52 protein-coding genes and 2 pseudogenes (1 of these 54 running past the window's edge) are annotated in these 57671 nt (G+C 70.0%); 30 read left to right on the top strand and 24 right to left on the bottom strand.

The genetic code is table 11. The features are described 5' to 3' along the window. The 5 genes from ACFRCG_RS29400 to ACFRCG_RS29380 form a co-directional block, all read left to right on the top strand. Positions 1-513, top strand: the 3' portion of a protein-coding gene (locus tag ACFRCG_RS29400; protein WP_380036945.1) for an SDR family NAD(P)-dependent oxidoreductase. It extends 219 nt beyond the left edge of the window; the window shows 513 of its 732 coding nt (coding positions 220-732); its start codon lies off the left edge, out of view; its stop codon occupies positions 511-513. Positions 514-683: 170 nt separating this feature from the next. Beyond that, positions 684-1019, top strand: coding sequence for an antibiotic biosynthesis monooxygenase family protein (locus ACFRCG_RS29395; protein ID WP_380036943.1), 336 nt, complete (start codon positions 684-686; stop codon positions 1017-1019). Positions 1020-1134: 115 nt separating this feature from the next. Then, entirely contained in the window at positions 1135-2385 is a 1251-nt protein-coding gene (locus ACFRCG_RS29390) for a beta-ketoacyl-[acyl-carrier-protein] synthase family protein (protein WP_380037013.1), read from the top strand. Then, complete coding sequence (locus tag ACFRCG_RS29385; protein ID WP_380036941.1) at positions 2382-3605, top strand: ketosynthase chain-length factor; 1224 nt, start codon at positions 2382-2384, stop codon at positions 3603-3605. Before ACFRCG_RS29390 ends, ACFRCG_RS29385 begins: the two co-directional genes overlap by 4 nt. A gap of 20 nt (positions 3606-3625) precedes the next feature. Continuing rightward, complete coding sequence (locus ACFRCG_RS29380) at positions 3626-3883, top strand: acyl carrier protein (RefSeq protein ID WP_078975341.1); 258 nt, start codon at positions 3626-3628, stop codon at positions 3881-3883. Positions 3884-4091: 208 nt separating this feature from the next. On the opposite strand, the gene ACFRCG_RS29375 is transcribed toward ACFRCG_RS29380, so the two are convergent. Continuing rightward, positions 4092-5270, bottom strand: coding sequence for a hypothetical protein (locus ACFRCG_RS29375; RefSeq protein WP_380036939.1), 1179 nt, complete (start codon positions 5268-5270; stop codon positions 4092-4094). Between the two features lie 164 nt (positions 5271-5434). Here ACFRCG_RS29375 and ACFRCG_RS29370 point away from each other — a divergent pair, with 164 nt between their 5' ends. The 5 genes from ACFRCG_RS29370 (at position 5435) to ACFRCG_RS29350 (ending at position 10767) form a co-directional block, all read left to right on the top strand. Beyond that, complete coding sequence (locus ACFRCG_RS29370) at positions 5435-6586, top strand: P450-derived glycosyltransferase activator (RefSeq protein WP_380036937.1); 1152 nt, start codon at positions 5435-5437, stop codon at positions 6584-6586. Between the two features lie 48 nt (positions 6587-6634). After that, positions 6635-7897 carry an activator-dependent family glycosyltransferase gene (locus ACFRCG_RS29365; protein WP_380036935.1) on the top strand — a complete coding sequence of 421 codons (1263 nt, stop codon included), beginning with the start codon at positions 6635-6637 and terminating at the stop codon, positions 7895-7897. 151 nt (positions 7898-8048) lie between these two features. Further along, a complete protein-coding gene (locus ACFRCG_RS29360) occupies positions 8049-8387 on the top strand; it encodes a muconolactone Delta-isomerase family protein (protein WP_380036933.1) in 339 nt (112 codons plus the stop codon). After that, positions 8384-9559 (top strand): hypothetical protein, encoded by a 1176-nt coding sequence (locus ACFRCG_RS29355; RefSeq protein ID WP_380036931.1) that lies wholly within the window; start codon positions 8384-8386, stop codon positions 9557-9559. The genes ACFRCG_RS29360 and ACFRCG_RS29355 overlap by 4 nt, the downstream gene beginning before the upstream one ends. Before the next feature lie 29 nt (positions 9560-9588). Beyond that, positions 9589-10767 (top strand): aromatic ring-hydroxylating dioxygenase subunit alpha, encoded by a 1179-nt coding sequence (locus tag ACFRCG_RS29350; protein ID WP_380036929.1) that lies wholly within the window; start codon positions 9589-9591, stop codon positions 10765-10767. A 202-nt stretch (positions 10768-10969) separates the two neighbouring features. Here the strand turns inward: ACFRCG_RS29350 and ACFRCG_RS29345 are convergent, their stop codons facing one another. From ACFRCG_RS29345 to ACFRCG_RS29335, 3 genes are all read right to left on the bottom strand, one after another. Next, entirely contained in the window at positions 10970-12592 is a 1623-nt protein-coding gene (locus ACFRCG_RS29345; protein ID WP_380036927.1) for an FAD-binding oxidoreductase, read from the bottom strand. Between the two features lie 18 nt (positions 12593-12610). Beyond that, positions 12611-13798: a cytochrome P450 gene (locus tag ACFRCG_RS29340; RefSeq protein ID WP_380036925.1), complete on the bottom strand. Its 1188-nt coding sequence runs from the start codon at positions 13796-13798 to the stop codon at positions 12611-12613. Between the two features lie 94 nt (positions 13799-13892). Beyond that, entirely contained in the window at positions 13893-14396 is a 504-nt protein-coding gene (locus tag ACFRCG_RS29335; RefSeq protein ID WP_380036923.1) for a MarR family winged helix-turn-helix transcriptional regulator, read from the bottom strand. A 103-nt stretch (positions 14397-14499) separates the two neighbouring features. Between ACFRCG_RS29335 and ACFRCG_RS29330 the strand changes: the two genes are divergently transcribed. From ACFRCG_RS29330 to ACFRCG_RS29320, 3 genes are read left to right on the top strand one after another with little or no spacing between them, the layout of a single operon-like run. Further along, a complete protein-coding gene (locus ACFRCG_RS29330) occupies positions 14500-15978 on the top strand; it encodes an MFS transporter (RefSeq protein WP_380036921.1) in 1479 nt (492 codons plus the stop codon). After that, on the top strand, positions 15971-17827 hold the full coding sequence (locus tag ACFRCG_RS29325) for a DEAD/DEAH box helicase (protein ID WP_380036919.1): 1857 nt from the start codon (positions 15971-15973) through the stop codon (positions 17825-17827). Before ACFRCG_RS29330 ends, ACFRCG_RS29325 begins: the two co-directional genes overlap by 8 nt. A 41-nt stretch (positions 17828-17868) precedes the next feature. Continuing rightward, positions 17869-18387, top strand: coding sequence for a hypothetical protein (locus ACFRCG_RS29320; protein ID WP_380036917.1), 519 nt, complete (start codon positions 17869-17871; stop codon positions 18385-18387). A gap of 30 nt (positions 18388-18417) precedes the next feature. Here ACFRCG_RS29320 and ACFRCG_RS29315 read toward each other — a convergent pair whose 3' ends face one another. The 3 genes and pseudogenes from ACFRCG_RS29315 to ACFRCG_RS29305 all read right to left on the bottom strand — a co-directional run. After that, on the bottom strand, positions 18418-19095 hold the full coding sequence (locus tag ACFRCG_RS29315; RefSeq protein ID WP_380036915.1) for a class I SAM-dependent methyltransferase: 678 nt from the start codon (positions 19093-19095) through the stop codon (positions 18418-18420). Further along, positions 19088-20020 (bottom strand): SRPBCC family protein, encoded by a 933-nt coding sequence (locus ACFRCG_RS29310; protein ID WP_380036913.1) that lies wholly within the window; start codon positions 20018-20020, stop codon positions 19088-19090. The genes ACFRCG_RS29315 and ACFRCG_RS29310 overlap by 8 nt, the downstream gene beginning before the upstream one ends. A 167-nt stretch (positions 20021-20187) precedes the next feature. Then, positions 20188-20868 (bottom strand): annotated as a pseudogene (locus ACFRCG_RS29305) (IS256 family transposase); the annotation flags it as partial. A gap of 681 nt (positions 20869-21549) precedes the next feature. Between ACFRCG_RS29305 and ACFRCG_RS29300 the strand changes: the two are divergent. Then, on the top strand, positions 21550-22125 hold the full coding sequence (locus ACFRCG_RS29300; RefSeq protein WP_380036911.1) for a tetratricopeptide repeat protein: 576 nt from the start codon (positions 21550-21552) through the stop codon (positions 22123-22125). A gap of 519 nt (positions 22126-22644) precedes the next feature. Next, positions 22645-24426: a protein kinase gene (locus ACFRCG_RS29295; RefSeq protein WP_380036909.1), complete on the top strand. Its 1782-nt coding sequence runs from the start codon at positions 22645-22647 to the stop codon at positions 24424-24426. Between the two features lie 563 nt (positions 24427-24989). Here the strand turns inward: ACFRCG_RS29295 and ACFRCG_RS29290 are convergent. Together ACFRCG_RS29290 and ACFRCG_RS29285 are read right to left on the bottom strand one after the other, a co-directional pair. Further along, entirely contained in the window at positions 24990-25310 is a 321-nt protein-coding gene (locus ACFRCG_RS29290; protein WP_380036907.1) for a hypothetical protein, read from the bottom strand. A 481-nt stretch (positions 25311-25791) separates the two neighbouring features. Then, complete coding sequence (locus tag ACFRCG_RS29285) at positions 25792-27360, bottom strand: tetratricopeptide repeat protein (protein WP_380036905.1); 1569 nt, start codon at positions 27358-27360, stop codon at positions 25792-25794. A gap of 227 nt (positions 27361-27587) precedes the next feature. On the opposite strand from ACFRCG_RS29285, the gene ACFRCG_RS29280 reads away from it, so the two are divergent. The 4 genes from ACFRCG_RS29280 (at position 27588) to ACFRCG_RS29265 (ending at position 30000) form a co-directional block, all read left to right on the top strand. Further along, entirely contained in the window at positions 27588-27737 is a 150-nt protein-coding gene (locus tag ACFRCG_RS29280; RefSeq protein WP_380036903.1) for a hypothetical protein, read from the top strand. Next, complete coding sequence (locus tag ACFRCG_RS29275; RefSeq protein ID WP_380036901.1) at positions 27707-28297, top strand: hypothetical protein; 591 nt, start codon at positions 27707-27709, stop codon at positions 28295-28297. Before ACFRCG_RS29280 ends, ACFRCG_RS29275 begins: the two co-directional genes overlap by 31 nt. Positions 28298-28661: 364 nt before the next feature. Then, on the top strand, positions 28662-29792 hold the full coding sequence (locus tag ACFRCG_RS29270; protein ID WP_380036899.1) for an integrase: 1131 nt from the start codon (positions 28662-28664) through the stop codon (positions 29790-29792). Beyond that, positions 29710-30000: a tyrosine-type recombinase/integrase gene (locus ACFRCG_RS29265; protein ID WP_380037011.1), complete on the top strand. Its 291-nt coding sequence runs from the start codon at positions 29710-29712 to the stop codon at positions 29998-30000. The genes ACFRCG_RS29270 and ACFRCG_RS29265 overlap by 83 nt, the downstream gene beginning before the upstream one ends. 187 nt (positions 30001-30187) lie before the next feature. On the opposite strand, the gene ACFRCG_RS29260 is transcribed toward ACFRCG_RS29265, so the two are convergent. Continuing rightward, a complete protein-coding gene (locus ACFRCG_RS29260; protein WP_380036897.1) occupies positions 30188-31291 on the bottom strand; it encodes a phage tail sheath family protein in 1104 nt (367 codons plus the stop codon). A 1578-nt stretch (positions 31292-32869) separates the two neighbouring features. Between ACFRCG_RS29260 and ACFRCG_RS29255 the strand changes: the two genes are divergently transcribed. Continuing rightward, positions 32870-33196 (top strand): thioredoxin family protein, encoded by a 327-nt coding sequence (locus tag ACFRCG_RS29255; protein WP_380036895.1) that lies wholly within the window; start codon positions 32870-32872, stop codon positions 33194-33196. A gap of 212 nt (positions 33197-33408) precedes the next feature. On the opposite strand, the gene ACFRCG_RS29250 is transcribed toward ACFRCG_RS29255, so the two are convergent. From ACFRCG_RS29250 to ACFRCG_RS29230, 5 genes are all read right to left on the bottom strand, one after another. Beyond that, on the bottom strand, positions 33409-33771 hold the full coding sequence (locus ACFRCG_RS29250) for a UBP-type zinc finger domain-containing protein (RefSeq protein WP_380036893.1): 363 nt from the start codon (positions 33769-33771) through the stop codon (positions 33409-33411). A gap of 105 nt (positions 33772-33876) precedes the next feature. Further along, on the bottom strand, positions 33877-34743 hold the full coding sequence (locus tag ACFRCG_RS29245; protein WP_380036891.1) for a helix-turn-helix domain-containing protein: 867 nt from the start codon (positions 34741-34743) through the stop codon (positions 33877-33879). Positions 34744-34854: 111 nt separating this feature from the next. Next, positions 34855-35046, bottom strand: a complete 192-nt coding sequence (locus tag ACFRCG_RS29240) for a DUF397 domain-containing protein (protein ID WP_380037009.1) — start codon at positions 35044-35046, stop codon at positions 34855-34857. Between the two features lie 419 nt (positions 35047-35465). Continuing rightward, positions 35466-35666: a hypothetical protein gene (locus tag ACFRCG_RS29235; RefSeq protein WP_380036889.1), complete on the bottom strand. Its 201-nt coding sequence runs from the start codon at positions 35664-35666 to the stop codon at positions 35466-35468. 310 nt (positions 35667-35976) lie between these two features. After that, positions 35977-36105 (bottom strand): hypothetical protein, encoded by a 129-nt coding sequence (locus tag ACFRCG_RS29230; protein WP_380036887.1) that lies wholly within the window; start codon positions 36103-36105, stop codon positions 35977-35979. Positions 36106-37215: 1110 nt separating this feature from the next. Here ACFRCG_RS29230 and ACFRCG_RS29225 point away from each other — a divergent pair. Genes ACFRCG_RS29225 through ACFRCG_RS29215 form a run of 3 tightly spaced genes read left to right on the top strand, consistent with a single transcriptional unit; the run spans position 37216 to position 39262 of the window. Further along, on the top strand, positions 37216-38124 hold the full coding sequence (locus tag ACFRCG_RS29225) for an RNA polymerase sigma factor (RefSeq protein WP_380036885.1): 909 nt from the start codon (positions 37216-37218) through the stop codon (positions 38122-38124). Beyond that, positions 38121-38828: a hypothetical protein gene (locus ACFRCG_RS29220; RefSeq protein ID WP_380036883.1), complete on the top strand. Its 708-nt coding sequence runs from the start codon at positions 38121-38123 to the stop codon at positions 38826-38828. The genes ACFRCG_RS29225 and ACFRCG_RS29220 overlap by 4 nt, the downstream gene beginning before the upstream one ends. Further along, positions 38813-39262 (top strand): STAS domain-containing protein, encoded by a 450-nt coding sequence (locus ACFRCG_RS29215; protein ID WP_380036881.1) that lies wholly within the window; start codon positions 38813-38815, stop codon positions 39260-39262. Before ACFRCG_RS29220 ends, ACFRCG_RS29215 begins: the two co-directional genes overlap by 16 nt. A 699-nt stretch (positions 39263-39961) precedes the next feature. On the opposite strand, the gene ACFRCG_RS29210 is transcribed toward ACFRCG_RS29215, so the two are convergent. The 5 genes and pseudogenes from ACFRCG_RS29210 to ACFRCG_RS29190 form a co-directional block, all read right to left on the bottom strand. Then, complete coding sequence (locus ACFRCG_RS29210) at positions 39962-41347, bottom strand: glycosyltransferase family 4 protein (protein WP_380036879.1); 1386 nt, start codon at positions 41345-41347, stop codon at positions 39962-39964. Then, entirely contained in the window at positions 41347-41820 is a 474-nt protein-coding gene (locus ACFRCG_RS29205) for a hypothetical protein (protein ID WP_380036877.1), read from the bottom strand. The genes ACFRCG_RS29210 and ACFRCG_RS29205 overlap by 1 nt, the downstream gene beginning before the upstream one ends. Before the next feature lie 472 nt (positions 41821-42292). Continuing rightward, positions 42293-43189: pseudogene (locus ACFRCG_RS29200) on the bottom strand (IS5 family transposase). A 21-nt stretch (positions 43190-43210) separates the two neighbouring features. After that, complete coding sequence (locus ACFRCG_RS29195) at positions 43211-43978, bottom strand: hypothetical protein (protein ID WP_380036875.1); 768 nt, start codon at positions 43976-43978, stop codon at positions 43211-43213. A 10-nt stretch (positions 43979-43988) separates the two neighbouring features. Beyond that, on the bottom strand, positions 43989-44537 hold the full coding sequence (locus ACFRCG_RS29190; protein WP_380036873.1) for a SigE family RNA polymerase sigma factor: 549 nt from the start codon (positions 44535-44537) through the stop codon (positions 43989-43991). A gap of 456 nt (positions 44538-44993) precedes the next feature. On the opposite strand from ACFRCG_RS29190, the gene ACFRCG_RS29185 reads away from it, so the two are divergent. Continuing rightward, positions 44994-45947: a helix-turn-helix domain-containing protein gene (locus tag ACFRCG_RS29185; RefSeq protein WP_380036871.1), complete on the top strand. Its 954-nt coding sequence runs from the start codon at positions 44994-44996 to the stop codon at positions 45945-45947. Between the two features lie 372 nt (positions 45948-46319). After that, complete coding sequence (locus ACFRCG_RS29180) at positions 46320-46553, top strand: hypothetical protein (protein WP_380036869.1); 234 nt, start codon at positions 46320-46322, stop codon at positions 46551-46553. A 326-nt stretch (positions 46554-46879) separates the two neighbouring features. Here ACFRCG_RS29180 and ACFRCG_RS29175 read toward each other — a convergent pair whose 3' ends face one another. Genes ACFRCG_RS29175 through ACFRCG_RS29165 form a run of 3 tightly spaced genes read right to left on the bottom strand, consistent with a single transcriptional unit; the run spans position 46880 to position 50213 of the window. Continuing rightward, positions 46880-48688: an ABC transporter ATP-binding protein gene (locus ACFRCG_RS29175; RefSeq protein ID WP_380036867.1), complete on the bottom strand. Its 1809-nt coding sequence runs from the start codon at positions 48686-48688 to the stop codon at positions 46880-46882. Further along, entirely contained in the window at positions 48664-49758 is a 1095-nt protein-coding gene (locus ACFRCG_RS29170; protein WP_380036865.1) for an LLM class flavin-dependent oxidoreductase, read from the bottom strand. The genes ACFRCG_RS29175 and ACFRCG_RS29170 overlap by 25 nt, the downstream gene beginning before the upstream one ends. Further along, positions 49755-50213: a lasso peptide biosynthesis B2 protein gene (locus ACFRCG_RS29165; RefSeq protein ID WP_380036863.1), complete on the bottom strand. Its 459-nt coding sequence runs from the start codon at positions 50211-50213 to the stop codon at positions 49755-49757. The genes ACFRCG_RS29170 and ACFRCG_RS29165 overlap by 4 nt, the downstream gene beginning before the upstream one ends. A gap of 47 nt (positions 50214-50260) precedes the next feature. Here ACFRCG_RS29165 and ACFRCG_RS29160 point away from each other — a divergent pair, with 47 nt between their 5' ends. From ACFRCG_RS29160 to ACFRCG_RS29140, 5 genes are all read left to right on the top strand, one after another. Then, on the top strand, positions 50261-50566 hold the full coding sequence (locus ACFRCG_RS29160; RefSeq protein WP_380036861.1) for a hypothetical protein: 306 nt from the start codon (positions 50261-50263) through the stop codon (positions 50564-50566). 983 nt (positions 50567-51549) lie between these two features. Then, positions 51550-51798, top strand: coding sequence for a hypothetical protein (locus ACFRCG_RS29155; RefSeq protein ID WP_380036859.1), 249 nt, complete (start codon positions 51550-51552; stop codon positions 51796-51798). Positions 51799-52234: 436 nt separating this feature from the next. After that, a complete protein-coding gene (locus ACFRCG_RS29150) occupies positions 52235-53800 on the top strand; it encodes a hypothetical protein (protein ID WP_380036857.1) in 1566 nt (521 codons plus the stop codon). 1748 nt (positions 53801-55548) lie between these two features. Then, positions 55549-55671 (top strand): hypothetical protein, encoded by a 123-nt coding sequence (locus ACFRCG_RS29145; RefSeq protein ID WP_380036855.1) that lies wholly within the window; start codon positions 55549-55551, stop codon positions 55669-55671. A 215-nt stretch (positions 55672-55886) separates the two neighbouring features. Beyond that, on the top strand, positions 55887-56816 hold the full coding sequence (locus ACFRCG_RS29140) for a hypothetical protein (RefSeq protein WP_380036853.1): 930 nt from the start codon (positions 55887-55889) through the stop codon (positions 56814-56816). A gap of 105 nt (positions 56817-56921) precedes the next feature. Here ACFRCG_RS29140 and ACFRCG_RS29135 read toward each other — a convergent pair whose 3' ends face one another. Next, complete coding sequence (locus ACFRCG_RS29135; protein ID WP_380036851.1) at positions 56922-57146, bottom strand: hypothetical protein; 225 nt, start codon at positions 57144-57146, stop codon at positions 56922-56924. Between the last annotated feature and the right edge of the window lie 525 nt (positions 57147-57671).

Raw genomic sequence — 57671 nt, 5'->3', positions numbered from 1 at the left:
GTGTTGGTGAACAACGCCTCGATCGCCGTTCCGGCGCCGTTGGAGAAGATCGATGCGGCGACGGCCCGGGAACAGTTCGAAGTGAACCTGTGTGCGCCGATCCTCCTCACCCAGCGGACACTCGACGCGCTTGCGGAGACCCGCGGCACGGTGGTGAACCTGAGCAGCGCCGGCTCGCTCGGGCGCCGCGCGTGGCCGTATTTCTCGCTCTACGGTGCGGGCAAGGTCGCCATCGACTTCCTCACCAGAACCTGGGCCGTCGAACTCGCGCCGCGCGGTATTCGCGTCGTGGCCGTCGCCCCCGGGGTGATCGACACGGGCATGGGGCTGCGCATGGGTTCCACGCCGGCGGAGTACGCGGAATTTCTGGAAGGGATGAAACCGCGCACCCCGCTCGGCCGAGTCGGGCGACCCGAGGAGATCGCCTGGTGGGTACGTCAACTCGCCGAGCCGGAAGCCGGCTTCGCGACCGGCACGATATTCGCCGTCGACGGCGGCGCGAGCATCGTCTGAAAAAGTCGCGAGCACCGTCCGAAAAGCATCGGGCCACGTGTGGATCGACTCGTCCGCACGCCGGCTTCGAGCAGTCGAGTCAACGTCGACCCGCTTGCGAGAGATGCGGGGCAACGTTGGTGCCACCGGTACGAATGTAGATTCCATCCGAATGTCGAGGAGTGCTGCGCATGTCGAGCGACAACTACGATGCCACCGGCAGCGGTGTGATCACTTTCGTCAACACTTTCACGGTGCACTGCCCGCCGGAGGAGTTCGAGAAGGTGTTCGTCGAGATATCCGAGTTCATGGCCGCCCAGCCGGGCTTCATCTCGTACTCCCTCTCTCGGCACGTCGACGAGGATAAACGGGATCGGTACGTCAACATCGCCCTGTGGACGGACGTCGAGTCCTGGCGGAACGCCGTCGCACATCCGGGTTTCCAGTCGCATGCCAAGGAGATCCGGGCCCGATCGACGAACGAGGGCAACCTGTACGCCCCGCGGCAAGCCTTCTCGGTGAAGTGAATTCCCCGCCGCGGGTCCGCCGGGCCGCCGGATCCGCGGCGGGGACGTTCCCGAAAGCCGAGGCCATACGCCGAGCGTGTTGTGAGGGCGATCAGAAATGAAGCGTTGTGTCGTGATGACCGGAATCGGAGTCGTCGCACCGGGCGGCACCGGTACCAAAAGATTCCTGGATGTGATTTCCTCGGGGCGCACCATGACCCGGCGGATCACGTTCTTCGATCCCGCCCCTTTCCGGTCGCAGGTCGCCGCCGAGTGCGCCTTCGATCCGGCGGCCGAGGGGCTTTCTCCGCAACAGATCCGGCGGATGGACCGGGCCGCGCAACTGGCGGTCGTCAGCGCCCGGGAGTCGTTGGCCGACAGCGGCTTGGATCTGGGACTGCTCGATCCCGCGCGGATCGGCGTGACCGTCGGCAGCGCGGTGGGCTGCACGATGGGTCTGGAGGAGGAGTACGTGGTCGTCAGCGACGGCGGTCGCATGTGGGAGGTCGACCAGAAGTACGCCGTGCCGCACCTGTTCAACTACTTCGTGCCGAGCTCCATCGCGGCCGAGGTCGCCTGGGAGGTCGCGGCGGAGGGTCCGGTGGCGACGATCTCCACCGGATGCACGTCGGGTCTGGACTCGGTGGGACAGGCCGTGGAATTGATCGCGGACGGAGCCGCGGACGTGATGATCGCGGGCGCGACCGACGCGCCGATCTCCCCGATCACCATGGCGTGCTTCGACGCGATCAAGGCGACCACGCCGAGAAACGACGATCCGGCCACCGCGTCGCGACCGTTCGACCGGACCAGGAACGGGTTCGTGCTCGGCGAAGGGACGGCGATGTTCGTACTGGAGGACATCGACCACGCACGCCGGCGAGGCGCCCACCTGTATGCCGAGATCGCCGGGTTCGCCTCGCGCAGCAATGCCTTCCACATGACCGGTCTGCGGCCGGACGGCAAGGAAATGGCCGAGGCCATTCGGATCGCCATGGCCCAGGCCGAGACGAGGCCGGAGGACATCGACTACATCAACGCCCACGGCTCGGGCACCATCCAGAACGACCGCCACGAGACGGCCGCCTTCAAGCGCAGTCTCGGCGAACACGCGTACTCGACGCCGATCAGCTCCATCAAGTCGATGATCGGCCATTCGCTGGGCGCCATCGGCTCGCTCGAAATCGCCGCGTGCGCACTCGCGATGGAGCACTCGATGGTGCCACCCACCGCCAACCTGCACGAGCCGGATCCGCAATGCGACCTGGACTACGTGCCCCTCGAAGCACGGGACCAGCGGGTGGACACCGTGCTCACCGTGGGCAGTGGATTCGGGGGGTTCCAGAGCGCGATGGTGCTGCGCAAGCCGGAACGGAACCCGTCATGACGGTGGCCGTGGTGACCGGGATGGGCGTGGTGGCGCCGACGGGTCTGGGGACCCGACAACACTGGGCCCGCACGATGCGCGGGGAGGCCGCGATCGGCCGGATCACCGCCTTCGACCCGCAACGCTATTCCAGCACGCTGGCGGGTGAAATCAGCGGGTTCGTGCCCACCGAGCACCTGACCAAGCGACTGCTTCCGCAGACCGATCGCATGACCCAACTTTCCCTGGTGGCCGCCGATTGGGCCCTGCGGGACGCGGCGGTGGAGGTCGCGTCCCTCCCGGAGTTCGGCATGGGTGTCGTGACGGCCGGTTCGGCCGGCGGTTTCGAGTTCGGCCACCGCGAACTGGACAAGCTGTGGCGCAAGGGACCGGAGCACGTCAGCGCCTACCAGTCGTTCGCGTGGTTCTACGCGGTGAACACCGGCCAGATCTCGATCCGCGAGGGACTGCGCGGCCCGAGTGGTGTCCTGGTGACCGAACAGGCCGGTGGTCTCGACGCGATCGCGCACGCCCGGCGACGGGTCCGCGACGGTACGGCTGCGATGGTCTGTGGCGCGGTCGACGGCTCGCCCTGTCCGTGGGGCTGGGTGGCGCATCTTGCCGGCGGCCGGATCAGCACCTCCGAGGATCCGCTGCGCGCGTACCTGCCCTTCGATGTCGACGCCGCGGGGTACGTGCCGGGCGACGGCGGCGCACTGTTCGTGCTGGAGGCCGAGGAAGCCGCACGGGAACGGGGCGTGACCTCGTGGCACGGCGAAATCGCCGGGTATGCCGCCACGTTCGACCCGCCGCCGGAGTCCGACCGGCCGTCGACGCTGCGCCGGGCGATCGAACTCGCCCTCGCCGACGCGAACATCGAGGCGGACGAGATCGACGTGGTGTTCGCGGACGGCTCGGGCCTGCCCGAACTCGACCGTGTGGAGGCGGATGCGCTGCGCGCGGTGTTCGGGCCGTACGGCGTGCCGGTCACCGTGCCCAAGACGATGACCGGGAGGCTCGGTGCCGGTGGAGCCGCCCTCGACCTGGCCACCGCCCTGCTGACGATGCGCCACGGGGAGATCCCGCCCACGGTGAACGTGTCCCGTCCGGTCCCGGAGTACGAACTCGACCTGGTGACCGAGCCGCGGCCCACGGTCGCCTCGGCCGTGCTCGTGGTGGCGCGTGGTTACGGCGGATTCAACGCCGCCATGGTGGTGACGAGGCGAAAGAGTGCCGGCTGAAGACGATGGGAGACGGACAAATGAGTGAGTTGAGGCTGACCGACCTGGTCACGATCCTTCGGGAATGCGCGGGTGAGGACGAGACCTCGAACCTGGACGGGGACATCCTGGACGCGGAGTTCGGCGAGCTGGGATACGACTCGATCGCGATGCTGGAGACCGCGTCCAGGATCCAGATCCGGTACGGCGTGGTGTTGTCCGACGAGGAAGTGGCCGAGGCCACCAGCCCGCGTGTGCTGCTGCACCTGGTGAACCGATCGCTCGCGGAGACCGCGTAGCGAGGACGCGGGTCGTCGTGCGGCGGCTCGCACGACTCCCCGGTGTGAACAGCCCGACAGTGAGCGGCCCGAGGCCGAACAGCGCGGGCCGAACAGCCCCGAGACCGAACCGCCCGAGGCCGATTCACCAAGGCGCCGCCACCCTCGACGAGGGTGGCGGCGCCTTGTGCGCATGCGGGCCGGCCGGTCGCGCCGGGTGTCGACCGGATCAGGACTCGCCCGCGTACCACAGCCGAGGGTCCTCGGTGCGCGGAATCCACGACGGCGGGCCCTGCTCGGTGTTGACGCCCTTGTCGAGCACGACGACGTTGTGGTGCACGTGGACGCCGGTCACCGTCAGCTCGGTCGCCGAGGGCGCACGATCCGCCGGGCGGATCTGCTCCTGATGGTTGAGCCCGTCGAGCAGCTTCTTGACGAATCCCATCGAGGTGGTGGTGGAGTCCAAGTCGGTGCTTCCGCCCCAACCCGGCCAGTAGGACGACTGGGTGTCCTCGATGATGTACCGCCCGCCCGGCCGCACATGCGGGAAGAGCTGTGCGAACGAGGTGAGCACGTGCTCACTGAAGTGGCTGCCGTCGTCGATCACCACGTCGAACGGACCGTGTTCGCGGGCGAACCCGGCCAGGAACTCGGCGTCGCCCTGGTCGCCCTGCACGGTCTGCAGCCGGGGCTCGGTGATGCCGGTCTTGGGGTGGATGTCGAGTCCGTAGATCCGGCCCCGCCAGAAGTAGTGCTTCCACATGCGCAGCGACGCGCCGCCGAGATTCGGATCGTTGTACCCCCCGACCCCGATTTCCAGCACCTTCACCCGCCGGTCCCGCAACGGTTCGAGGTAGTGCTGGTAGTGCGGGGTGTACCAGTGCCCGCCCCACTTGTCCGCGTCGAAACGCACCGCGAGTTCGGTGAGGTCGGTGAACCGCCGAGAGATCGCCTCCACGAGCTGATGGGCGGCCAGTACGGCGGACCGCCGTTGCCGCAGCCACGGGTCGTCGGCGGCAAGGCCGTGCGGCTCGGTCGAATCCGCGATCACCAACTCGCGGGTGGCGTCGTGACGGCCCGGAGAGAACACCGCACGCAGCAGCTCCGACAGATCCTGCCGGTAGATCGCCGGCGGTCGTGGTGCCCGGCCCGGCTCGACCTCGCACGTGCCCGCGCCGAGGGTGAACAGGTAGTGCAACCGCTCGTTGTCGAACCCGAGATCCAATTGCACCGTCGTCTTCGCGATGGGCTCGGGAAGCAGCCGGGTCCGAGCCCATATCTCGCTCAAGAGAGCCTCGGCGACCGACGCGGCGCCCAGTTCCGCGATCGCGGCGTCCGTGTCGGCCGGTGGTAGGTCGGCCGCGGTGATCAGCTCGCTCAGTTGGTGGTCGTCCATGATCGGCTTCATGGCTCACTCCCCTGGAGATAGTCGTCCGGGCATAACGGCGCGCTTAGGGTCACTCGGGACGCTAGGCCCGATTCCTCGGACGCCGCTCAAGGGGTGCTTGATCACCTCGGACTGTTCGAGGGCGTCCCGAGGACGATTCGAGGGCCGCGGTCCACGGTGGGGGAGTGGCGATACGGACGGACAGTGAACTCGGCCGGTCCCTTCTGACGGAGCGGGGTATGCAATGGCTGTACGCACACGGCGGGGACCCCTACGCCGTGCTGATCCGCGCGGAGGACGACGACCGCGCGACGACGACCGCGCGGATCCGCGAGCTCGGGCCGCTCTACCGCAGTCACTCCGGCGCGTGGGTGAGCGGGAACTACGCGCTCGGCAGGAAGATCCTCGGTGATCCGCGGCTGGTTTCCCGCGTCTTGCACGGCCCCTGGGCGGGCGGGTCGGGGCCGGGCGAGGTGTTTTCCGCTCTTCCCGCGGTCGGGTTCGTTCCGGCGTGGGAGGCGACCGATCCCGACCGGTGGGCGAGTATCGCCGAGCGGCGGTGCGCGGCGGTGCTCGGCCGGCTCGGCGATTCCTTCGACCTGGTGGCCGATCTGGTGCGCCCGGTCCTGGTCGGCGTGGTCGGCGAGGTCCTCGCCGTGCCCTCGGCGGAGCGCGCGGCGTTCGGCCGGTGGTGTGGTTCGGCGGCGACGGCGTTGGACGCCGTGTTGTGCCCGCCGACACTCCCGCGGGCCCGGGCGCTGATCGACGCGGTCGAGGGCCTTCGCTCCCTGCCGGCCCGGTCGACCGGTCCGGACGAGGAACTGCTCGCCTTCGCGATGACGGCCTCCGTGGTGGGCTTGGAGACGACGGCGAACCTGCTCGCGAACACGATGCTCGCCCTGCTCGACCGACCGGACCGGTGGCGGCTTGTGTGCGCCGACCCGACGTGGGCGCAAAGCGCGGTGGAGGAGTCGTTGCGGCTCGATCCGCCGGTGCGGCTGGACAGTCGGATCGCGAACGAGGATCTGGAACTCGCCGGGCGGGCGATCACCGCGGGCAGCGAGGTCGTGGTGTGCCTCGAAGCGGCGCACACCGACCCCGAACTGCACCGTGACCCCGGGCAGTTCGATCTGCGACGGGAAACCGTCGCCGACCATCTCTCCCTGTCCGGCGGGCCGCCCTTCGCGGTTGTCGCACCCCTGGCGCGGGCCTCGGCGGTGGCGGTGTTGCGGGTGCTGGCCGCTCGGCTGCCGGCCGTGCGCCGGGCCGGACCCGTGGTGCGACGCCTCCGGGCCCCGGTCACCCAGGGCATCGTGCGGTTTCCGGTCGCCTGCTGAGATGCGCACCCCCGCAGCGAGCCACCCCCCTCTGGAAGGTCCCGCACCATGCGTGTTCTGATCACATCGCTCGCCGTCGAAGCACACTTCAACGGCGCGGTCCCGTTGGCGTGGGCACTGCGCGCGGCCGGGCACGAGGTCCGGGTGGCGAGCCATCCGGCGCTGACCGAGAGCATCACCCGGGCCGGGCTGACCGCCGTGCCGGTGGGTACCGACCACGTCCACCACGAACTCGTCCGCGACCTCGGTGCCGAACTCGACACCTTCTACCGCGACATCGACTTCACCGGGGAACGCGGCGACGACTACGTCGCACTCAAGGGCGCCAACACGCTGCTCACCGCGACGTTCTACGCGCAGGCCAACAACGACTCGATGGTGGACGAACTGGTCGACTTCGCTCGGTACTGGCAGCCGGATCTGGTGATCTGGGAGCCGTTCACCTTCGCGGGCGCGGTGGCCGCGCGAGCCTGCGGGGCCGCACACGCGCGGCTGCTTTGGGGACCGGACCTGTTCCTGCGGATGCGGACGGCGTTTCGGCAGCGGATGGAACTCCTGCCGGCGGAGTCGCACGACGACTCGCTGGAGGAGTGGTTGACCTGGACTCTCGACCGCTTCGGCTGCGCCTTCGACGAGGAGGTGGTGGTCGGCCAGTGGAACATCGACCAGATGCCGCCCGGCGTCCGGCTGCCGTCGGGCCGGCCGACCGTTCCGATGCGCTATGTCCCGTACAACGGCCGGTCGGTGGTGCCCGCGTGGCTGCGCGAGCCGCCGCGACGACCGCGGGTCTGTCTGACCGTGGGGATCACCTCGCGAGACACCGACCATCCGAATCCGGTGTCGCTCGACGAGGTGTTCGAAGCGGTTTTTGACCTCGACATCGAGGTCGTCGCGACGCTCGACGCGGCGCAGCGCGCCGAGGTGACGCGGGTGCCGGACAACACTCGCGTCGTGGATTTCGTGCCGCTGCACGCGCTGCTGCCCGGTTGCTCGGCGGCGATCCACCACGGCGGTGCCGGCACCTGGTCGACCGCCGCGGTGTCCGGGGTGCCGCAACTGGTGATCGCCGGGATGTGGGACAACGTGTATCGGGCCCGGCGGCTGGCGGATCTGGGCGCGGGTCTGTTCCTGCCGCCGGACGAACTCACGGCGGCCGGGCTGCGCGACGGCTTGGAACAACTGCTGACCAAGCCGTCCTTCCGGGAGGACGCCCGACGCCTGCAGGCCGTGATCGCGGCCGAGCCGAGCCCCGCCGACGTGGTGCCCACCCTCGAGGAACTGGCCGGCCGGCACCGCAGAGCGCGCGGGTGACCGGCGTACGTCCGGGATTCTTCGAGTCCTGTTCGATCCGTCCTGTATTTCGCTCCCATAGCTTTTGCTGGCCGGAGCGGCGAACGCCTCGCACAGCACGGGGACGTGTCCTGCCGCCCGTGACATCGGTACCCATGAACGAGGAGGAGCGATGGCGTTGTTCGCCGTACTGGCGACGCAAGCACCTGCCGCGGGCGAAGGCGAGGAGTTTCGACGGCGGTTGCCGGAAGGGTTCGCCTACACGAAGAACCTGGTGGACAAGGGAGTGATCCGGTACAGCTGGGTCCGGGTCGGTGCGGGCGGCGGCCTGAACATCTACGACGTCGACTCGCACGAGGAGTTGCTGGCCGCGCTGTACGGCAACCCGGTCAGCCCGCACCTGAGCTTCGAAGTGATCCCGCTTGCCGAGCCCGGGAGCTTCGACCCGGCGGCCTACCTCCTCAAGTGGGCCGAGCCGTTCGGGGACGACTCCACGGGAGGCCGCGCGTGACCGCCGACACCGCCCTGCTCGATCGCGTCGTCCAGGCGGGGACCGCGCCCGACGCGGAGATCTTCGCCGTGGTCAAGGACGCCGGCCTCGGGGCCGTCGTCGGCGTCCTCGTCGAGGAAATCCTGTTCCGCTGCGACGCGCCGATCAACGTGATGCCCGTCGACATCGCCCTGGACGTCACGCACGAGAGCGAGCGGCATCGGACCGTCTTCCGGATCGTCCGGGACCGGCCGATCGCGATCCTGGACGGCGAGGAACCGGTGATCCGGCGAGAACTGCGGATGAACGTGGTGGACCTGGTGCGCCGGCTGTACGGGCGGGCGGACCATCCGCGCACCGGCGACTTCCACGACGCGTTCCTGCCGACCCGCCCCGCCGACCTGACCGAGCTGCCGGCGATCTTCGCCTCGACCAACCAGGCCTCCGGCGCCCTGCTGTCCGGCTGCACCGTTCCGCGGATCGACCTGGGCGCGCTCTCCGTCGCGTACGGCTCGGACAAGTGGGCGAGCTTCCACTGGTACACGGCGCACTACGAGAAGGAGTTCGCCCCGTACCGCGACCGGCCGGTGCGGATCCTGGAGATCGGCATCGGCGGATTCTCCGGTGAATTGGGTGGGTCGTCGCTGAAGATGTGGAAGAAGTACTTCCACCGCGGCACGGTCTTCGGACTCGACCTGTTCGACAAGTCCGAGCTGAACCAGCCCCGGCTGACCGCTTTGATCGGGGACCAGAGCGACACCGACGGACTGGTCGCCCTCGCCCGCGAGCACGGCCCCTTCGACATCGTCATCGACGACGGAAGCCACGAGAACGAGCACGTCCGCGTCTCGTTCGAGGCCCTGTTCCCCCATGTGCGCAGCGGCGGGCTGTACGTCATCGAGGACCTCCAGACGTCCTACTTCCCGAGGTTCGGCGGCACCGCCGACAAGGTCGCCGGCTCGGAGACCTCGGTCGGGCTGGTCAAGAGCCTGCTGGACGACCTCCACCACCGGGAGCACGCGACGTATCCCGGGCACCCGACGAGCGTGACCGAGGAGTCGGTGGTCGGAGTGCGCGTGTATCGCAACGTCGCGTTCATCGAGAAGGGCGTCAACGGGGAGGACGGCATTCCTCGGTGGATGGACGACGAGGCGTGGATCGCCCTGGGCGCGATACCTCCGTCGGCGGACTGACGGCGGACCGAGACAGAGGGAGAAGCAGCATGGGTCAGAGCCGGCCTTTGCACAAGAGCACGCCGGGCGACGTCGAGTCGGATCCGTCGACCGCGGAACTCCTGGCGGAATTACGCGAGTACCTCCGGCCGGACCCGCCCGCGATCGGGCTGCCGCCGCAGGTGTTCACCTCGCCCCGACTGTACGAAGCCGAACGGGCCCGGATCTTCGGGAGTTCGTGGATCATGGTGGCGCACCGGGACCAGTTGGCGAATCCCGGCGACTACCTCGCGCTGGACATCGCCGGTGAACCCGTCATGGTCACACGCGGCGAGGACGGGCGGCTGCACGGCATGTCGCCGATCTGCCGGCACCGGATGATGCCGCTGGTGGAATCCGGCGCCGGGAGCGCCAAGGACTTCACCTGTCCCTACCATCTGTGGCGCTACCACCTCGACGGCACCCTCGCGGGCGCGACCCACATGCGCGGCAACCCCGACTTCGACCCCGCCGCCTGCCGGCTGCCCGGCTTCGCCGTGGCGGAATGGCACGGCCTGGTGTTCGTCAACCTCGACGCCGGCGCCGCTCCGCTGGACGGCTGGATGGCCGATGTGGAAGGGGACCTGGCCAACTACCGCCTCGACGAGATGGTCCAGGTCGTCTCGTGGACCGAGGAATGGAAGTGCAACTGGAAGATCGCGGTGGAGAACGGCCACGAGAACTACCACGCGATCGGCTTCCATCCGAATACCGTCAAACCCCTCATGACGGGCGGCATCGACATGGAGGTGCGCGCCGACTCGACGTTGATGACGCGACTGCTCACCCGGACGGAGGTGCCGATGGAGACGTTCGTCCTGCCGTTGACCGAGGAGGAGAAGAAGATCCTCTTCAGCTTCCGGTTGTTCCCGTGCAGCAGCGTCGCGACCTTCGGCGAGAGCGTCGCGTGGATCAGCCTCATCCCGCTCTCCCTCGATCGGACGCAGGTGCGCGGCGGCACGCTGATGCCGGCGGCGGCGCTCGAAGGCGCCGACGTGGAGGCGATCCGCAAGCAGACCGAGGCATTCACGGGCGTGATCAACTCCGAGGACCGGCGCGGTCTCGAAGCCGTCCAGCGCACGGTCGGGTCGCGTTTCATCCAGCGCGGGCACCTCAGCCCCAAGGAGCCCGGGCTCCTCGCCTTCTACCGGAATCTGGCCTTCGCGCTGACCGAGGCGGACACGGCCTAGCGGACTGGCGGAACGGGGCGGATGTCGGGTTCCGGTTCCCGCCGCGTGCTCGGCGGGAACCGGAACCGCTGTTCTCGGGCCGACGCGGTCGCCGGGGACGGGCCCACTCGTCCTCGTCCCCGGTGACCGTGCCCGCCTGAGGCCGCGCCGCGTCGAGGCGGCCATCCCGGCGCGGGCTCCGGGGCCGCGTCCGGGGATCGGATCAGTCCGGCGGCCGGATCGACAGGCCGTGCCGAAAGACGTTCCGCGGATCCCAACGCGCCTTCGCCCGTTGCAGCCGCGGGTAGTTGTCCTTGTAGTACAGGGTGTGCCAGGGCGTGCCCGAGGTGTTCCAGTGCGGATCCGCCAGGTCTGTGTCCGGATAGTTGATGTAGGAGCCGTCGTTGATCTCGCCGGGGACCGGGACGCCACCCGTGTCGGCGTAGACGTCCCGATAGAACCCGCGGATCCAGGCGATGTGCCGGTCGTCCGCCGCGGCATCGGTCCAGGTGTCGAGATAGAACGCCTTGAGGACCGCGCTCCGCTGCGCCGTGGCCGTGGCATCGGGCGGCACCGCCGAGACCTTCCCGCCGTAGGCGGCGAACAGGACACCGGCGGCGGGGTTGTCGTAGCTCTCGTCCACCAGCCGGCGATAGACGGCGTCGATCTGGGAGTCGGCGAACGCCTTCCGCAGATACGCCGCCTTGCACTTGGCACGCAACCCGAAGACGTTGCCGCCCCCGCGGGGGTACAACATCGACCGCAGCCACGGTGTGGTGCGCACGTCGTGCGTGTACGGCACCCCGACCCCGTCGTCGAGCGCCGCCAGGTAGTCGCGCAACAGCCCTTCGGCGCCCGGGAGTCCGGCGTCGATCTGGGTGCTCAGGGTGAACACACCCGATTGCTTGCGCAAGGCGGTCATGATGCTGAACAGGGCCGCGTGCGGTGCGTCCGGTTCGTTGTGCCGTTCGTGCCAGCGTCCGTGGTTGCGCAGCAGTCGCCGGAAGGACTGTGGCGTCATCTGCGGCCACGACCATTGCACGTAACTGTCCAGCACCTCGGCGGGCGGGGCGGGCAGCAGTCGGGCGGGGTCGCGGCTGTCGATCCCGGGGGTGCGGAACCAGTACCGGGTGACGATGCCGAAGTTCCCGCCGCCGCAGCCGGTGTGCGCCCACCACAGTTCCCGGTTCGGGTCGGTGGGATTACGCGTGGCCACCACGCTTTCGGCGGTGCCCGAGCGGTCCACCACGACGACCTCGACGCCGTACAGGTGGTCCACGACGCAACCGTGCAGCCGGGTCAGCGGGCCGTAGCCGCCGCCGAGCACGTGCCCGCCGATGCCGACGGTCGAGGTCTGCCCGGCGGGGATGGTCACGCCCCAGCCCTTGAGGAGGGTGCGGTACACGTTGCCGAGCAGCGCACCGGGTTCGATGGCGAAGGCGGCACGTTGTTCGTCGTAGCCCACGGCGGTCATCTCGGACAGGTCGACGAGCACCTGGGTCGCGGGGGAGTCGACGAAGTCCTCCAGACAGTGGCCGCCGCTGCGGGCCACCACCCTGGCGCCGGTACGCACCGCGTCCTGGACCGCCCGCACCACCTGAGCGGTCGAGCCGACCACCCGGACCTCCCGGGGACGGCAGTGGAACCGGGCGTTGCCCGCGGTGGTCAATTCGGCGTAGCGGGGGTCGCCCGGGGCCACCGCCACCGGGCCGAACACCGGAACGCACGCTCGGGTCGAGAAGTCGGCCGGCGACGCGGCGGCGGCCTCGGCCGGCGAGAGGCCGGTCGCGAGACCGTACAGCCCCGCCCCTCCGGCCAGCAGTCCTCTGCGGGATACGTCAGTCATGGCAGGCTCCGGGCCGGTTCACGCGCGCAACAGGTCGAGCGGGAGCACCTTGGCGCCCTGGAAGCCCCGCGGATCGTGGTAGACGAGCCGTTCGCCGGCGGGCACCTCGAAATCGCGGTAGCGGGACAGCAGGGCGCGCAGCGCGATCTTGACCTCCAGCCTGGCCAGCGGCGCGCCGAGACAGAAGTGCACGCCCATGCCGAAGGACAGATGCCGGATCGGGTCGCGGTGGATGTCGAACGTGTCCGGGTTTCGGAACTCATTCTCGTCCCGGGTGACCGACGGGAGCGCCACGCTGACCTGCGAGCCCGCGGGTATGTCCCGACCTCCCAGGTGCACCGTGCGAAGTGCCTTGCGGTCCAGCCACACCAGCGGCGAGCGGTAGCGCAGCACTTCCTCGATCATGGCCGGGATCAGTGCCGGGTCCTCGCGCAACTGCCGAGCGGCCTCGGGGTTTTCGTCCAGGCACAGGATCGCGTTGCCCAACAGCGTGCTCGTGGTCAGGTGGCCGGCGATCAGCAGCAGGGCGAGAAAGCCCACGATCTCCTGATCGTCCAGCGTCACGCCGTCGGTTTCGGCGGCGATCAGGTCGGCGATCAGGCCCTCTCGCTCCGAAGTGCGGTATTCGCGCACGTGGTTGAGCAGGTACGCGTTCATCTCGCGAATCGACGGGGCCATCGCGGCCACGCCCTCCTCGCTGAAGATGGCGTCGATGCCGTTGTCCACGAGTAGCGCGTCCGCCCACTTCCGGAAGAGCCCGCGGTCGGACACCGGCAGGCCCATCACCTCGGCGATGACGGTCACCGGCAGGGGATGTGCCAGATCGGCGACCAGGTCGATGCGCTCGCGGTCGCCGATCGCGTCGAGCAGTTCGGCCGCCACCGCTTCGATCCGCGGTGCCAGCCCGGTGACGAAGCGGGGCGTGAAGCCCTGGCTGACCAGGCCGCGCAGTTCCCGGTGGCGCGGCTGGTCCATGTTCTGGAAGTTGCCCTTCGAGAACGTGGCCAGGTCCTCGTGGTACGGGATGAACTCGCTGAGGTCGTTGGAGAAGGAGTTCGCGTCGGTTGCGACGGTCATCGCGTCGGCGAAGCGGAAGACCCGCCACCGCCCGGTTTCCTCGTCCAGGCCGACCGGCTCGGTGCGCCGTTTGTGTCGGAACAGCGTGAACAGTTCCCGCATCTCTTCGGAGATGTGCGGTCCACCCATCGAGCTTCACTCCTCGCGTTGCGGAAGGAGACGGAGGTTTCGATGCATCCCATCGGATCCCTCTCGAAGTTCGGTGGAAGATCGCTTTACGCGCTCAGCCGTCGGGATGCGCGGACCGCAGCCGGTCGACCTCCGCGGCCGCGCTGTCGCGAGCCACCTCGACGAAACGCAGCAGGGTACGGAGCTGGTCGTCGTCGAAGGGCGTCAGGTCGTCGCGGGTGCGCGCGGTCAGGCCCGCGTAGTAGGCGGTGATCCGGTCGAGTCCTTCCATGGTCGGTTCGATGACGACCCGTCGCCGGTCGTTGGGGTCCGGAACCCGCTTGACGCAGCCGGCCTCGGTGAGCCGGTCGATCATCCGCGACGCCGCGCCGGGAGTCAGGCCCACCCGTCTGGCCAGGACGCTGGAGGTGGCCGGACCGTCCTGGTGCAACGCGTGCAGACAGTGGAAGTCGGTCGCCACGACCCCCATGCGGTCGGCGATCAAGCCGTTGATCTGGATCAGCTGGGTGATCCATTCCGGCAGCGCGGTAATGAACCGAGATGCGAGGTCCTCCCTGGATGCGTCGGTTTCGGCGTTTTCCTGCTGGTTCTTCGTCATGTTGACACGACCCGATCGTCTCACTAGATTGCGTTGCACAATAAGTGCGCCGCACAACAAGTGTGCTGCGCAATATAATTGCGTTCGATTCGAGGAGCAAGTGTTGCCCATCGAGCCCACCGCACCGATGGCGACCCGAGGCCGCACCCTGGCCCTACTCGTCATCCTGCTCGCGACGTTCATCGACCTCATCGGTGTCACCGTCCTCAACGTCATCCTCCCGTCCATTCAAACCGATCTGGACGCGAGCCCGGCCCAGCTGCAGTGGATGCAGGCGGGTTACACCCTGGTGCTGGCAGTGGGCATCGTCAGCGGCGCCCGGCTGGGCGACATGCTCGGCCACAAACGCGTCTTCATCGCCGGCATGGCGGGCTTCGCGGCCTCGTCGGCCCTGTGCGCACTGTCGGTGGGACCGGAAATGCTGGTCGGCGGGCGAGTGGTGCAGGGCTTGTTCGCCGCGCTGGTGATTCCCCAGGTCCTGTCCCAGATCCAGATCATGTACGCCTCGAACGAACGTGGCGGCCCTATGGCGGCCTACTCGTCGCTGTCCGGTCTCGCCGCGACGCTGGGGCCCATCCTGGGTCCGCTACTGCTCAAGTCGGACCTGGCCGGGTCCGGCTGGCGGATGGCCTTCTGGGTGAACGTCCCGCTCGGCCTGTTCGTCGTGGTGGCCTCGTGGAAACTGCTCCCGGAAAGTCGGGCGACCCACGCCGCCCGGATCGACGTGCCGGGCGTGATCCTCGCGTCGGTGGGCCTGGTCCTGGTGTTGTATCCGCTGATCGACTCGGCGGGCAAGACCCCGTGGCCGGCGTGGACGTACGGGTCCATCCTGGCGGGTGTGGCCGTGCTCGTCGGATTCGTCTTCTACGAACGGCGGGTCGGCAGTCGCGGTGGGTCCCCCCTGGTGGAGATGTCGCTGTTCCGGTTCCGCTCGGTACAGGGCGGCCTGCTCCTGCAACTGCTGTTCTTCGTCCCCGCGATGGGCTTCTTCCTGGTCTTCATGCTGTTCCTCCAGAACGGCATCGGCATGAGCCCGATGCGCGCGGGTCTGACGATGCTGCCCTGGTCGGTGGCGGTTCCGGTGTTCGCCACCCTCTCCGCGGCGGTGCTCCTGCCCAGGATCGGCCGGATGACCGCGCAGATCGGACTGGTCGTGATGGCGATCGGCTTCACCATGGTCGCCCTCGCCGCCGGCGGCGCCACCCCCGACACCGACTGGACGGACATGTTCTGGGGCGTGCTGGTCGGCGGCGCGGGCATGGGCATGCTCGTGGCTCCGCTGATGCAACTGACCCTGACCGATGTGCCGATCGAGTTCGCCGGATCGGGATCGGCCCTGTACAACACCGTCACCCAGTTGGCCGCCTCGATCGGTGTGGCCGTGATCGGTACCGTCTTCTTCACCGAACTCAAGGGCGTCGGGCAGACCTCCGCCGAGCTCGCCGACGGGTACGGCAGTGCGATGGCGACCTCGTTGTGGCTGGGAGTGGGCCTGCTCGCGGTTGCGTTCGCCAGTAGCTTCCTGTTGCCGCGTGGACCCGTTGCGGCCCCGGCACCCGACGTCGAGGTGGTCAATGCCTGAATTGCCCGGACGACTGCAAGCCGTCTTCGTCCCCGCCGAGAGCGCGATGGCCTGGTGGGGTGTCACCGACCTCGAACCGGCCGTGCGCGAACACGGGCTGCCCGAAGGCCGTCCGAGCACCTGTCGCCTCGCCCTTCCCGACGGGGACCAGGTGGTGCCGGCCACCGTCGCGGTTCGACTCGCGGAACTCGACGACGCGCTGCCGGCCCTGTCCGCCCTCGACCCGGACCGCCCGACGATCGGTGCCTCCATGCGGGCCTGGCGGGCCGCCGCCACCCTGCCGCACGACGCCGACGACGCCTTCGCGGAACTGGGCGCGCGCATGCCCACGGCCGCGCACGCGCTCCTCGGCTTCCAGGAGACCACCATCTTCTCGGCCTCCGCCCTTCTCGGCCGCTTCCGACAGACGGTGGCCACCCACACCGCGTTGCGCTCCACGAGCATCCGGGCGGAGCTGCGCCCCTACCAGATCCACGGCGTGGCCTGGCTCCGCAGCGTGCCCGGTCTCGGCGGCGGGGCGATCCTGGCCGACGAGATGGGACTGGGCAAGACCCTGCAAGCGATCTGCCTGCTCGCCACCCGCCCGCCCACCGGCCCGCACCTGGTGGTCTGCCCCACCTCCCTGATCGGCAACTGGCAACGCGAACTGGCCCGCTTCGCGCCGGACACACCCGTGATCGGCTATCACGGATCGCGCCGTACCCTTCCGGACTCCCTCCCGCCCGGATCCGTGGTCGTCACGAGCTATCCCATGCTTCGCACGGACGGCATTCTGACGGAGACCAAATGGGACGTGGCGATCTTCGACGAGGCGCAGCAGATCAAGAATCCGGACGCGCTCGTCAGCAAGGCCGCCAATCGCCTGTCCGCCGAGGTCCGGATCGCCATGACCGGCACCCCGGTGGAGAACCACCTCGAGGAACTGTGGTCGATCCTCAACATCACCAGCCCCGGCCTGCTGGGCAGCCGCGCCCGGTTTCGACAACGCTTCGCGGCCCCCATCGAACAACGCCGCTCGGCGACCGCGGCGGCGGCCCTGAACGCACTGGTCGCACCGCGGCTGCTCCGTCGCACCAAATCCGAGGTGGCCACCGAACTGCCGGCCAAGCAGTACTCGACAATCGTCTGCACCGTGACCGAGGAGCAGTCCCGCCTGTACCGGGAAGCCGTCGACCGGGCCTTCACCGACGGGTTCGGCAACGGCATCGGGCGGCGGGGCCGGATCCTGGCGCTGCTCACCTCGCTCAAGCAGATCTGTAATCACCCCGCCCAGTTTCTGCGTGAGGAATCCGCGACACCCGGCCGTTCCGGCAAGTTCGACCGGGCCACGGAGATGCTGGCCGAAATCGTCGAAGAGCGCGACCGTGCCCTCGTCTTCACCCAGTACCGGGCGATGGGCGAACTGCTCTCCGGTTCCCTGTCCGCCACCCTGGGCACCGGGCGCATCCCGTTCCTGCACGGTGGCCTCTCCCTCGAACGGCGAGACCGGCTCGTTCGGGCCTTCCAGGAGGACGACGACGCGCCCCCCGTCCTGCTCCTGAGCCTGCGCGCCGCCGGATTCGGGCTCAACCTCACCCGCGCCACCCACGTCATGCACTACGACCGCTGGTGGAACCCCGCGGTGGAGGAGCAGGCCACCGACCGGGCCCACCGCATCGGCCAGGACCGCACCCTCAACGTCCACACCCTCGTCACCGAAGGCACGATCGAAGACCACATCGCACAGATGCACGACACCAAACGCGGATTGGCCGACATCGTCTCCGGCAACACCGAAGCCGCGCTGGCCGACCTGTCCGACGAGCAACTGCACGCCGTACTCGACCTCGACCTCGGAGCCCTCACCTGATGCCTGCCGAATTCGGAGCCACCCCCTGGGGCCGAGTCTGGATGCGTACGGTGGAATCCACCGTGGTGGCCGCACCCAACCCCCTCCTTCCGAAGGCGCGCAGCCTCGCGCGCAACCACGCCGTCACGCTGACCGTCGAGGGTGGTCGGATCGACGCCGCCGTGGTCACGTCCGGCCGACCCCACCGGGTCCGGATCGACGTTCCGCGCTGGTCCGCCAGGGAACAGGCGGACGCCGAACGGCTGATCGCCGAAGCCCTTGCCGACCACCGCGGACTGGCGCCCGGAGACCTGCCCGACACATTGGAGGCGGATCTCAGATACCACGACGTCGGCATCGCGCCGGCCCTCGCCGACCTGGACGCCGGCTGCGAATGCCGAACCCGGCAACGCCCCTGCGTCCACGTGCTGACCACGCTCTACGCGCTGTCCCAACAGCTGGACGAACGCCCGGTACTGGCCGTCGAGTTGCGCTCTTCGGGCGCGAAACCCGCCACACCCCCCGATCCCGACCGGATCGAGATCACCGCCATCGACGTGGCGGGCTTCTACGGAGACTGACCGCCGCGCGCAGCGCACGCGGCCGGCCGATTACACCCGGGCCTCGAACAGTGCCACCGAGCCCCGCACGGTCAGCCGGTAATCGGTGAACCTGGCGGCGAGTTCGGCCTCCAGGTCGGCCAGCGCATCGCCCCGGTTGTCGAACGTGCCCTTCTCGTTGAGCTCGTCCAACAGCTTCCGCGCGCGCTTGCCGTGCGCGACACCCGTCGCCAACACGGTGCTGCCGAAGATCCGGCCGCCGGGCACCACATGGGCGCGTGCGTGGTCGAACACCTTCGCCTTGTGCGCCATCCCACCCGGAAGACAGTGCAACAGGAAGTTCAACCCCGCCGAGTCGAACCGCTTCCCGCCGAGCTCGAACGGGGAGAGCACGTCACGTTCGAACGTGTCCGGCCCGAACCGACGCAACCGGGTGGATGCCTTGGTGAGCACCGTCGGATTCAGATCCACCAACGCGATCCGCGGACTGGGCGAACGGTGCCGGCAACGATCGAGGAAGAACCCGGTGCCCGGCCCCAGATCCAGGTGCCGCGCACCGATGTTGCGGTCGTACCCGGCCAACATCTCGGCGCGATCGCAGCGCCAGACCCATCGGCAGACGACCCCGAGTACCACGAGGTCGTACAGCGACAACCAGTGCCGCGTGTACGTCGCCGTCCCGGCGAGGATGCGATCCCGGGTGGGGCCGGCCTCCGCATGCTCAGACACCGGCACGCTCCTCGGCAAACGCCTTCGCCAGCCGCAGGTTCGACATGCTGTTCGCGCTGAGCACCCGACGCAGGTACTTGCGGGCGTCGAGCACCGACGTCCCCGGGCCCAGGATCGACAGCGCGGACGGATCGATCGTCGCGGTGTGCCTGGCGGCGAGCACGAAACCCTCACGCGTGGGGGTGAACCGCCAGTGACCGGTGTGGCCGGTCAACAACTTGGGCAGGTGAATCTGCTTGTACACGATCAACTCGCCCGGCAGGCAGACCCGTACCGACCGAGTGGTATGCGCGGAACCGTCCGGGGTCTCGGTGTCCATGTCGAAGAACTGGATGTTCGCGACGCGCTCCTCCAGCACCAACCGGGAAACGTGCGGAATCCGCTCCGGCCACTTGTCCGCCTCGTACAGATAGGCGTAGGCGTCGTCGATCGAGCCCGCCACGAACAACGGGTCCTCGAAATCGACCGCCAAATCCCGCTGCTCCGGCGTCTGCTCGGCGGCCTCGACCAGGCCCGCGAAGAACTCGCCCGACTCACGGTCGACCCGCTCCGCGTCGAATCCGCCCTCGCCGAGCGCCGCCTGATCCACCGTCACCTCGGTGGACGAAGCGGACAGCGGACGAAACGTCCACACCCCGCGCGATCCGGCCGCCGGCGGCTCGGCCGGCTCCCACTCGTACTCGATCCGCAGCGCTTCCCGATCGAACCGCCAACTCGCCTGCCAGGTCCGTACCGTGTGCTCGTCGAGCACCCACCAGTGCCGGAACGACTCCGCTCCGTCCCGGACGCCCAACGACTGCGCATGCACCGAAGGACGATGGAATTGCGACCACTCGCGCAGCTCCGCGAGCAGATCGAACACCTCGTTCGCCGGCGCGGCGACCACCGCGGTATGCCGGACGACACCCTCACCCACGATCGGCATATCTGATATCCCTCCACAATTCGGCGACAGCACAGCATTCCCAGCACCGAGCCTCACGGCCCCCGCTCGAATCCGCGTGGAACATCACTGGAAAACCGCCGCACCCCGACGACCGTCAGCCGGGCACCATCGCCTCGATGACGTCGTCCGGGACTGTAAAACCAACGCGGCTTGAGGGCCTTGGCGATCTTGTCCCAGTCCTGACGGCCGGCACAGCGGAAGCTGTTCCGCAGCAGATGCACCACACACGTCTGCACGACCGTCCTCGGCCAGACGGCCTCGACGCTGTCGGGCAGGCCGTGAAGGCCGTCGCAGACCGGCATCAGCACGTCCTCGACGCCGCGGTTCCCGATCTCGGTCAGCACGTGGAGCCAGAACTCGGCGCCCTCGGCGCCGTCGCCGGCCCACAGGCCGAGGATGTCACGCCGGCCCTCGGTGGTGACCGCGAGAGCGACGTGGATGGGCCGGTTGGCGACCTTCCCGTCGCGGACCTTCACGTCGATGCAGTCCACGAACACGACCCGGTGGACGCGGTCGAGCGGCCGGTTCCGCCACTCGGCCATCCCGTCGAGGACCTTGTCGGTGATCGTGGAGATCGTCTGCCGCGACACGTCGGCCCCGTAGACCTCGGCCGGGTGGGCCCGGACCTCGCCGGTGGTCAGGCCCTTCGCGGACAGCGAGATCACCATCTCGTCCACCCCGGACAGACGCCGCTGTCGTTTACGGACGATCCTCGGCTCGAACGACTCTTCCCGGTCCCGCGGCACCGATATCTCCACCGGGCCCACATCGGTCAACACCGTTTTTACGCGGGTGCCGTTGCGCGAGTTCCCACTGTTGTCCCCGGCCGGACCCACCAGATCTGCTGCCCCTGGCGTGCAGGCCATACACGCACGCCAGGCTCAACAGATTCTGCGTCGTTTCCCTCCGCGTCCGCCATCGCGCGCGACACACGCAGGTTCGGATCGGTGACCGCGTCTGCGGACGGGGCGACAAGGCCGCGAGCTCCGCCCGGTCCTGCGCCTGGGGCCCGGCGCACGATCGTGTTGTTCATCGGTCTGCAGGTACCTCTGCAGCGTCGACGCGGAGGCTCATCCCTCCTGGCACCACGCGGCGATCACGAGGGCGATCGCGGCGGCCGGGATACTGATCGGCATGGCGAGGAGCGCGAGCCCCGGTGGGCGCCGCCCGCGTTCCGCGCACCGGGGCGGTCGGCTTCGGTGCTGTGCCGGCCGGCGCCGACCACGTCCGGCGCGTCGGCCTCGGGGGATGGGCCGTCGGGTGTGGCGGGACACCGGCGACGGGGGACGCCGGGCCTGCACGGTGGGCACGACGAGCGCCTCGCCCGCACGTGACGCCGAACGGGCGGCCACACCGGTGACCGCCCCTCGCGCCACCGCCCCGACGTCCCCGCCCACCTGGACCGCCTCGTCCTGGACCTCGTGGCCAAGAACCCCGACCGCAGACCCTCCCACGCCGGCACCGTACGAACCCGACTCGTATCCCCACACCGATCCGCCGCGACCACCGTGCCCCGCGCCCCCGCGACGGCGACCACATCGCCGGACCCTGCGAAGGAAACCACGCCCGTCGCGGACGAGTCCGCCCCGCGCCGCGCCGTACGAGGCGAGAACACGGCCCGGGACCTCGCCGCACCGCTCGACGAGAGCGGACGCCGGGCCGAGGCCGAACAGATGTACCGCCGCGCCCTCGACGCCGACCACCCCTGGGCCGCGGCGAACCTCGGCCTCCTGCTCCAGGAGATCGGGGACACCGCCGAAGCCGAACGGGTGTACCGCCACGCCCTCGAAACCGGCGACCCGGACGGGTACGCCGCCAACAACCTCGGCCTCCTGCTCCAAGAGGACGGAAACACCACCGAGGCCGAGGACATGCACCGCCGCGCGCTCGAGGCCGGTGATCCGGACGGGTACGCCGCCGACAACCTCGGTCTCCTGCTGGAGGACTCGGGACGCGAGGCGGAGGCGGAGCGGATGTACCGCCGGGCCGTCGACGCGAACAACCCGCGTGCGGTGGACAATCTCGTCGGCCTGCTCGAGCGCACCGGGCGGGCGTGGGAAGCCGGGACCGTTCGCCGGCTGTGACGAAACGGAATCGGTTGTGACGCCCATGTGCGCGACGGTCCTGTTCCCGGAAGGAACGAAGCGACGGGAACGCCGTGGGGCCGGAGCGCGGGGCTGTGGTGTCTCGTCGTGCTCGCGCGGCCTTCGCATCGCGGCAGGACGGGTTGCGAACCGCCCCGCAGTGTCCGTCGCGCGGCCGGGTGCCCGCACCGGGCGAGCGGTGGGTCGTCTCGGACACGCTCCGCGATCCGCTCGCGCGGCACGTGACGATCGTGTCCCGGACCACGACGCGCACAGTGGGACGGGCGATCACCGGACCGTTTTCGGGCGGCGGACGAAGACCATCGCCCCAGGCTTGATCAACGCCTCCCCGGCATCCGCGACCGGGTGTCGATCGGGGACCCGAGGCCACGACGGCAGCCGCAGCCTCGCGAACGGTCGCCTCCAGCGCCCGGGACGAAAGCCCTGACGCCTCCTCGCCAGGGGGCGGTGGCCCCTACTCTGTGGGTCGGCTTTGGCTTGTGTCGTCGGGGGTGGCGCATGGAACGCGGAGAACTGGTCTCGGGGCGTTACGAGTTGGTGAAACGGCTCGGGCGCGGCGGGATGGGCGAGGTGTGGGCCGGACGTGACCGCATGCTGCATCGGGACGTGGCGATCAAGATGCTGCTCCTGGACCGGGCGATGCATGCGGACCTGCCACGCCGGTTCGAACGCGAGGCGGTGGCCGCCGCGCAGATCAACCACCCCAACGTGGTGGCCCTGTACGACCGGGGCATCCACGAGGACCTGTGGTTCCTTGTCATGGAACGGGTGGACGGGGCCGACCTCGCCGAATACATTCGCGACGGGCAGCCCTTGGAGCCGGATCACGCGCTCGCCGTCACGCGGGAGATCTGCACGGCGCTGGCCGCCGCGCACCGCGCCGGCGTCGTCCACTACGACATCAAGCCCCACAACGTCATGATCACCCCCGACGGCGCCGTGAAGGTCGTCGACTTCGGCATCGCCGGATTCGTCCAGACCGCCTTCACCCTCGCCGCCTCCTCCCAACTCGCCCCCGCCGGCACCCCCCAATACGGCGCACCCGAACAGTTCCTCACCGAACGCGGCGACGAACGCTCCGACCTCTACGCCCTGGGCAGCGTCCTGTTCGCCCTCCTCACCGGACACCCACCGTTCACCGGCCACACCGGCTTCGCGATCATGCAACGCAAACTCACCGAGGCCGCCCCGCACCTGGACACCCTGCGCCCCGGCCTGCCACCGGCACTGACCGACCTGGTCGCCGAACTCCTCGAACGCGAACCCGAACACCGCCCCCAGACCGCCGAACAGGTCCTCGAACGGCTCGACCGGCTCGGGGCCACCCTCGCCGCCTCCGGTCTGTCCGCCGCGACCGCGATCACCGCCACGCCCTCGCGGCGCACGTTCCCACCACCTCCCGTCGCACCGGAGACCGTCCGCGGCGATGCCACGGAGATCCCTTCGAGCGGACAGGAACCGACAACCGGACCGGAACGAGACGATGTTCGGGAAAGACTCCTCGGTCCGGCGCTGCTGCTCGCGCTGTTCGCGGTCGCCCTCTTCCTGCCCGCCTACGGGGGAACGAGCGTCAAGGACGCCCTCGGCGACGGCGGTCTCCCCGGCCAGGGCGTGTTCGCCGGTCTGGCAACGACCCTCCTGACGTCCGTGACGCTCACCCGGGGCGACACGGCGTGGGCGCGCCTGGTGGGCCATGCGGGGTGGGCCCTCGCGTTGGGGTGTCTCCTGTGGCTGGCATCCTCCAACCCGCCCTACTACGACTTCGGTGGCAACGACCGGACGACCCTGGTCGGAATGTGGCTCTTCTACCTGACGACGGCCCTGACCATCGCCCTGTACATCCACCGCGACATCCGCACCCGGGCGAGGCCGGCCCAGCCCGGGGAACGATTCGTTCTCCCGGCCGGATTGCTCGTCCTGTTCGCGATCACCCTGTTCCAGCCCGCCTACCTGGATCCGCACAAGGTCGGCACGTACTGGACCGTCATGAAGGTCGTCGGCGGCGACGGCCCCATGAGCGTCGGTGTCCTCGTCGGACTGGCCGCGACCCTGGCGGCGACCGCGGCACTCGCACCGGGCTCCGGGATGCCCACGCGGCTCGCAGGCTACGCGGGAGCCGTCCTCGCCGCAGCCTGCCTCGTCAACCTGCACGCGGCCCCGGACGCCGACCACGACGCCCACCCCACCTACTTCGCGCTGCGGCTCTTCCACCTGACAGCCGCCCTGACCATAGCCGCATACATCCACCGCGACACCACCAGGAAGACCACCGCTCGTTAGAAGCCACCGGCCCACAGCGCGAAACGACGTACCCGCCACAAAGACCGACACGACGTGACCCTGGCTGCGTGGAGCCGCAGGGATACCGCATGTCCGGCCGGGACGAGGGTGCGATGTTCTGGTGGCGGTTCGCCGCCGGCGCGGGCAACCACCACGCCGCGTGGTGCCTGTACCTCAAACACCGCAGCCGCGGCGAGGCCCGCGACCCCGAGTACCGGCTGGACCGGGCCCGGGTGCTGTCCGCCCTCACCCGGGCCACCCCACCACCGCCGTTCACACCCGCCGAGGACGACCGCCCGCCGTTGCCCGCCGACGCACGCGAGACCGTCCGGGCCCAGTGCGAACGCGGCGACCGTCCCCGCCTGCCCCACCGCCTGGAGACCGTGATGCGCCGACTGCGCGTCGAGGGCGACGACGACTATCCGGGCGTCCCCAACCCTGCCGCGGCCTGCCCGACGTACTCACCGCCGCATGCTGCCGACCTCGGGCAGTCGGGACCGGGCGGTTCGCCGGAGTCACAGTGCGCCTTCCGCCGTGAGGCGACTCTTTCCGGATGCAAACGCCTATACCGGGGTTATCTTGACGATCTTCGGGACCGCATTCGCGCCGGGGGGAACCGTGATCCAGATCCGTCCGACCCGAACGTTCCGGGCCTGACCCGCGACCTGGGTCGACGCGTTCACCGTGAACTCCAGGATCTCGCCACCGTCGTCGAGGGCCGCCCTCCTGACCGACGTGGGGTGGATGTCGACTTCGCGTGCGGTCCCGTCGAGCTGCATTTCGATGATCACTTGCTGGTGCAGGTAGGGGACCCTGCCTGGCTCCATGAACGCACGCTCGGAGTCGTAGGGCGTGTGCCAGAAGCCGTAGTCGGGTTCGGTCATCGCCTTCGCCTCTCACTCCGCATGGGATGTGGTGTCCGGACGTCGAGACTTTTCGTGGGTTCAGCATCGCAGCGCGTGAGCTTGGAGCCGGTCCTTTCGGCTCTTTTGGCCGCCGCGCGGGATCCGGGTTCGGCGGCATGGTGTCGGCGCGGGTTTCCCCCCACCCGCATTCGAGGACGGCGCGTTCACGTGTCTCGTCGTGCTTCGGCGGCACCTGGATCGCGTCGGGATCGGGATGCCCGGCCGGGCAACGCGGCGACCCGCGCCGGTAGTGAAAGCGTCACCCACCGTCGAGACGCCGGGTGGCGCCCGTCCGGTCCCCGCGGCGCCGTCCCGGTCGTCAAGGCGCGCGGCGAGGAGGATGCGCGACTCCTCGCGTTGTCGGTCTTCGTCGGTGGGGACGCCGCGTTCGATGAAGGCGGTGGGACGGGATGCCGAGTCCGCCGGGTGCGAAGGATGCGGGGTCGGCGCGGCGGTGTGTCTATCGGTCGAGGGCGTTGTGGGTGTGGCCGAGGGCGGTGAGTGTCCGGGCCTGTTGGGCGCGGTCGCCGAATGCGCGATACAGGTCGAGGGCCTGTTCGAGGAGGGGTTCCGCGCCGGTGTGGTCGCCCAGGTACTGATGGGTGCATCCCAGGGCCAGAAGGGTGTCGGCGCGGCTGTGGTCGTCGTCGAGTTCGGTGAACAGTTCGAGTGCCTGTCGTTGCAGCGACGTGGCTTGGGAGTGGTCGCCGAGCGCGTTTCGGATGTGGCTCAGGTCGAGGAGGGCGACGGCGCGGCCGCGGTGGCTGCCCGCTTCCTCCCACAATCGGTGGGCCTTGCGGTGCAGGGGTTCGGCTTCGGTGTGGTTCCCGAGGGCCCGGAGTGCCCGGCCTTGGCCGGTGAGGGCGTTGGCCTGGCCGTAGCGGTCGCCGACGTCCCGGTACAACCCGAGGGCTTCGGCATGTAGGGGTTCGGCGCCCGCGTGGTCGTCGAGGTCGCGTCGGGCGTCGCCCAGCGCGTCGAGGCCGCGGGCCCGGGCGTGGGGGTCGTCGAGGTCGCGGTAGAGCTCGAGGGCTTGGGCGTGGAGTGCCTCGGCGCCTTCGCGGTCGCCCCGTTTTCCCAGGGCGTTGCCCAGGTTCAGCGTGGCCTCGGCCTGCGACTGTCGACGCTCGAGCGTGCGGTTGCACTCCCGGCTCTCGCGTAGCACCGGTTCGGCGTCCGCGTGATCGCCCGCGAGCAAGAGCGCGATGCCCAGTCCCAGAAGCGCGTCGGCTCGCCCCGCGGGATCGTCGAGTTGCTCGTGGAGTTCGAGTGCTTGTCGATGCGTGTGTGCGGCGCCGAGGTAGTCGTGTCGCCAGCGTTGTGCCCAGCCGAGTCGCACCAGAGCGCCGGCGTGCGCCGTGTGCCGGCCGGCGTCGCGGTACAACGCGATCGTCCGCAGCCGCAGTTCCTCCTCCTCGGCGCCTCGACCGTGCGTGCGCTTGATGTCGGCCAGCGCGTCCAGCGCGGTGGCCTGACCGTTGGCGTCGCCGAGTTCGCGGTACAGCTCCAACGCCCGCAGGTGTGTCTTCTCCGCCCGGCCGGGTTCCGGGGCGTGTGACGTCGGTGTCCCCGGCGGCGGTTCGGGAGTGGTCGGGGAAGGCGTTTCCGCATCCGGCGGTGGTTCGCCTCCGTGGTTCGGGTCCGGTGTGCGTGCCGTGGCCGATGGATCGGCGAGGCGGGGGACCGGCGTCGGCACGGGGTTCGGGGTGCGGGAGTCGCGTTCGGTGTCCCACAGGGCGTGGAAGCGCAGGGCGACGGCGTCGGGGTCCGGGCGGTGGACCGACTTCTTCGCGAGATGGCGCACGGTGGATTCCAGGCGCCGCCAGTCGGGGACGGCCCGCCCGTGCAAGAGGTGGTTGAGCGTCTCGTGCGCGATCGTCGCGTCCAGGGACTGATCCCTGGTGATGGCGTCGGCCATCGCGCGCGTGCCCGGTCGTCCGGCGTCGCGGTACAACGCGTGCACCGCCTCCACCAGGTCGCGCCGCGGTCCGGCCGGCAACGCGTTCTCGTCGGGCATCGCGATCGCCATCCGGGCGCCCCCTCGTGTGCCAACTCCCGCCAGGTTGCGCCAATTCTGGCGCGTCGGCCCGGATTCCCGCAGGCGGTTCGGTGATCGATCGCGCACGACTTGCTGTCGTACGCGCACGACCTTCGACCGGCGCCGTGCGATCTGGAGACCTGCCCACGCCCGGTGCCGCGACGGTGGACACACGGCGCCGAGACCACACCCGACCCGACTCCCGAAGGGGCACCGCGATGCAGCACGACGACACGAACGACCGAACCTCCGCCCCCGATTGCGGGCGGGCCCGCACACGCTGGACGCGGACACTGGGCGCCGCGGTCGCGGCGGGCCTGGCCCGCGCACTCGGCGAATGGCTCCTGCGCACCCTGACCCGGGACTGACCCGTGCCTCCCGGTTGCCGCCGCAGCGGCAACCGGGAACCACGCGGTCGTCGCGGAATCGACGTGGGCGCGTCGTCGTTCGATTCGGCGGACGGTCCGTCGACCCCGAGACCCCCGACGACCTCACCCCCGCCGAACACGCACGCCTGGCCGACTGCATCGCCGGCGTCGAACTGCTCTCCACCGACCACTGGATCGCCGGCAAATCCCTCGACACCATCGCCCGCGGCAAGCCGTTCCGACAACTCCCCCACCGCCTCGAACCCCACCGCTGCTACCGCACGATCGAGGAATGGGCCGAGACCGAACACGGCATCAGCCAGTCGCGATGCAGCAAACTCCGCGCCGGCTGGAAACTCGGCGACACCGTCCGCCCCGACGTCCACCGCGCTGCCCCGGCCCTCAAACGCGACGTCGACCGCCGCGCCGTCGCCCTCGCCGACCGACCCGACCGAGGTCGTATCCCCCGCCAAGAGGTCCTGGCACACCTGTTGGCGGCGTTCGTCGACGACCCGCGCGTCTTCGACGCCGTCCTCGAACGCATGAAGACCGCACGCTGAACACGGCGGGCGCCCGACCAAATGTGGTGGTCGGGCGCCAGCCGCGTACGCACGCCACTCTACGCACGAGCACCGACCCGAGCCGGCCGCCCGACCGAACGCCGAAGACGACCCCCTCGCAACACCGGTCCGGCCGCGAGCACATCCAGGAGCCGGGGCAACGGCGCTCCGGCGACCGTGGTGGATCACCCACCGCTGACCCCTTGCACGACCGGCGCGGCGTGCCACTCCGGCTACGGCGCCCATACTCGGACACATGCACCAAGATCCATCCCCACCGCCACCCGGGCGCGACGGCATCGCGCCGCCCGGGTGGCCTCGGGGTGTGCGTCCGCCCGGCGATCCGGGGTGGGAGGAGACCGCCGTGGCGTGGCTGTTCGATCAGGTGCCGCCCGGGTACCGCGATCACCCGGTGCTGCGCTTTTCCGACCTGATCCAAGTCTGTACGTGTTGTTCGCCGTGGCTTGTGACCGAGGCGTCTCGTACTCGTTTGCCGACCGGGTTCGGGATGTCATCGGTGTTCCGGGTCGGGGCGGAGGTACGCGTGGCGCGCGAGTTGGTGATCGGGGATCTGCGGGTCCAAGACGTTCGGTACGGCAACGGCACTCGGGCATGGACGATCGTGTGGCCTGAGGGTGCCGTCCACCGGGAGGCGGATCGCTTCCTGCGGCTGCATGAGGGCTCGGGCACACAGCGGACGTACGCGTACGTGCTGGTGGATCATCTGCGCTGGCTGGAGCGTGAGTGTCTGCCGCTGGATCGGGTGCGGCCGCGTGACCTGGAGCGCTATATGGGCGTGGTCGGCGCGGACGTGCCCATGCCGCTCGGGGAGCCGTGGCGGGTGGGCAAGAAGCCGTACGGGCACGACGCGTTGCGGACGGCGGCGGCCTGTTTGAAGGGGTTCTTCCTGCACCAGGCGGTGCTGGGCGTCAACCCGGAACTCGCCGCGCACTTGGATCGGCACCGGCTGCCGACGCGGCGGGACCGACGCCGGGCCTTCCTGGGGCATGTGAAGGCGGCGATGCCTGCGAACCCCCTGGCTCCGGCGGGTTCGCAGCCGCGGCATCCCAAGTTGCTGCCGGAGGGTGCCCGCGAGCGTTTGATGACGATGGTCTCCACGGCAAGGAATCGCATGGTGGTGACGTGGTTGTCCGACGGTGAGCTTTGTGGGCTGCACCTTCTGGACCTGCACCTGCGGGAGAACGCGGCGTGTGGGCAGTGTCGTTCGCCGCACCTGCACGTCTGCCATCGGGCCGGCAACGCGAACAACGCGCGGGCGAAGACCAAACATCCATGGCGGGTCGAGGACGGGACGGTCACCGGTGGGTTGACCAAGCGGGTCGGTCCGGCGATGGTGCACCTACTTCGCGTACATGACGGGCGAGTACCCTCGCGACGCGAACCATGGGGTCCTGCTGGTCTCGCTGGCCGGTATCCGTTGTGGGGAGCCGTGGGCGCCTGTCGGTGCGCGGCGGACGCTGGAGCGGGCGGGTGAGCGCGCGGGGCTGGGAAGGGTTCGGCCGCACGCGTTTCGGCACACGTTCGCCACCGCGGTCCTGGACGCGTCGGACGGGAACCTGCTGATCGCCCGGGACGCGGGCGGCTGGGCGTCGACAGCGGTGGTCGATGAGGTCTATGGGCCCGTCGACCTGCACGACCCGGGGTTCGACGCCGCGCTCCACGCGGTCTGGGGAGACCGGTGATGAGGGCCTGCGGGTTCGTATTCCGCTACCGGTGGGTCCCACCCGCCCCGCCGAGGGTGACCGCGACAGGGTCGACGCTCCGCCGGCGAGGCTCCGGGTGAACGGTAGATCCGAGGCCGCGTTCACCGCGGCCCGGCCCGTCGGTGCCCTCGTTCCCGCCTGCGTATCCCGTGCGGGGGCGCCGGCGTCAGGCCCGGCCGGCCGTGCCGGTGCATTCGAGGATGACGAACTCGGCCGGTCGGATCGCGGCGAGGCCGACTCTCAGGACGAGTTCGCCGGCGTCGACCTGTTCTGCGGTCATGGTGACGTCCCGGCCGACCTGGACGAAGTACGCCTCCTGCGGTTTCATCCCCTGCAGCGCGCCCCACTGCCAGAGGTCGTGCAGGTGGTGGTCCGCCGCAGCCCGCAGCCTTTCCCACGTCGCCGGGCTGTTCGGCTCGGACGCCACCGAGGCGAGAGCCCTCGTCAGGTCGCGCTCCACCATGTCGGCCAGTCGCCGCACCGGAAGGTGCCGCCACCGCTCGTCGTGCGTGTCGAGCGTGCGGGCGCCGCGGACGAGCGTGCCCCGGTCCGGGAACTCGAGCAGGACGTTGACGGGTTGGGCCTCGTCCTGCTCGGCGTCGGTCACCGCCAGGAACGGACGCGCGATGCCCTCGACGGCGATGTTCGCCGGGGCCTTCCACACCCCGCGCTCACGATCGACCCGGCACCACACCCCGGCGACGGCGCCGACGGGCGGCACCGGTTCGGCGCCGTCCCCCGACGGCACCAGCCACGGGTGGTACAGGGCCGCGTGCGCGTGCTCGTCGAGGCCCAGCTCGAACGCCTTCGCCGCGTCGCGGGCCCGGCGGGCGTCGTGGTCGCGATCGGCGTGCAGGATGGCCATCGCCCGGTGGGCCGCCGCGTAGGCGGTCACGGCCCGCGCGGTCTCGCCGGCCGCGTCGGCCCCGCCGTCCCACAGGCCGAGCGGCACCAGGATCGTCACGTCGGTGAAGGCTTCGACGGCGGTCAGCACCTCCGTCAGGGGCTTTCCGGCGGTGTCGGCCAGGTAGCAGTGGCCGCCCCCGTTCCCGAAGTACCCGCGCAGCACCGCGCCCGTCAACCCGGACGAGGCGTCCTCGCCGACGACCCGGACGAGATCGCCCGGGCCGTCGACCCGCACCACGCCCTCGAAGGCGGCGGCGAAGTCCCCGAGGAACACCGGAACGGCGGTCGCGCCGGGCGTCACCGTCAGGGCCGACGGGGCGTCCCCGCCGCCGTGGACGCCGGGGTGTTCCATCGAATCCGCCATCGCACACTCCATCCGGGTCACGACACTTCCTCGCCGCAGCGTAATGCACCCATGACTCTCGGTCGCTGCATTCCGCGTTGTCGTCACCGGGCCCGGCCCGCGAGGACCCCGGCGCGGGCCGAGCCTGGGGTGGTTGGTTGGTGTGCCCATGGGGTGTGGCCCGGTGCCTTGTCCGCCCGACCCGTCGAGGTGTCGGTGTCCGGCCCGTGGCACTCGGCGACCCGACCCACGAACGACCACGTCGTCCCACCGCTCGACGGCGCGACCCGAAACACTCCCACCGGTACCAAGACGCACCTCCGCCCCACCGCGAATCTCACATCTCACCGCACATGAGGCCTTGGGGCCGACACCTGCCTCACCTGCGCGCGCCGAGGCCCGTCGGCGGCCGTTCCTGCTGCGACCGACGGCGAAGCACGCCGGGCATGTCTGTTGTCGATCGTCCGGCCGGCGCGCCCGCGATGGCCGCGCGTGCGCAGGCCCGGCTTGTCCGACACGATCCGGGACGCCGTGCGTGTGTCGTCCCTCGGCCGTCGTCGTGCGGCGGCCACGGCCGCGGCGGCGTGCCGGTTCGGTGCCGATGACGTCGCCCGCTGCGCCGTGTGTGGTCGCGGTGGAGTCACTTGTCGGCTCGGTTCGGGGGCGGGTCCTGGCGTGGCTGAGCCCGAACCGGCGCCGCAGGGCGCCCCCATGGGTTCGTCAAGGGAAATCGGGCTGTGTTCGGGTGGGGAGCCGGACAGCATTGCGGTGTGCCCGATCTGCCGTGGGATGACGTGAAGTGCTTCTTCGGCCCCGACCTGATGGTCGCTTCCGGACGTGCGTGTTCCGCGCCGCCCGCGACGATCCGCACGTCCGACCGTGCTGAACGGGGCCGTGGATCCACGCCGTGTGTTGGCGATCTTCCGTTTCCGCTCCCACCTGCGGCGAGCACCCGCTCCGTCCTCGCCGCACCGACCGTCGCCACCACCGCCCGCATCGGACCCCGCGTCGACGGCATCGCCGAGATCACGGGGGCGGGACAACGCAGCCCTCCCCGGGGCACCGGCAGCACCGCCTCCCCGAACGGCGCGGACCGGTAGGCGATTTCACCGGATCCCCCACCGCGCCCCGCCCGGCCGGGCCGGAGCCGGCCCGCCCGTTCGCGATCCGACCGGCGTGTCCGCCCCATGACGACTCACCCCCGACGCCCCGGATCCGCTACGGCCACGACCCCCGCACGCCCGACCCCGATCCCGACCCCGCCCGGCCCGGGAGTCGGCTGATCGGCGGCCCGCTGGACGGCGAGTGGCCGGTCCCGGTCGACGACGGCGGCGCTGGTCTGTGTTCCGTCCTCGGCCATGCGGCCAGGGCGGTCAGGACACGGTGGCGGCGACCGATGTCGGCCCGGCCTCCGGCACGGTCCGCGACGGTTCGACGGCATGGGGTGACCATCCGTCGCGGGGAAACGCAAGAGGGGCATCTCGGCCGGATGTCGGTGAGATCGAGTCCCGATTGCCGCGGGGGCTCGCCGGGTTTCGACGTTTGTGGCCAGTCTGGGGTCACTGCGGTTCGATTCATTCCCCTTGAGAGGACTGATCCATGGCAGGCACCGTCATCGACGTGACCGACGCGGATTTCGAGGCGAGGGTGGTCAAGGGGACGGGGCCGGTGTTGGCCGTCTTCCGCGCGGAGTGGTCCGATGTGTGCCGGGCGCTCGACCCGGTACTGGTCGACGTGGCGAAGGAGTATTCCGGCCGGCTGACCGTCGCCCGGCTCGACATCGACGAGAGCCCGACCACCACGCAGAAGTACGGCGTCAACCAGATCCCCACACTCCACGTGTTCAAGGGCGGCAGGATCGCCGGCACCTGGATCGGTCCCGCGAACAAGGCGCGGGTGGTCGCCCTGGTCACCCCGCACCTGTAACCCGCGGCACCCGACCGGACATCCGAGCGGGCGTCGACGACGGCCCGCGCCGGACAGCCGGACCGACGTTCGCGAGAACCACCCCACGCGAACCCCTTCCCGGGCACCCCTACCCGGGCTCGAAGGCGCCGAAGTCCCGGCGTGGACGAGTGCCGCGGGTCGGTGAACGCGTGAACGCGAAGGTGCCTGTGGGTGGCCCACCGGGTGGTGGGTCAGCGGAGTCGTTGCTGCCAGTCGTTGGGGACGCGGCCGGCGGGTCCCGGGGCGGGCTGGGTGGTCGGGTGGGCGGTGGGTGCGGCCAGCGGCGGGCCCTCGTAGAACTGTTCGGTCTCGGTGTTCCAGTACCAGTCCTCGCCGGGTTCGAAGCTGGCCAGGAAGGGATGCCCCGCCGAGCGTGCGTGCGCGGCGGCGTGCTGGGACGGGGAGGAGTCACAGCAGCCGATGTGGCCGCAGGCGGCGCACCTGCGCAGGTGGAACCACCACCCCTGACCCTCGCCGGCCAGGCACTCCACGCAACCCTCACCACTGGGGGGAACACTCGGATCGATACCGGGAATCGTGTCGTCGTTGCTCATCGCCACACCTCCTGGACCACTGTAGGACGACACCCGGCCCGGCCCGGGGGCGAACACGCGACGATCGTGTCACCGGAGTCGGCGGACGAGGAAGCCGCAGGTGGTTCAAGAGCGAACCAGGCCCGGTGACATCGCGTGCGTGGTTGATGGTGACATGAGCCGAGGAATCCCGTGACGCCCGAATGCAGCGTTCCAGGCCGTCCGGCACTGCCGCCACGGTCGTCGCGGTGTCGACGGTCGCGGGCGGCGTGGGTCCGAGTGCGGGGTCAGGGTCGCGGACTCGGCGAAGCGTACGATCCGCACCTGGATCCAGCGGCGTTCGATCGCCTCGAGCAGGAACCGCATCTGGGCGGCCATCACGGCCGGGCCGCCCACCGGACGCTCCAGCACGCTCTCGTCGAGCAACGCGATCAGCATCTGCGTGCGTTGGCCGTTGCCCAGCACATCCTGACGGCCGCGCCGCAGGGCCACGCGCCGTTCGATCTCGCGCGGGTCGGCATCCGGGAGGCCGTTGCGGATGACCGCGCGCGCGTACTCGGAGGTCTGCAACAGGCCCGGCACCACGTGCACCTCCCAGGTGCTGATCCGCGTGGCCGACTCCTCCAGGCTGATCAACCGCCGCAACCAGCCCGGGGTCACATCCGAGTACCGGTGCCACCATGGTTTCTGGACCGCCTTGCGCAGCAAGTCCTCGACCGTGGCCGGCGTGCCCGGATCCCGCACCCCATACGCCTTGAGCAGCTCCATCACGTCGCGGTGCTTGGGCGGGCTCTCACTCCGCTCCAGCCGGGAGACCTTCGACGCGGATCCGCGCACCACCTCCGCCGCCGCCTTGAGTCCCATGTCGCTGTCCAGTCGCAAGTCCCGCAACATCGACCCCAGCACCTTCACCGCCGCAGCCGGCCGATCGGGCAACGGATCGGGACCGGCCTCGCGAGGCGCACCCGGGGCGGTGTCGGGGGACAGGGACACGCGGCGACTCCAAGCGGAACAAAAAGGGGGGTGTTCTGGAAAGTATTCCAAAGGCGCACACCCCCGTCCGCCGATCACACCGCGCGGATCGCTCATCGGAGAAGTGAGCCGCTATTCGAGAAGATCGTCGAACTCGCCCGCCTTCGCGCCGGCCACGAACATTGCGATCTCCGCCGTCGTGTATACCAGCGCGGGCCCGTGCGGATCCCGCGAATTCCGCACCGCGACACCGCCGCCCGGCAGCACGCCCAGTTCCACGCACTGCCCGGTCGCGGAACTCGCCGCGCTCTTGACCCACTCCATCACGCCCAACGAAGCCGCCGGGGCACCATTGACCCTCTCGCGCACGTCCACCACCGCTTCCTCGCCCGCCCGATATACACGCCCCGACCGGGGCGTACGCGCGGCCGTGCAACACCATATGCAATTGCACGGGCCGATTTCGAAAATGCCAGCCACAGAATCGAGCGGACAAAGTCCCCCGTAAGAGTGGCCGTTCCACGACACCCGACGGGGCCACACGATCGCGAACGAGTTCGCAGTGCGGCGTCTGCCTCTTTGGCCTCGATTGCCTCGGTTGTGGTGCGGCGGCAAATATGCGGGTCAACCCCGGAAAGTGCCACCGGTTGCACAGCGGACACGTTGGCCGCGGCCGTCTACGGCCGGTGCGGGCGTGTCCGCGCTGGGGCGGGCGCGTCGTCTCTACGGCAGGTCGTCGAGGTTCATGCGTAGTCGGCCCCACATGCGATCCACGCGTCGTAGATCTCGTCGTCGATGACCACCCCGTCGATGACGACCTTGATGTCGTCCTCGATGTCGAGGAACACCTGGCCGTTGTCGTCGTCGCACGCGGGCCGGATCTCGCCCTCGTCGACAACCTCCTCGAAGTAGGACTCACCTCGGAAACGCCCGAACCAGCCCATCGAGCCCCCTCATCCGACCGTGGCTCCACGGACACCAAGACAGACCTCACACATCCACCTATTCCGGGTGAACTTCCCAACGCCGCACGAGGATTCGGCGAAGGGTGTGACCATGATCGGTGCCTGCGGGGTCGGCTGGATCCAACGGCGACGATGCGCGTGCCCTCGAGGTGCTCCCGCCCTGCAGCAGTGCTCACGGACGGTGCAGCGGCCGACAAGATCCCGGACGCGGTCCGAATCATGCGGACCACACGTGATGTGCCGAGGTCGTGCGTACGCGTGCCGACCTGCGGCTGCTGTCGTCTACGGGTCAGGTCAGGTCGTCGGGGTCGATGCCTTGGGCACGGGCGAGGGCGAACAGGACGCGTTCGATGGTGTCGAGGCGCTGTGTGATGCTGCGGTCGCCGGGGGCGCCGATGGCGTCGGCGAGGGAGTCCACGTTGCGGAACGCTTCGGCCTCGAGGTCCGCAGTCGCTCGTCATGCGTCGTCTCTCGCGCCATGGCCCCATCCTGTCAGACCGAAGGCATGCTCCGTGACCGCGCTTCGGTCGGACGTCCGCACCTGTCGTCGGGGTGGTGCGCCGTGTCGGTCCTACCGCGAGACGGTGCCGTCGGTGGGCGTACGTGGGGTGGGTCCAAGGGCGTCCCAGGCGGTGGGAGCCGGCGATCGGTCGGTGGGCGCGTTCGGCGTTCGTGCCCGCCGCCAGCGGACGGCGAGGACACGATGGGCGGGGATGGCGACGTCGCCCTCGTGATCGCGAATATGGAGCTATGCCCCGTCAAGCCGCATCTCGGCTGTCACGTAGGTCAGTCCTACGAGGACGTCCTTGCGGATCGGTTCGTCGAAGAAGACCTCGGCGAAGCGCCATGCGGGTTCTTGGGTCATGACTTCGCTTGGCCGTGCGTGGCGACGATGCCGGCCCGCCGTTCGAACAACTCGTCGCGTACGTCTCGGCAGTCGATTCCGGAACATGATCGTTTCCGTGCCGTCCGGGGTGCGGAGGGCACATGACGAGGCGGCCGGGCGGGGCCATAGCTGGAGAGCGAAGCCACCGACGGCATCCGGTCGCGTGTCCGCCCTGTGCATCTGCCGTCGCGCCTCATGACGCGAGGCTCGGTCGGTTCCGGACGAAGAGAGGACTGGTTCGGTCGTTGCATGTGCGATCGGGATGTGAACGGGGACGACCTGAAGCCGAATTCGACAATTGCCCGAATACCATCCGTATTCGGGCTGGTGAAACGAGAACCTGTTGCCGATTGTGTGATCAGCCGAAGATTTTGCGTGACTGTCTTGGACAGACGGAGCTTTCCGAACGAAGTACCGAGCAAGGGCACTCGCACCCGGCGGCGCCTCACGGCGCGACGCCGAGTGCCGGGGCCGATCGGACCAAGGGAAGGGAAGTGAGTTGAGCGACATGCTCGGGTCGAGCGTCAGGCAGCAGGTGTGGGCGGCCATAGCCAGGTTCGTTGCGTCGACCGGACCGGTGGGGTGTGCGGGCGACGCGATCGGTTGTGGGCGGGTGCGTGATCACGGCGAGGGGAGCGCGTCGTGGCCGACGCCGGCGAGGAACGGCCGCCGATGAACGACCAGCCCGAGCAAGCCGTCGAGATCGACCTGACCAACCGCCTCCCTCCGGACTTCGTCGCGTTCTGCGGCACGATCGAACCCCTGCTCGTGCGCTACGCCATGGAGTACGGCGAAACCACCGAGGCGGCCGGCGACGTCGTCACCGTCGTCCTGGCGGCCCTGTTCCACGACTGGCCGCTGATCGCGCCCAACGCCCGCTTCGAGCGCACGTTCCACATGCTGTGCGCGAGCCTGACGGACCGTCGATCCCGCCGCCGGGCGACGAGCCTGACCCGCTGCGCCCCCTCCCGACCGGACGAGACCCTCGTCGAGGCCCCCGAGGACTTCGTGATGTTCTGGGGCGCGAACAAACGGGACCTGACGCGATACGCCCGCAAATTCCTGCGCTCCGACCGCGACGCCGAGGAAGTGGCGTCCGACGCGCTGTTCGCGCTCTACCGCTGCTGGGACGCCCGCGGCCGAGAGACGCCACGCGCGGTCGCCTACCGATTCGTCAAGAGCCGCGCGGTCGATCGACTGCGCCGCCGCCAACACACGATCGAGGAGATCCCCACCGACTTCGCCGCCACCGACACGAGGGAGGTCGTCTCCACCACCCCCACCCTCGACGATCCGGGCGACACCGTCCCCGACTACGAGACCTTCCTCCAGACCGTCGAGGCCATGCCCGAAAGAAGAGCCGCCTGCGTCCGCCTGCATCTGCTGATGCGGTTGTCCCTCCAAGACGTCTCCGTCCTCTTGGGAGTGAGCATGTCCACCGTCCGCACCCATATCCAACTCGCGCGCCAGGAACTCCGCCGAGCCCTGCGCCCCCGGACGCCGGAACCCACCCCGGCCACACGGGTTCCCGCCGGGAAAGGCAACGCATGATCCGCCAGGGCCCCCTCGAGCGGGTGCTGCGGCAGCACCGACGCGCCATGGACCACGCCTTCGCCCCCCACGACTCCGACGCGGCCATGCGCCGCCTCACCTCCCGCATCGTCCAGGACGAACTCCTGGCCGACCTCACCAACCCCGACCGGGAACGACCCTCACGGATGGGCTCCTTCGCCGACGCCCACGCCGCCCGCCTGTGCGCCGCGACGATGCTCGAGCACCTCTGCCGCAGCGTCGTCTCCGGGCCCAACACCCGCGTGATCCTCGAGGACTTCGTGAAGCTCCCCATGCCCGCCGGCGCCTTCGTGTTCGCCTGCCTGCTGTACCTGGCGGGCCGCCCCGACGGAGCCGTGTTCTGGTGGCGCTACGCCGCCGGGGCGGAGGAACCCGGGGCCGTGCGCTGCCTGGTTCTGTTCAACGAGGTCGAGGACGAGCCCGACATCGCGGCCCACTGGCATCGCTTCCACGACAACCCGGCCCCGCCCGCCACCCCCGCGACCATCGGCGACGAGGACGCGACTTCGGCGGCCCGGGCCGAAGTCGACATCCAGATCGTCGAACACCCGGAGTTCGGGGAAATCTGCATCCCCAACATGGCCCGGGCCGAATCCGAGATCGAAGTCGTCGAACACCCCGAACTGGGCGAGATCTGCGTCCCCAAGGGCGAACTCCCGCGACTGCTGTGTCCGACCACGTGAGCGGCACCTGCGGCGAACGCCGACGCCGGCTCCATCGCGCCCGATCCGCCCCGACCGGCGCGGGAGGCAGACGACGCCGCGGGCCACAGGAAGCGCGCAAAGCCGTCGGGCAACCGCAGTCGGCTTCGACGAGAATCCTCGACGGACGGGTCGTGGTCACCCTGCACGGGGAGATCGACATCGCCAACCTCCCCGCCGTGGAGCGCGAACTCGCCCGCCTGGAGCACGTCCACGCCGGCGACGTGTACGTCGACCTGCGGGCCGTCACCTTCCTCGACGTCCGCGTCGTGGGCGAACTCGTACGTGCCCGAGACCACGCCGACCGCCGCGACACTCCCATGCGCCTGGTGTGCCTGCGCCCGTTCACGCTGCGACTGCTCGAGATGGTCGGCGGATTCGCCGTCGTCGACGGTCTACCCGGACCCGCCGATTGACCGGCACCCCCGGCCACGAAGGAAGACCGCGGTTCCATCGAAGTCCTGTATGTCACGGGGGACGAGCAACAGACGATCGACCCCGTGACGCGGCGTCCGAAGACACGCGCGACCGATCACAAGTCCTCTCCAGCGTGTCGGACGACGCCACACCCTGCGGGCCTCCACAGCTGTGGGGCCCGCAACCCGACGGGCCTCCCCACCCAGGAGGATCGATGGACCAGGAAAGCGATGACTCGCCGCAGTCGCCACGTCGACGGACGACGAGACGGATGGCCCGCCGCGTGCACGAATGGACTCCGCTGGTGAGCACCGTCGTCATGACGGGCGTCGCGGTCTACGGAGCCGTGACCGGCCGTGGACCCAGCCAATAGCGACCTACTTCGCCGTGCGACACGAGGCCCCACTCGGTACTTCGATCAATGAGACGAATCGAGTGGGGCATCTCGTCCAACGACGGGCGGGTGCGTCACCCTGGGCGACTACGGGGCCGGCTGCCAGTCCTCCGGATATCCGGCTTGAGCGCCGGGTCGTGGCATCGCAGCATCCGATACATCACCTCGGCTGAGCTCATCGGAGCGCCGACGCGTGGTCGCTACGACGGGCGGGGCGTCGGGGACGAGGTGGGCCGGATCAGCGGCGACCCGACCCCGAGTCCCGCTCCGGGACGGTCACGCGTCGGGCGTGCCCGTCGTCGAGTCATCCGAGTTGTGGGGGCAGGTCGTCGGGGGTCGGCGGCGGTGGGGGAGGTGCGCTTCCGGGTGCGGTGCGCGGAGTGGCGGGGCGAGTGGTCTCCGGGACGAGTATCGAGGTGATTCGGGCGAGCCGGCTTCTTCCTCGGGTCGGGCTGGTGGTCGTCGTGGGGCCCGCCTCCGCGAGGGAGGGCGTGTGGGACGTGCGGTCCGCGGTGGGGGAGATCTCCTGTACCCGCTCGTGGAGGCGGGCGGCCGCGTGTTCCCAGGTGTAGGAGGCGCCGAGGTGATCGCGCAGGCGCATGGCCCGGGTCCGGGTCCGGTCGAGGTCGCGCAGTAGTTCCTCGGCGTGGTCGGCCCAGGTGTGTCCCAGATCGGGGGCGGGTTCGTTGCCCTTCATCGGTACGACGCTGGGTCGGCCGAGTTCCGTGGGCACACGGGAGGGGTCGGTGAGGAACATGCCGGTGCCGATGTTGGATCCGACCAGGATGGGGATGCCGTATCCGGCGGCTTCCATGGCGGTGAGCGGGAAGCCGTCCTGGCGGGAGGGTATGACGACCATGTCCGCGCCGCGCAGGTCGGAGTCCAGTTCGGCCTGGTCGTCGGTGAAACCGCGCACCTTGACGGTCGTGCCGGCGAGGGTCGAGAGCCGGTTCTCCTGGTCGGCGAGTGCCTGGGCGTTGTGGGCGTTGCCTCCGCGGACGGTCAAGCGGACGTCGAGGCCGCGTCGGTGGAGTTCCCCGACGGCGTGTGCGGCGATGTCGGCTCCTTTGAGCGGGTCGTCCGCGCGCCCGAACAGCAGCACGTTCAAGCGGGTGTGGGCCGGGGAGCGGTGGGGCGGCGGTCGCAGCGTCGTTCCGGCGACGAGTTCGTGGACCGGGGGGTTTCTCTCGCCCATGCGGGCGAGTTGGCGGGCCTCCTCCGCGAGGAGCGGACCCACACCCACGGCGAGGTCCGCCCGGTCGATGAGGAGCCGCTCGGTGCGACCGTGGGCGTTGGCCTGGGTGGGGTCGCCTCGCCATCGGTCGAGTTCGTCCACCGCCGCGTGTACGAAGTGGACCACGCGAGCGCCGGGGTAGTGCTGATCGCGGAGGTAGCCGGCGGCCCCGCCGGAGAAGCGTCCGGCTCCCACGACCGTGTCGACGTCCTGGGGGAGTCCGTCGGCGCGCAGGAGTTGGCCTCGGGCGTCGATTCCGGGAATGGGTGTCAGGGATTGGACGTCGACGCTCGCGGAGAGGGTCCCGACCGGGCCGACGACGCGCAGCGTCACGTGGTGGCCGAGTCGGGCGAGGCCGGCGGCGAGTTCGCGGTTGACGGTGTGTCCCCCGTTGCCGGACCAGGCGGTGCCCAGGATCAGGTAGCGAGCGGTCGATCCGCCCGGCATCGCCGCCATCAGTCTTGCGTTCGCAGGCTTCGCAGATACTCGGCCATGTCCTGGGCGAGGCGGCCGTAACCGCGGGCGTCGGGGACCATGTCGCCGTGTCGTATGTCGCGTTCGAGGCGTGCGGCGAACTCCTCGAGCAGCCCGGAAACGACCGCGGCCTTGAACCGGGTCAGGCGCACGGTTTCCGGCGTGGGCGAGTCGTCGTTCGCCAAGCCCTCGATCTTCGCGTCGGCGTCGTCCGCCAGGGCGATGGGCGTCCCGTTCCGGGCTTCGTCCGCGTCGTAGCGAAGGCGCGTCAACAGGTGACGTCCGGGGTCCACGTCCGGGTGGACCGCGGAGGGCGCGGGTTCGGGCGTGACGTTCTCGTTCAGTCGATCGAGGGCTTGTGCCAACGACTCGGGGATGTCCTCGCGCGGCAGGTCGGACGCCGCCGCCAGGACCGCGTCTATACAGGCTCGAAGCTCATCGGCGATCGGGGCCATTTGATGGTGTCCTCTCGTTTGACGTCGACCCGACGCGGGGCCGCGAGTGACCGACATCTCCATAAGTGCGGTCGCTCCGGAGATTGTGACCCAACGTTCGCCGAGCACGTCGTCGAGGCCACGTCGTACGGTTCGCCCCGCCCGACTCCAGGACCCCATCCACCGCGACCTCCACATCGCGAGCCGGCGCGCCTACGCCCACTGCGACCAATCGTTCCACCGATATGGCGCCTCGTGCGGCGCGAGAAGCGATTCTCGGGGACGAACCGCGAAATCAACATTCGGTTGGCGCTCTGCCCCGGACGAGTCCGTCTCCCGTGGCTGCTCCGACCGAGATCGTCGACGCCGGCCATCCGCTGGCTGCTGTCCGCCTGGGCGGCCGTCATTCTTGCCCTGCCGGCGACCAAGCCCACGAGCCCGGTGCCGCCGACGACTCGTCGGCGTTCGTTCTAGGGCCTGTCTGACAAAACGATCATGGTTGTGGTTCGCGGAGCCACAGGATCAGCGAGGCCAGGGCGACACCTGCGGTGTAGCGGGCGGCGAGCTTGTCGTAACGTGTCGCGATCGCCCGGAACTGCTTCAGGCGGGCGAAACACCGCTCCACGACGTTGCGTTCGCGGTACGCCTGCCGGTCGAACGCGGGTGGACGCCCGCCCGCGCGACCCCGACGGCGACGATTCGCCCGCTGATCGGCCCGTTCGGGGATCACCACCCGCACCCCCGCCGCCCGCAACCGGGCACGGATGGCCCGCGAGGAGTGCGCCCGGTCGGCGATGACCCGGGTCGGCCGCACCCGCGGCCGACCCGGACCGAGCCGCGGCACGCGGATCCCGGCGAGCACCGCGTCCAACGCCGGCGCGTCCCCGGCCCGCCCCGGGGTGACCACGATCGACAACGGCAACCCCCGCCCGTCCACGGCGAGATGCAGCTTGGTGGTCAACCCGCCCCGCGAGCGGCCGAGACCCTCGCGAGCCGCAGGCGTCGGGCCCGGCGCCGCACGCTCCACGACGCCCGGTTCGTCCCCGTCCGCAACCCCTTTTTCCGCGCCCCGAACGCGTGTTGATGTGCGCGGACGACGGTGGAGTCCACCGACACCGACCAGTCGACCCGACCGACCGCGTCGTCCCGCACCCGCACGTGTTCGAGCAGCGCGGCCCACGTCCCGTCCGCCTCCCACCGCGAGTACCGCTCGTACACCGTCTGCCAGGCCCGTACCGCGCCGGAACGTCCCGCCACGGCGCACCGGTCCGCAACCGCCACAACACCCCGTCGATCACCTGCCGATGATCACGCCACGACCGTCCACCACCGGCAACAACGGCTCGATCCGAACCCACGCCGCACCCGTCAACCCACCCCGAGACACCACAAGATCATTACCAGACAGGCCTTAGTTTTCCGGTCTCGATCGAGCGAGTGCCGCGTCCACCAGGTTCGGCGGTAGTTGTGGCTGCCAACGGACGTCCGCCGTGTACACGAGGACGGCGATGGTGCTGTCGCGGCGGGCGATCGCGGTGAGCGTGGCGATTTCGCCTCTCGTTTGATACCACCGGGAGACACTGGCGCCCGGATCCGTGCCGCGTAGTGGGTCCGGTAGGTCGTCGGTACGGCTCGTGCCGGGGCATTCGGCGGTCAGGCTCTCCAGGTCGCGAACGACACCGATCGCCTCGGCCTTGTCGTCGAGACGGATGACGATCTCGATGAACGATGCCGTCGAGCTCGTCGAGCTGGTGTAGTGAAACTTTCGTGCGTTCGGAACCCTGAGCAACTGACGCCCTTTCTCGCAGTAGATCGTCGTCGGGAACTCCAACGACCCCAGGTGGCTCCTGTCGGTGTTGGTCAGCTTCCAGGGGGCGACTTCGCGCGGGAGTTGTCGGGGGTTGAGTGGTTCGGTGGTCGCGGGGCCGCCTCGGGACGTGCCGTCGATGTCCGCGGACAGCACGCCGAGGACGGATGCCACGATCACGATGGCCGCGGCGACGCCGAGGGCGACCCGGCGCCGGATGCGTCGCTGCCGCCCTCGCAGGCGTACCGATGCCGCGGGGCGCGGCCTCATGGCCGCTTCGGTGCGCACTACGAGGGCGCCCAAGTAGTCGGTCAGTGCCGTCTGTTCGTCGCGTTCCGACGATGCGCGGCGTTCGTTGGTGCCGCCGGGCATCCCGTTCGTTTCACCCATGACGTACCTCTGCTGTGTCCGTTCGATCCGCGACCTCTTGCGGGTGCCCCGGGGGGCTTGTGGTCAGGTCGACGGCCAGTGCGCGGCGTGCGCGGGTGAGTCGGACTCGTACCGCGCCGGCCGATATCCCCAGGTCTTCGGCGATCTCCTCGATCGGCAGGTCGTAGAGGTGGAACAGCACGACGACCAGGCGTTGGCCGACGGGCAGCCGCCGCAGGGCCCAGACCAGGTCGACATGGTCCGGCGTCGGATCGGGAGCGTGTCCGGGTCCGCCGAGCCGCAGGTGGGCCCGCAACCGGCCGCGTGTACGCCGCCAATTGCTCACCGCCAGACGCAGCGCGACCCTGCGCACCCAGGCAGCCGGGTCCCGGGCGGCGGAGACGGTGGGCCATCGCTCCCAGGCCCGCGCGAACGCCTCGTGGACGGCGTCCTCGGCCTCGGTCACGTCACCGGTGAGCTGGTGGACCGACGCGATCAGCCGACGCGAGGTGCTCGCGTACAAGGCGTCGAAGTCCGTTCGTAAGTCCTCGTCGTCCCGCATCCCGTCCGCCCCGATATCGGCCCCCGTGCGCGCCCATGTCGAAAAGAAGACGCCCGGGCGGGCCGGAATGTTACGCGCAATCACGCCGACCGACTCCGACCGGCGAGACGACGGCGGACACCGGCCCACGGGAAGGGGCCGCGTAACATTCCGGCCCGCCCGGGCGTCCTCTTCCTCGACGGACATCGAGTACGACATTGGCGCCGCGCGGCGGATCGGATCGTCGCTCGTTGTGGGGCACACCCTCCACGGCCGGCGCTCCGCCGCGCCCGGGGTCGTCCGCCTCCGTGTCGGATGTGTCGATCGGCTTCCGGCCGCGCCCGGCCGCGCATGCATCCGCCTGTGGTCCGGCGTCCGCCGTGAAGGGAAGCGAGGACACACATGCGCATCGAGACCGTGCCACGACACGCGCGTCCGCCCGGTGCACGACGCTCCAATCGGCCTCCGGTCGGGCGCGTGCGGCGCTCCGACACGGCGTCGGTGCGGGCGTGCGGTCTGCGGCCGTGGCGACCGGAGGTCGTACTCGGGCCGGTGTCGATGTGGGCGAACACGTCTCGGTCGACAGGTCCCCGAAAATTTCTGACGTCGATCCGCAGGCCGCGTCCGCAGGCGTATCGGCTCGTCCTCGTCGCATCCGGCACCGCGCGGGCCTCCCGGGGCGGACGGGACCGGAGTCTGGGCGCGTTCGAGTTCCACACGTTCGACGCGGCGGACCCGTGTACGTTCCGCGCCGCCGGGGACCGGATCACGATCGTGGCCCTGGAGATCCCCAAGGCGCTGCTCGCGATGTCGCCGGCCCGGGCGAGGCGTGCGATGGAACGCCCCGTGTCGGGCCGGGAAGGGATCGGCGCCCTGTTGGCGCAGACGCTTCTGCGCCTGGCGTCCGACACCACCGCCTACCCGGTGCCCGATGCCCTGCGTCTGGGCATGGTCGTCGCTGATCTGGTAACGGCGATGTTCGCCCACGCCCTCCGGGCCGACGATCCATCCCTCGTCCGGACCCCGCGACGGATCCTGCTGGACCGGATCCACGCCTACATCCACGACCGTCTCCCCGATCCGGACCTCACCCCCCGCACGATCGCCGCCGCCCACCACATCTCGGCCAGGCACCTCTACTGCCTGTTCCGGGACGAGGACGACTCCGTGGCCGCCCACGTCCGGCGCGCGCGCCTGGAACACGCCCGACGCGACCTGGAGGACCCCACACAGGAACGGACACCCGTGTACGTGATCGCCGCACGCTGGGGCTTTCCCCAGCACGCCGTCTTCACCCGCACCTTCCGCACCACCTACGGCATCCCACCCACGGAACACCGCCACCACACCATCCACGGCGACGCGTCAGCCCGTTCCCCCGAGGGCCGAACCCGGGAACGCCGACGAGAACGTTCCGGTCGGGAACGCTGATTCGTGGGACGGCACCGCCGGAACCCGATGGGGCGTTGTGACCTTGCGGTGTGGAGCGACGCCCGCCCACTCGGCGCCCGCCGGGCACGCCCGGGACTCACGACGATCTCCACGAGCGTTACCCGAAGTCGGCGTCACGGTCGGGTCGTTGCGAGTTCGGCAAGTCGAGCGAAACGATCGAACTGCCCGTCGCGGCCCGTGACGTCCAGGGTCGGGGACTGGGTGCGGGAGCGCGACATGCGGTAGGTCGGGCCGATTCCGGCCGTGGCCGCCTCTCGTCCACCGCTGTGACTCGAGTGCGGTCATCGAGATGCGTGCCGTCGGGTCGGGGTGGCGTTCGTGGCGGCTGGTTGAATGCGCTCCCATTGCGGGTTGGTCGCGGCGGTGCTCCCGGGCGGCGAAATCGTCTCGGCGGGGCGCCGGATCCACTGCTACGACCGGGTGTCGGAGGCGCACGCCGCACGGGTCGCGGAGATGGCTGTCGTCGCGGACGCGCGTCTCGCCGACCACGCGTACCAGGCGCAGTGCATCCACGTGCTGTGCGGCATGCCCGCGCTCGAGGGCATCTCGCCTCGGTATGCCTCCCAGGGAGTACCGAAACCTTGACCGCGCCGGTGCTATGCGGGAACGTCCGAGAACCGGGTAGCCCTCCCGGGCGACCGCTCCTCGACACGCCGGTCAGGAAGGCACCGAGCTTCCGCAGCAGGGACGAGTTGTGGGCTGTCGGCAGTCTGTACCTCGGTGACGGCGAAAGCGAGAGGCGGCAAGCGGCGATCACATGCCGCATAGGTTGTCTCCCGCCATCCATGGCCGGATCCGTCCCGGACGCCGGCCATGGTCAGGCACGCCAGACCTGATCTGACCACCCATCCGCCCTTCGCCGCGCCGCAACCCTCCGCGTTGCCGCACTCGCACTCGCTGTGGCCCTCGAATCAGCGCCGGTGGGCCTCGGGGCCGGCGGCGGTCGGGAACTGGGTGGCGGCGAGTTCGGCGTAGAGGGAGTCCGCCGCCGAGAGCTCGCGGTGAGTACCCACGGCCCTGATCCGGCCCGCTTCCATGACGATGATGCGGTCCGCGGCGGACACCGTCGACAGGCGGTGGGCGATCACCAGGACGACGCTGTCTCGCGCGACGGTCTCGATGACTTCACGCAAGGCGTGTTCATTGCCGGCGTCGAGGTGGGACGTCGCCTCGTCGAGCAGCAACAGCCTCGGCCGGCGCAGCAGGGCACGGGCGATGGCCACACGCTGGCGTTCACCGCCGGACAGAGTGTCGCCCCGATGTCCCACCGGTGTCTCCAGGCCCTGCGGCAGTCGATCCACCAGGCCGTCGAGCCTGGTGCGGACCAGGACTTCGCGGATGTCGTCCTCGCTCGCGTGTGTTGCGGCGAAGGTGAGGTTTTGGCGCAGGGTGCCGGACAGGACCGGTGCGTCCTGTTCAACGTAACCGATTGCAGCGCGCAGACGATCCAGCGGCCAGTCGAGCACATCCGTGCCGTCGACCAGGACCCGACCGTCGCCGGCCTCGTAGAAGCGCTCGATCAAGCCGAACAGGGTGGTTTTGCCTGCCCCGGACGGGCCGACGATCGCGGTCAGGCCCGCGCCTTCCACCCTGAACGACACGCCTCGATGCACGTCGGGAAGTTCGGGTCGGTAGCGGAAGGTTACGTGCTGGAATTCCACTGCCGGTGGGTGCGCGGGCGGTGTACGGGTATTGGCGGTCGCGTTCGGCTCGATGGTCAGGTTCTGGGCTTCGGAGATCCGGGCCATGGCGGCCGATCCCACCTGATATTGGGAGAGGGCCTCCAGCAGTCGGGAGACCGGGTCGGACAGTTGGACGAGGAGGAGCAGGAACGCGATCAGTGTCGACACCGGGATCGCGCCCGAGGCCACTCGGGCTCCGCCGACGCCGAGCACGGCCAGGAACGAGGCCTGGACGGCCAGCCCGGTCACCGAGTACGCGATGGACCCCAATTTCGCGACCCTCACCCCCTGTTGCCACGCGTCGTGAGCCGCCGCGTCGAGGACGGTCGTTTCGCGCTGTTCCGCACCCGCGGCCTTGATGGTGCGAAACGCACCGAAGGCCCGCTCCAGGATCGAAGCCATAGACCCCACGGACTCCTGAACCCGCCGCGTGGCCACAGCGATACGCGGCATGACCAGGGCGACGGACCCGCCGATCAGCACGACGACGGCCAGCGACACCCCGAGGAGCACGGGATCCAACACGGCCATGAGTGCGATCGTGGCCAGCAGGGTGAGGGTGCCGACGACGGCGGAGACCAGTGTCTCGGTGGTGACGTGCCGAAGGAGGGTGGTGTCCGCGATGACTCGGGACATCAGGTCGCCCGGCTGCCTCCGGCTCAGTTCGGGCAGGCGTAGCCGCAACAACCTGGACACCAGATTTCGGCGGGCGGACAGGACGATCGACTCCGCCGTGCGTTCCAGCACGTACCGTCCCAACGCCTGGACGACGGTGCCGACCACGATCAGGGCGGTCAGGAGGGTCAGCACAGCGGTGATCGACTCGTCGTTCTCCAGCGCGTCGACCATGGCCTTGGTGGCGAGCGGCTGGGCCAGGACCATGGTCGAGCCGAGCAGACCAAGCAGACCACCCAGCGCTATCAGCGCCCGATGCGGCCGGATATGGACGTTCAGCGCCCGCCAGGTCTCGCGCGCGCCCGGCTTCGGGGCGAGCGGTTCGTCCCATGCGTGGGTCACCGGGCCCGCTCCGGGCGGCATGTGCTGGCGTCGATCGCCAGCTGCTCGCGGACGACGGGGAGAACCTCGGTGGCGAGCCGCCGGAGGTTGGCGAGCGCTTGGTCGCGGTCCGTGATTTCTTCCACCTGGAAGAGGACGCGGGAGCAACCCGATACGCGGATGTGATCGAGCACTTGTCGGACGCAGGTGTCGACGTCGCCTACCGCCTGGGTTTCCAGGAGGCGTTCGGCGATCGATTCGATCAGGGCCTCGCCTTGGGGTTCCGCTTCGGGGGCTGTCGCGTCCGGGATCCTTCGCGACCCCGAGGGCGATGTCGCGCCTCGGAGCAGATGCCGGGCTCGGTCGACCATCAGGTCGTGCGCTCGCGACGGAGACTCGGTGACGTGGGCGAAGAGGAGGAAGGCGTGTGGGTAGCCGTCGGTCGGATGGCCTGCGGCTGCTGCGAACTTGGCATGCAGGGCCACCATTTCGACCTTTGCTTCGGCGTTCTTGTCGAAGTACAGCAGCATGGGTAACCCGCGGGAAGCGGCGTCCGCGATCGTTGCCGGAGAACCGGCGGCGACGCACATGGGAGGCCCCGACGGGGTGAGTGGAGTGGGCGTGGGGGTGACCGCCGGGAACGTGTACACCTCGGACGTGGCGCTCGATTCTCCGGCCCAGGCCGCGCGCATCACGTCGAGGGCCTCCGCCGGCCCTCGACGCCAGTCGTCGATGCCGCGACCGATGACCTCGTATTCCGTGGTGCTCTGCCCGCGGCCGACACCCAGTACGAAACGGCCGCCGGAGAGCTGGTCGAGTAGTGCCGCCTGCTCCGCGACGTGGATCGGATGATGCAACGGGAGGAGGGTGACCGCGGTCCCCACCGTGATGCGCTGGGTGTGGCCGAGCAGGAATGCGGCGAGGGCCAGGGCGGACGAGCCGATCGCCGCGTTGCCGAAATGGTGCTCGGTGACCCACAGTTCGTCCAGGCCCAGTGCCTCGGCGTGGGTGGCCAGCGCGAGAGTGTCGCGGACCACTTCGGTGTCCGTTGCACCCGGGCTTCGGTGGGTGGCCAGCAGGATGCCGAAGCGGACCTCGTCTGCGAGGGTCACGATCGCGGGTCTCCTTCCCGCCTGGGCGTGAGCGTGTGGTGTCGTGGGCACGGCACGGTCAAGGTGACGCGATATCGACGGATGTCGTCGACCTCTCCGACGGGTTCTCCCTCGACCTCCACCCAGGCGTGGGCGCGGAACGGATCCGTGCGGATCCCGGTGCACCAGTCCGGCCAGGCGCCGGTGAACCGGCACAACAGGGCCGTGGCGATCGACCGTTGCAGGCAACCCTGACCGGCGCAGGTCACGCTGACGGCGACGACGGCATCGCGAGCGGCGAGCGCCTGCGCCCTCGTTGCGGGACGGGCCCCGCGGCTCACCGCGCCCAATATCAGGGAGAGGCGTCGCGGTACGAGCCGGGCGAGCACGGCGGCGACAGCGACTGCGAACCGGGCCGTCACACGTTGCCGGAACAGCGGTCGTGGGGCGGTTTCCAGACCGGTCGGCATACTCATGACGCGACCAATCGGTGGTTGCGCAGAGAACCGGAGACGCCGGGCGCGTGTGTGGTGTCGTGATCAGCGCCCGGCGCGGCCCGCAGGTCACCTGGGAGGGCGTGGATCTCGTCGGTGGTGTGCCCTCCGTGGTGGAGGAGCGGCTCAGGGTCCACGCGACGTCGCATGGTGTCGTGGACTTCCGTTACTCGCCGGAGGGTCTGGCGCTCGAGGAGTTCGGCGTCGTGATGAGGGTCGAGCGGACCGGTGACGTACTGCTGACCCGGCCGGTGTTCGTGGCCCGGGAGTGGGCGGCGACGGCCGCCGATCCGTCGTCGGGGCCGTCGTCGACGCACGAGTGGCGGATGGGATGAGACTCCCGAGGCAGAGGGAGTCGTCGTCGTGCGCACGCCCGATGCCGATCCGGCCGCCGAGGCAGTCCCGGTCCCGTTGCCCCGGGTGAGGCGCTGCGCGACTTCGCCGGGTGGCCGGGCGACGCGGTGACGGTGCACGCAGAGGAGGGTGTCGGCGGGAAACGAGGTGGTCCCGGTCCTCGCCGCTGCGGAATCGACCGATCGCGTCGTCGCGGATACGCCACCCTGAGATGTACGTGGAGGCGGGCGAGGAACCGGGCGGGTAGCCGGTTGCACGCGTCGGGGGCGATGTGTTCGCGGGGATCGGTACACGGGGCGACGGAGCTGCGAGGCGGCCGATGGCGCGCCCGGAACGGTCACCCCCGGCACACCGGGGCCGCTCGGGGCGACCCGGGCCCAGTTGCGCACGCGGACGCCGATCGAGGGTCGAGCCACGGGCGGCAGCGTTTCGGCGGACGCCGCCCTGACGTTGACGACCCCGGCGTTCGTCCGCCCGGGTACCTACTCGGGGTCGCTCACGCTGAGCCTGAGTTGGCCGAGCGGGCTTGGGACGGTCGACACGGAGTCGACGCGTCGGGACGTGCGGGTGTCGACGCTTCGAGACGGTGCCGCTCCATTCGCCCGGTGGCGCGGGACGACTCGGCCGATAGCGGCCCGGCGTCCCCGCCACCGGGCGCCTTCGCGCAGCACGGGAATCGTGATCGGCCACGCCCGGAGCGACGGCGTGGGACCGTCGCGCCCGACGTGCGATCGCTCGGGAGACCGCAGAAAACGCGTCGACATTCTCCGGCACGCAGAATTCGGCAACCACGCCTTCCCGCTGCCCGTCGCCCCGGGTGTGGAGGGCAGGATGCGAAATCGGGGCGCGGCCGTCGGGACCCCGCCGCCCCGTGTCCCTCGACTTGTGACATCGCCAAGTGCTTGGATGATCTCCACGATCGACACCCGTCCCGTCCCGATCCCGACCTCCAGAAGGGCCGACCATGGACGACAAGGACGGGCACACGCTCAAGGCTCTCCGCCAGGCCATTGCCGACATGGAGGAACTCCCGGACGAGACGCCGGTCATCCTGGCCTTCGACCCCATGGGCAACACCTACAGCCCGCTCGACTCGATCGCCGGCCGCATATTCATCGGGGACCCGAGCGACTTCCCGGAAGCGGCCCGGCAACCCGACGGATCCATTCCCGCGGTGTACCTCTTCCCGACCTTCGAAGTCGAAAGCGACTGATCGACCACAGGTGTGATTTCGCAAAGGTGGTCGGCGTCGGCCGGAGGTTTGGCCGGGTGGTCCCGAGCCGCGCGCAGCATCTCGTCCGAGCCGCCTGGGAACGAAAGCCCGCGCGCCCGACCGAGATCACCCCACGACGGTTTCCCGATTCGCCCCGCTCGCCCCCACGCGCCGTCACCCGCCCGCCACGCGACCCGGACCGTGCGCCGCAGCGCGATCGCCGGCATCAGCGCCGCGACGCCGCGTCCGGCCCGCACCGCAGCGAGCACACCGGCCGGACTGTCGCTCTCGAACGCCACCCGCCAGTGTCGATCGGCACACTCCAGCGCCTCCCGCACCCAGGTACGCCACGAACACGCTCCACCTCGCCGCCGAAGGCTGCGGCGGCCCCGGGGGCTCGGGTTGCAGCGGGTCGACGATAGGAGAAAAGTGGATCTTGTCATTCGTTCGCACCGTCGAACTCGCGATCTCCGGTGACTCCAGGCCGCGCAGCGGGCACGTCCGCGCGGCCGGCACACGGCAACTCCACGATAAGCACCGGGATTTCACCATGCCCAAGCCCGCACGGCGACTCGTCTTCCGCATCGTCGGCACGCCCTGCCTGGCGACCGCGATCGCACTGCCCGCCATTTCCCCGGCCGCACCCGCCGCCGTTGCCCAAGGCCCGAATACCGTGCCTGCCGCAAGCAGTCCCCCCGCGCCCCAGTCCCCGGGCACGCCCGGACCGGGGCCGGGCACGTCCGCACCGCCGGCCACGTCCGGGCCACCGCCGAACTCGGCACCACCGGCCACCTCCACGCCCGAACAGCCGGGCGCGCCCACGTACAAGCAGCCACAGCTCCCCGAGTCGAAGCCCGGCGCCGGTACGCCCGAACAGCCGGGCGCGCCCGCGTCGTCGGACGCGGCGAAGTCCCCGGGCCCGCAGCAGTTCGGGCCGAACACACAGAGGGAGACGGAGGACCGGATAGCGGCCCTCGGCGTGCCGGAAGCGGAGAAACAAAAGCTCAGGGACGGGCTGGCCAAGGCGATCGCCGCAATCAACGACTCGGCGACCAAGCCGGCCGACAAGGCCGCGTTCGAAAAGGCCGTGGACGGGATCAACGTGGCGTTGAAACTGAGCCAGGCCCAGGGCGCGACGCCGGCGGAAAAGGCCATGTACGAGAAGGTCGCGTCGACTCTCGCCAGTGCCGTGCAGGATGCCCAGGACTCGAAGACGACGCCCTCGGACCGGGATGAGCAACTGCGGGTCGTGAGCATTGTCGGCGACACGCTCAAAGTGATCGCGGATCGGGTCACGCCGCCGCAAGACCGGGCCACATACTCGACGATCGTGCACGCGATCAGCGAAGCAATGGCCATATCCCTCGATCCCGGCACGACGTCCCAGAACAAGAGTGTGCACAGGTTCCTGATGATCAGTCTGGCCACGAACCTGTCGGCCCTTCAGGAGCCGAGGACCGACACGGTGGACCGGGCGATCCTCATCAAATTCGCCGAATCCCTGGCCGCCGGATTCCTGGCCGGCCTGAACCCGCAGACGGCACCGAAGAACGCGCAGGACAGGGAAGCGATCACGAAGGCTTTGGAAAAGATCGCAGGGGAGGCCAGACAGGCGTCGGCAACCCTCCAGGACCCGCAGGCCTCCCCGGAAGAGCGGACCGCGGCGCAACAGAAGCTGGTCGCACTGACCAGTGCGCTACCCGCCGCGCAAAGCGGCGCTCCGCCCAACGCGCCTCCCGGCGCGCCGCAGAACTCCAAGTACCCGGAGTTCCTCACCGAGGTCAAGAAGTACGACCCGCCCGCAGCCTGCCTCGACGTGATCGACCGCCGTACCGCCCAGGTCGGTTGGCCGGACGGATCCCTGTGGGGCCTCTCCGACGACGCGTGCGCGGCCACGCTGCTCAAAGCAGGCCGCGAAAACACCGGCACGTGGAAGGCGCTGTTCACGTGTGTCCGCGACCAGCCGTTCTCGACCTGCCTCACGTACATTCCCAAGGACTGACACCCCAGTGGCGCGACGGCGGAAACGCGATGCGCCCATGGAACTCGGGCAAGGCAGAAGGGCGCGTCCGTCGCCGGCCGTCCTTGCGCAGACTCGGGCCCTACGCGACCAGGCCGCGCGGACTGCGGCGCGGGTGTCGTGGAGCCGGTCGAGGAACTTTCGGGCCGTGAAACGCTACGTGTTCCGGTTTCGTGCGGTGGGTTGTGGGGCGAAGGCCCAGACGGGGTGGTGTGCGCACAGGAGTGGGAGGCGGCCGGTCCAGGCGGTTTCGGGCAGGGGAGAGAAACCGTGGATCGTGACGTACGGAGACACCGTCCGGCGGGGGCGACACGCGCCGGCCGCCGATGCCGCGCGGCGCACATGTCGCGGAAGCAGCCCCTGGAGGTCCCGCGTGGGGGTCGGCCTGGAGCGGGTTGCCTGCCCCATCCTGCCCGGGTGGCCGACCCGGAACGGCGCGGCGTCCCCGCTCACACCGGGAAAGGGGGGCGCTACCGGGGCCTGGGGGCGATCTGGGAGACGCGCTGTGAGGAGAGACGGAGGGCGTTGCCTGCGTCGCGGGTGGTCCAGCCCTGTGCGATCGGGGTGCGGGCGGCGTGCTCCTGGGCCTCGCGGTGGGCGTTTTCGGCGAACAGGAGAGCGGCGCGGGCCTCGACGAGGGCCTGGACGGGCGGCGTCGGCGTTGGGATCGGCGGGGGACAGACGGACGCCGAACGCCGTGCCGGGACCGAGTGCTTCACGGATACGGACGCCGGCGTTGATGTGAGTGTGTGTTGTGGTGGTGGTTGGTCGTCGGTCGGGTTGATGCGTGTTGGGTGTTTGTGTGCTGGTCGGGGCATGAATGACCGTGATCGTTTCGACTGTCACGGGCGCGACCGTCGACTGATGTCGGATGCCTGACACAAGTGGGTTGTTCTGTCACGGGTGTTGTCCCGTTTCTGTGTCGGGCTCCCGATGGTGCGGGTGTGCTTGCCGGTGTGGCGAGGGATCGTTCTTCGGTTTCGGTACGTCCTGCTGCCGGTTCCTCGGATGCGGCGGTGGTGTGGCGTCTGCTCGCGGTGGGGGAAGCGGGTGGTGTCTCCCGCGCGCGTGTGGCGGTCGCCGCGGACGCGGTGGGTGTGCTCGGAGCGCACCGTGTGGCGGTGGTTGGCGGCAGCGCGCGGGTCGGGTCGTGCGGGTCCCGCCGGGACGTGACCGCTTCACGCCGGCGACGCTCTCTGGGCGTGTCTGACGGACCTGGGCCCGAACGTGAGGGCGTTGCACCGCCGGATGTGCGCCGGAGTTGACAGGGACACCGAAGGCGGAGCCCTCTCGAGAACCCGGGTCGTGTCGTTGTCGACGCTGTATCACGCGGTCCGTCGTGATCTCCGCTCGCCACGTGTGCTTCGGATCGCGCGTCCGATCCACGGGTCGGCCGTGGACGGCTACGACCGCGCGTTGGCCGACCTGGCACTTCCGGGGACGGTGGACGAACAGGGCCGGCCCGCGCCGCCGGTTCCGGCGGCCGAAGCCGTTCGGGGGACCGATCCGATCACAGGGCCGGTACCTTCGGGTGATGGTGTGCGGCTGTACGCGCCCGGCGCGCACCCGGTGTCGACGCGCCAACTCGGCCGGGTCGCCGAAGCACTCACTCATACCGTCGCCGCCTACGGGATCGTGTGCGTATACGGCGACACCGGCCACGGCAGACGGTCGCCGTTCACCAGGCGTTGCGTCTGCTGCCCAGGCGGGTCCCGGTCCATCGAGCACAGGTGGCGGTCAAACCCGCGCTGCCCCGGTTGCGCGCCGTGTTGCTCACCGCGTTCGGCCTGCCGGCCACCCACCTGACGAACCGCACCGACGTGGCACCGACCGCGTGCTCGTCGACGCGCTGAAGGAGCCGGGCGTCCTGATCGTCGACGATGCCGGCGCATTGCCGCTCCCGAACCGGACTACCTACGCCTTCTGGTCGACGCCCCCACGCCCCGGACATCGCTGGTGCTGTGCGGAATCGGAGCGGAGCGCACCCTCGCCCGGGCTCCCGCACCGGCCTCCCGCGTCCTCACCCTGGCAGCAGGTGCCACGCCTGGACACGCCTCAAGTCCCAGGCGTGCTGCGCCTGTTCCACCCGTTGTGGGATGCCGTGGCCGACGAGGACCTGCTCCACATCGACCAGACGTGTGCGCGGGGGAACTTCCGTTCCTGGGCGAAGATCACGTCCCACCTGTATGCGGCCCGCCATCACGAACCCGGCAGGAACGTGGACCACACCCTGCCGGCCTGGGCCTGCTCCCGCCTGGGCCCGCCCCCGCGACGACACGCCGCGCTGCGTACCGCATCCGCGATCGAAGGACGAGACATGGGCTCGAGCGACACCCAACCGCCGGCCGAGGAGACCCGCCCCGCCCCCGCTGCCTTACCAGGGCTCGACGCCGTTTCGCGGGCGGCCTTGCGGGCGCCGGCCGTGAGAAGCCTTCCGGGCCTGCGTTCCCGACGTGAGCTCACCACCAACCACGTCCGTACGACGGCGCAATGCCTGGGAGTATCGGAGCGCACCGTATGGCGCCGGCCGGCGGATGCCGTCGCCACACCCGCCGCCATCGTCTCGCCGGACGCCCGCGACAGCGACCGCTTCGAGATCACCCCACCCATCCGGTTGCTGCCGGCCTACTGGCACGGCAACGCCTCCGCGGTCCACCGCGAACTCGTCGTCCGCGCCCGTACGGCCACCGGTCCGGGGACGCCGGCCGGCGACCCCGCCGCACCCGCCTCACCACCGCCCCCGCCGAGCGGGACGCCGCTCCCCGGCGGCGCACCGCCGGCTGCCGTGCCCGTGCTGGATCCGCTGCCGTCGTTGTCGACGTTCCTGCGCGCGCTCCGCCGTCAGGGTCCCGTCGAGATACAGCGCCTCGGCCGCGCGGACGATCTCCGCGACCGCGGTCTCGACCAGGGCGACGAAAGCCTCCGGCGCACCGCCCACCACGCTCGCCTGGTCGGGTTCGTACTCCCAGCCCCAGCTCACACGCCCACCGCTGCGTAGGCGGCCCGCAACAACTCACCGGCGACCCGAACACCGCGGGCCCGCACCCGGGGGTCGTCGCTGACGGTGTCGACCTGCTCGGCGTGGTGATACCGGAACGCCAGGTCAGGGTGACGCTCGATCTCCGCGATCGCCGCCCAAGTGCCGCAACCAGCCCCGCAACGGATCGAGCCGGTCGACCTCCAACGCCTTCGCGGTCGCCTCGCGCTGGGACCGGTCCATCTCGGGAAGCCAGTGCGGCGCCAACAACGCGATCGCCGCACGCACACCCTCGATCGTGCACTCCGGCCGCGCGATCACCGGAGTCGAATACTCGGGCTCGGCAGTCACCCCACACCCCTCCCTCACGACGAACCGACCGCCCCACTAATCGCCGACGTCCCACCGGCAGGGCATTCAACGGACCGGCCGCCGGATCGGCCAACGCACACCACCCTCCACGGCCGCCGCCTGGGCACGGCCCACCTCGCCGACCGGGCCACCGACGAACAACGCGCCGCACTACGCCGCGCCCGCGCGCCCGCGCCCGCCGCCTGCGCGTCGAGACCAAAGCCGCCGAACAACTACGCCGGGACCGCTTCGCCCCGCCACGCTCCCCGCCGACGCCCGCCGCCTGGACGCCGTCACCGCCGCCGAGGCCGACCGGGAACCGGCCCACCACCACGAGGGCGACCCGGCCACACCGGCCCTGCCCGACCTGATCCCGCCCGCACCGCCCCGGCCGATTGGGCCACCCCCGACTCCCTGAAGAACTCCACCATCGCCGGAACCACGGCAGCACGAGGGGACGCGGTCATGACGGAGGGGAGTGTGCGACTCAGGGAAGAGCTGACCGCGGAACTCGACGCACTGGAC

This window comes from Embleya sp. NPDC056575, assembly GCF_042793325.1.
Lineage (GTDB): Bacteria > Actinomycetota > Actinomycetes > Streptomycetales > Streptomycetaceae > Embleya.
Note: the sequence above shows the minus strand (reverse complement) of the source record. Positions and strands in the feature narration are given on the sequence as shown.

Excerpts from the sequence above, each read along its gene's own strand:
- ACFRCG_RS29395 (WP_380036943.1), top strand. The coding sequence starts at position 684 with ATGTCGAGCGACAACTACGATGCCACCGGCAGCGGTGTGATCACTTTC.
- ACFRCG_RS29235 (WP_380036889.1), bottom strand. The coding sequence starts at position 35,666 with ATGGGCTGGTTCGGGCGTTTCCGAGGTGAGTCCTACTTCGAGGAGGTT.
- ACFRCG_RS29240 (WP_380037009.1), bottom strand. The coding sequence starts at position 35,046 with ATGGAGTGGGTCAAGAGCGCGGCGAGTTCCGCGACCGGGCAGTGCGTG.
- ACFRCG_RS29275 (WP_380036901.1), top strand. The coding sequence starts at position 27,707 with ATGGCTCCTGCGCACCCTGACCCGGGACTGACCCGTGCCTCCCGGTTG.
- ACFRCG_RS29390 (WP_380037013.1), top strand. The coding sequence starts at position 1,135 with ATGACCGGAATCGGAGTCGTCGCACCGGGCGGCACCGGTACCAAAAGA.
- ACFRCG_RS29205 (WP_380036877.1), bottom strand. The coding sequence starts at position 41,820 with ATGGCCCCGATCGCCGATGAGCTTCGAGCCTGTATAGACGCGGTCCTG.
- ACFRCG_RS29190 (WP_380036873.1), bottom strand. The coding sequence starts at position 44,537 with ATGCGGGACGACGAGGACTTACGAACGGACTTCGACGCCTTGTACGCG.
- ACFRCG_RS29345 (WP_380036927.1), bottom strand. The coding sequence starts at position 12,592 with ATGACTGACGTATCCCGCAGAGGACTGCTGGCCGGAGGGGCGGGGCTG.
- ACFRCG_RS29210 (WP_380036879.1), bottom strand. The coding sequence starts at position 41,347 with ATGGCGGCGATGCCGGGCGGATCGACCGCTCGCTACCTGATCCTGGGC.
- ACFRCG_RS29310 (WP_380036913.1), bottom strand. The coding sequence starts at position 20,020 with ATGCCGATCGTGGGTGAGGGTGTCGTCCGGCATACCGCGGTGGTCGCC.
- ACFRCG_RS29285 (WP_380036905.1), bottom strand. The coding sequence starts at position 27,360 with ATGGCGATCGCGATGCCCGACGAGAACGCGTTGCCGGCCGGACCGCGG.
- ACFRCG_RS29340 (WP_380036925.1), bottom strand. The coding sequence starts at position 13,798 with ATGGGTGGACCGCACATCTCCGAAGAGATGCGGGAACTGTTCACGCTG.
- ACFRCG_RS29260 (WP_380036897.1), bottom strand. The coding sequence starts at position 31,291 with ATGGCGGATTCGATGGAACACCCCGGCGTCCACGGCGGCGGGGACGCC.
- ACFRCG_RS29365 (WP_380036935.1), top strand. The coding sequence starts at position 6,635 with ATGCGTGTTCTGATCACATCGCTCGCCGTCGAAGCACACTTCAACGGC.
- ACFRCG_RS29385 (WP_380036941.1), top strand. The coding sequence starts at position 2,382 with ATGACGGTGGCCGTGGTGACCGGGATGGGCGTGGTGGCGCCGACGGGT.
- ACFRCG_RS29325 (WP_380036919.1), top strand. The coding sequence starts at position 15,971 with ATGCCTGAATTGCCCGGACGACTGCAAGCCGTCTTCGTCCCCGCCGAG.
- ACFRCG_RS29165 (WP_380036863.1), bottom strand. The coding sequence starts at position 50,213 with ATGAGTATGCCGACCGGTCTGGAAACCGCCCCACGACCGCTGTTCCGG.
- ACFRCG_RS29250 (WP_380036893.1), bottom strand. The coding sequence starts at position 33,771 with ATGAGCAACGACGACACGATTCCCGGTATCGATCCGAGTGTTCCCCCC.
- ACFRCG_RS29360 (WP_380036933.1), top strand. The coding sequence starts at position 8,049 with ATGGCGTTGTTCGCCGTACTGGCGACGCAAGCACCTGCCGCGGGCGAA.
- ACFRCG_RS29335 (WP_380036923.1), bottom strand. The coding sequence starts at position 14,396 with ATGACGAAGAACCAGCAGGAAAACGCCGAAACCGACGCATCCAGGGAG.
- ACFRCG_RS29320 (WP_380036917.1), top strand. The coding sequence starts at position 17,869 with ATGCGTACGGTGGAATCCACCGTGGTGGCCGCACCCAACCCCCTCCTT.
- ACFRCG_RS29375 (WP_380036939.1), bottom strand. The coding sequence starts at position 5,270 with ATGAAGCCGATCATGGACGACCACCAACTGAGCGAGCTGATCACCGCG.
- ACFRCG_RS29155 (WP_380036859.1), top strand. The coding sequence starts at position 51,550 with ATGGACGACAAGGACGGGCACACGCTCAAGGCTCTCCGCCAGGCCATT.
- ACFRCG_RS29280 (WP_380036903.1), top strand. The coding sequence starts at position 27,588 with ATGCAGCACGACGACACGAACGACCGAACCTCCGCCCCCGATTGCGGG.
- ACFRCG_RS29220 (WP_380036883.1), top strand. The coding sequence starts at position 38,121 with ATGATCCGCCAGGGCCCCCTCGAGCGGGTGCTGCGGCAGCACCGACGC.
- ACFRCG_RS29290 (WP_380036907.1), bottom strand. The coding sequence starts at position 25,310 with ATGACCGAACCCGACTACGGCTTCTGGCACACGCCCTACGACTCCGAG.
- ACFRCG_RS29255 (WP_380036895.1), top strand. The coding sequence starts at position 32,870 with ATGGCAGGCACCGTCATCGACGTGACCGACGCGGATTTCGAGGCGAGG.
- ACFRCG_RS29350 (WP_380036929.1), top strand. The coding sequence starts at position 9,589 with ATGGGTCAGAGCCGGCCTTTGCACAAGAGCACGCCGGGCGACGTCGAG.
- ACFRCG_RS29195 (WP_380036875.1), bottom strand. The coding sequence starts at position 43,978 with ATGCCCGGCGGCACCAACGAACGCCGCGCATCGTCGGAACGCGACGAA.
- ACFRCG_RS29295 (WP_380036909.1), top strand. The coding sequence starts at position 22,645 with ATGGAACGCGGAGAACTGGTCTCGGGGCGTTACGAGTTGGTGAAACGG.
- ACFRCG_RS29175 (WP_380036867.1), bottom strand. The coding sequence starts at position 48,688 with ATGCCGCCCGGAGCGGGCCCGGTGACCCACGCATGGGACGAACCGCTC.
- ACFRCG_RS29380 (WP_078975341.1), top strand. The coding sequence starts at position 3,626 with ATGAGTGAGTTGAGGCTGACCGACCTGGTCACGATCCTTCGGGAATGC.